Here is a 57,442-nt window from a genome sequence, read left to right as displayed (position 1 = left end):
TGGGTCTTGATGGTGGCCGGAAACAGCGGGTTCAGCGTGTCGTCTGGCACGGGGTTGTCGGCGTAGTTGATGCCGGCGCGCAAGGCCAGGCCCGGCGCCAGCATGTATTGGCCACCGATCATGAAGACAGTCTGGTTTTTCCAGTTCTGCGGCATCGAACCCACCATCCAGCCCCCGCCCATGTTCATGCCCAGGCGGAAGTCCTTCATGCTGTCCTTCCATCCCAGGTGCTTGACGTCGGCGGCCAGCATGAATGCTGGCGTCGCCTGCCAGGCCACGCCCACGCCATAGGTCTCGGGCCACTGGAAGTCCACCACCTTGAATTGGGTGGGAATCTGCATCCCCCCCGGCAGCATGGTGAAAGTGCCGCTGCCTTGCAGGTCGCCGATGTCGGTCTTGCTGTGGTAGGTGGCGCCGAAGGCCAGGGCGTTCGAAACCTTGTAGTGGGCGCCGAGTTTGAAGGCCCAGCCATTGCCCTTGGCTTCGCCGCTGAAATCGTTGTTGTCGCTGAAGCTGGCATGACCCGAGCCATCGGGCATCAGCATCTGCACGTCCATGCTGGCCCAGACAAAGTCGAGCTGGCCAGCGACGGTGAAGTTGTCATTGACGTTGTAGGCCAGCGGGAACATCAGCCGGCCGAAACCCACCTCGGAGCGCATGGGCAAGCCCGTGCCGTTGGACAGGAAGGAGGTGCTGCCGTATTCGGTCCCCATGCCGCCCTGGGCCAGCATGCCAGCGCCGTAGGTGAACTGGCCGGACTTTCGAATGAATGAAAGCGAAGGCATCCAGTACTTGTCGCCGTCCGATTTCGCATTCATCGTGCCGGCCATCGGGTGGTTCATGCTGGTATTCACATCTGGCATCAGCAATGTCAGACCCAGACCCAGGTTGTTGCCTTCCTGGCGCAGACCCAGCGTGGCCGGGTTGTTCATGATGGCCGAATTGCCACTGTCATGGGCGAACGAGGCGCCGCCCATGCCACCCGCCTTTGCGCCGTAGGCTTCCATGTTCATGCCGTTGGTGGCGGCGGCGGGCAAGGCCACCAGCCCCATCACAGCCGCCGCGATGGCGGTGCACATGGGGCGTTGGTCGAAGCGTTTTGCGGTTGGCATGCGTGTGGACTCCTGAAACCAAAAGGTTGATGAAGATCAAAAGAATACCGGCGCGGGTATGGTTTGACGAGCCGGGAAGGCTCGGGTTGACGGCGATTCAAATACCAGATACAGATACCCGTACCAGCATTCGACAGACATCTCTGTCATCGCTCCTGGGCTGTGGCCTGTGAGTTCAAGCGCCCTCGTGCGTGTTCCTGCATGCGCCTGATGGCGACGTTGTGCGGTATGTGGATGCGCCTCTGGTTGTCGACGTTGATGAAGCCGCCATCGGCCACGGCCTCGCGGCCCTGCGCCACAATCACGCATGACCTCCAATGCCGCCACCTCCTCCGAACGGGCGCCTGCCGCCGTGATCCCGTGCGCACAGTGTCCCTTGCGGTCACTACCCCTGTTCCAGGCGCACGAAGCCGCCGAACTGGAGCTCGTGCAATCGCTCAAGCGTCGGGACATGTACCTGCCGGTGGGCAGCACACTGATCCAGGAAGGTCAGGTCGACGCACCGCTCTACACGCTGCAAAAGGGCTGGGCGTTTCGTTTCAAGACACTGAGCGACGGGCGCAGGCAGATCCTGAGTTTCCTGCTCGCAGGCGACTTCATCGGCGTGCAGCAGAAGATGGGCGATGCCGCGGCCCACGGCGTCGAGACGCTGACCGATGCCTCGTTCTGCGTGTTCCAGCGCGACTCGCTGTGGGAAATCCACCGCCGCTCGCCCAGCATGGGCTTCAACGTGACCTGGCTCACCGCGCACGAAGAGTCGCTGGTGGACGATACGTTGCTCTCTGTGGGTCGACGCAGCGCCGAAGAGCGCATTGCCACGTTGCTGATCCTGCTCTTCAAGCGCGCCGCCGCGCTGCAGGCCGATGCCGGCACGAGCGGTGTACCGTTTCCCTTGACGCAGCAACACGTGGCCGATGCCCTCGGGCTGTCGCTGGTGCACACCAACAAGACGCTGCGCAAGCTGGAGCGCCGGGGCCTGCACCACATTGGCGACGGTCGGCTGTTCCTGCGCGACGTGAAGGCGCTCGCGCGCCTGGCCGACCTGTACGGCGACGGCCGTCCGCCCGTGCGCCCGCTGGTGTGATCGAGGCCTTCGATGCACGCTGGGCCCGCTGACACCCCGTAACACATTGGTCAACTTACATGTCTTTGTACACAGCAAACAGATGACCTGCGACCTACATTGAGTTCAACCCTGCTTCCCGCCGTCCAGGCCGGCAGGGGCATCGGCAGATCCATGGCCTTCTACGGCCGGGACGCCGATGGAACGATATGCCCAAGGAGGCCGCATGACAGCCACCACTTCACGGTTCAACACGAACCAACTGCTTGCCACACTCTCCAGCGCCGAATGGCAGCACCTGGAGCCCGACCTGGAATGGGTCTATCTGCCGTCCGGTAGCACGCTGCATTCGAGCGGCAATCCGCTGCGACATGTGCACTTCCCGAACACCGCCACGGTGTCCCTCGTGTCCTCGATGGCCGACGGCGCCTCTGCCGAAGTGGCCGTGGTGGGTAGCGAGGGCCTGGTCGGTATCTGCGCCTTCATGGGCAACGCCAACGCCCTGAGCGACGCCGTGGTGCAGCGACCCGGCCACGCCTGGCGCATGAGCACGACGGCCGTGCAGCACCACACCCGCCGATCGCCCGACTTCATGCAGAAGTTGCTGGGCTACACCCAGGCCTTGTTCACGCACATGGCGCAGTGTTCGGCCTGCAACCGCCACCACGCGCTGGACCAGCAGCTGTGCCGCTGGCTGCTGCTGCACCTGGACCGCCAGGAAGGCAGCGACATGCAGATCACGCAGGAGCGCATTGCCTGCCTGCTGGGCGTGCGCCGCGAGGGCGTCACCGGCGGCGCACTCAAATTGCAGAAGGCCGGCCTGATCGACTACCACCGGGGCCACATTTCCATCCTCGACCGCCACGGGCTGGAAGCGCGCAGCTGCGAGTGCTACGGCGTGGTGCGACAGGCCTACGACCGCTTGTCGTGTGCCCACAGCGCGCCGCGCCGTTCACCCGTGATCCATGCCCCTGGGCTGAGCAGCCAGCTGGTGTACCGCCAGTCCTTGCAAGCTGCCTGAACCTTGTGTGGCCGCTTGCGCAGAGCCGGACGGCGCTGCCAGCAGCCCGCTCACCCCCTGCAGGCGCCAGATGACAAAAGACCCCGCTCGCGCAGACCCGCCCCTCCTCCAGCAACCCCTGTTTTTTGAAAGCCCATCGCATGAACTACGAAGAACGCGACAGCTTTGGCATGTACAACGCCATCAGCGCACTGGACGACACCGTTCCGCAGCGCAACCGCGGTCCTGGCCCCTACCTGATGGGTGCCGACACCTTGCTGGGCAACCACGTGGTCAATGCCAAAGACGAAGACCTGGGTGACATCAAGGAAATCATGCTCGACATGCGCACCGGGCAGGTGAGCTATGCGGTGCTGTCGTTTGGCGGCTTCCTGGGTCTGGGCGAAAAACTGTTCGCTGTGCCATGGACTGCGCTGAAGCTGGACACGGTCAGCAAGCAATTCGTGCTCGACGCGAGCAAGGACCGACTGGAGAGTGCGCCCGGTTTCGACGAAAACGACTGGCCCGACATGGCCGACACGGCCTGGGAACGCGGCGTGCACGACTTCTACGGCACGCAGCCGTACGTGGCTCCGCGCGGCAATTGATTCCCTGATCCACACCGGGGCTGCTTCGCTCCCGTTGTGATTCGGCACCCGCCCGTGCCAGCCGCTGCGCTGCGCGGGCCTTTTTCCTGACACGGCCGCGTCGTAGCCGACCCAGACCACGTTTTCATCCGTGAGGTTGCGCCCCACCCAGCTTGCCGTTGGAGCGGCCTGCCGGCGTGGTGCGTTCTTCCTGCAGCACTCCCGCAGCTCGGCTCTCACGCGCGTGGCGAACCCCACTGCGGCCAGGAACCATGGGGCATGGCCTATGCGGAGCAGGCCTGTGCGACAGGGTGATGGTCGCAGGGTGATTGCAGCGTGGCGAGTGGCAAAGCAAGGCGGCGCAACACCTCCTCGCGCTTGCGCGGCGGGGAGGTGTCAGGCTCTGCTCCTGGCCGCTCAGTTGCTGTCAGCGCGGGCCAGGGGTTTCAGCGCGGGGACTTGCGTGCGTTGGCGAACCGACCGGTCCCCGTGCCTGTGCCAAGATGGTCTTTTTGCATCAAGGGACTGTAATGACTCAAAGCGCACACATTGTGGGCAAGGTGGAATACCGGGGCGGCGACGGCCCCGCCGTGGAAATACGCGAAGGCCCTGTGGCGGTTTCGATCTCGGCAGCCGACGCCACCTTGAGCTGGATCGAGGAGGAGGCCCACGGCTCTGCCGCCATGCCCATTGGCGACTTCCGTCGCTTCGTGAAGGAAGGGAAGATCCGACTCGATGGACCGGTGCAGGCCGAGGCCTGAGCTGGCACACGCGCACGGTCACGCGCCGGGGTAGCCTGAACGACTGGGGCAGATACCGCCGCACCATGGCGTTCAAACAGGAAGGGCCCGAACCGACAGCGGTTCGGGCCCTTCCTGTTTGAGAAGCGCAGCGGCAGCGGCTTACTTCTTCGCTGGCGGCACGTCGGTACAAGACCCGTGCGCCACCTCCGCCGCCATGCCGATGCTCTCGCCCAGCGTGGGGTGCGGGTGGATGGTCTTGCCGATGTCCACCGCATCGGCGCCCATCTCGATCGCCAGTGCGATCTCGCCGATCATGTCGCCCGCATGCGTGCCGACCATGCCGCCGCCCAGGATCTTGCCGTGGCCGTGGGCATCCGGGCTGTCGTCGAACAGCAGCTTGGTCACGCCTTCGTCGCGGCCATTGGCGATGGCGCGGCCCGAAGCCGTCCAGGGGAACAGCCCCTTCTTGACCTTGATGCCCTGCGCCTTGGCTTGGTCTTCGGTGAGGCCCACCCAGGCCACCTCGGGGTCGGTGTAAGCCACGCTGGGGATCACGCGGGCGTTGAAGGCGGCCGCGGCCAGCTCCTTGTTGCCCTGCAGTTCCCCGGCGATCACTTCGGCCGCCACGTGCGCCTCGTGCACCGCCTTGTGCGCCAGCATGGGCTGGCCCACGATGTCGCCGATGGCGAAGATGTGCGGCACGTTGGTGCGCATCTGGATGTCGACGTTGATGAAGCCACGATCCGTCACGGCCACGCCGGCCTTGTCGGCGGCGATCTTCTTGCCATTGGGCGTGCGGCCCACGGCCTGCAGCACCAGGTCGTAGACCTGCGGCGCGGGGGCCGTGCCGCCCTCTTCCGCGGCGGCGAACGTCACCTCGATGCCGTCGGGTGTGGCCTTGGCCCCCACCGTCTTGGTCTTGAGCATGATGTTGTCGAAGCGCTTGGCGTTCATCTTCTGCCAGATCTTGACCAGGTCGCGGTCGGCACCCTGCATCAGGCCGTCGAGCATTTCCACCACGTCCAGGCGGGCGCCCAGCGTGCTGTAGACCGTGCCCATTTCCAGGCCGATGATGCCGCCGCCCAGGATCAGCATGCGCTTGGGCACGTCCTTGAGCGCCAGCGCGCCGGTGCTGTCCACCACGCGCGGATCGTCCGGCATGAACGGCAGGCGCACCGCCTGCGAGCCGGCGGCGATGATGCATTTCTGGAAGGCCACGACCTTCTTGCTGCCGGTCTTTTCCTGGCCGGTGCCGGTGGTCTCTTCCACTTCAACGTGGTTGGGGCCGACGAAGGCGCCGTAGCCGCGCACGGTGGTGACCTTGCGCATCTTGGCCATCGCGGCCAGCCCACCGGTGAGCTTGCCGATGACCTTTTCCTTGTGGCCGCGCAGTTTCTCGATGTTGACCACCGGACGGCCGAACTCCACGCCCAGGTCCGCCATGTGACTGACCTCGTCCATCACGGCCGCCACGTGCAGCAGCGCCTTGGACGGGATGCAGCCCACGTTCAGGCACACGCCGCCGAGCTGGGCATAGCGCTCGACGATCACGACCTTGAGGCCAAGGTCGGCGGCGCGGAAGGCCGCCGAATAACCGCCGGGGCCGGCGCCGAGCACGAGCAGGTCGCACTCGATGTCGGCGCTGCCACCAAAGCTGGCAGCAGTGGGGGCCACCACGGGTGTGGCGGCCGGGGTAGCAGCGGGTGCTGGCGCAGCAGCGACAGGTGCCGCGGCTGGCGCGGCGGACGCACTGACAGCGCCCTCACCTTCCAGCACCAGCACCACCGAGCCTTGTTTGACCTTGTCGCCCAGCGCGACCTTGAGCTCTTTCACTACGCCAGCGTGCGACGAAGGAATCTCCATCGAGGCCTTGTCGGACTCCACGGTGATGAGCGATTGCTCGGCCTTGACGGTGTCGCCGGGTTTGACCAGCAACTCGATCACGGCCACTTCGTCGAAGTCGCCAATGTCGGGAACTTGAATATCGATCAGTGCCATCGCCATTCCTTAAAGAAGCACGCGACGGAAGTCGCCGAGGATCTGGCCGAGGTAGGCGTTGAACCGGGCCGCAGCGGCGCCATCGATCACGCGGTGGTCCCAGGTCAGCGACAGCGGCAGCATCAGGCGCGGCTGGAAGACCTTGCCGTCCCACACCGGTTCCATGTTGCTCTTGCAGACGCCGAGGATGGCGACTTCGGGCGCGTTGATGATGGGCGTGAAATACCGGCCACCGATGCCGCCCAGGCTGGAGATGGTGAAGGTGGCACCGCTCATCTCGGCCGGGCTCAGCTTGCCGTCGCGCGCCTTCTTGGCGAGCTCGCCCATTTCCTGGCTGATCTGCAGCACGCCTTTTTTGTCAGCGTCCTTGATCACCGGGACCATCAGGCCGTTGGGCGTGTCGGCCGCGAAGCCGATGTGCCAGTACTGCTTGTAGACCAGCGAATCGCCGTCGATCGAACTGTTGAACTCGGGGAATTTCTTCAGCGCGGCAACCGATGCCTTGATCAGGAAAGCGAGCATGGTGACCTTGACGCCGCTCTTCTCGTTTTCCTTGTTGGTGGAGACGCGGAAGGCTTCGAGGTCGGTGATGTCGGCGTCGTCGTGGTTGGTGACGGCCGGGATCATGATCGCGTTGCGCAGCAGGTTGGCGCCGCTGATCTTCTTGATGCGGCCCATCTCCTTGCGCTCGATGGGACCGAACTTGGCGAAGTCCACCTTGGGCCAGGGGATCAGGCCCAGTTCGGAGCCACCACCACCGGTGGATGCCGGGGCCTTGGCCTTCTGAGCAGCGGTCTGCACCGCGCCGGCCATGACCGATTTGGTGAAACCCTGCACGTCGTCCAGCGTGATCCGGCCTTTGGGGCCTTTGCCCTGAACTTCTTCCAGCGGCACGCCGAGCTCGCGGGCGAACTTTCGCACCGAGGGCGAGGCGTGCGGCAAACCCAGCGCCGGCGTGCCGGTGGGGTTGTGGGCGGGTGCGGCGGCAGCCGATGCGGTGGCTGCTGCGGGAGCGGCCACGGCGGCGGCTGGAGCCGCCACGGGTGCTGCGGCAGCGGGTGCCGGCGCCGCAGCGCCAGCGGAGCCTTCGAGGATCGCCAGCAAGTCGCCGATGTTGACTGTGTCACCGACCTTGACCTTGAGCTCCTTCAGCACGCCAGCGTGCGAAGAAGGGATTTCCATCGAAGCCTTGTCCGACTCGACCGTGATCAGGCTCTGCTCGACCTTGATGGTGTCGCCAGGCTTGACGAACACCTCAATGACGGCGACGTCCTTGAAGTCGCCGATATCGGGCACCAGGACCTGCACCGGGCCGGATGCCGCGGGTGCCGCCACAGGCGCAGCGGCAGCCGCTGGAGCTGCGGCAGGCGCCGCGACCGGTGCGGGCGCAGCGGCAGCCGGAGCGGCCGCAGGCGCTGGCGCTGCGGCCTCACCAGCGGCTTCCACCACCAGCACCACCGAGCCCTCTTTCACCTTGTCGCCCAGGGCGACGCGCAGTTCCTTCACCACGCCCGCCGTGCTGGACGGGATTTCCATCGAGGCCTTGTCGGACTCGACCGTGATCAGCGACTGTTCGGCCTTGACCGTGTCGCCCACCTTGACCAGCAGTTCAATGACCGCCACCTCATCAAAGTCGCCGATGTCCGGGACCTTCACTTCTACCAGTGCCATGTTGTTGTCTCCGGAAATTTATGCGTACAAGGGGTTGATCTTGTCGACCTTGATGCCGTATTTGGCAATGGCCTCGGCCACCTTGGCCATCGGCAGCTTGCCCTCATCGGCCAGCGAGCGCAGGGCCGCGACCACGATGTAGTGGCGGTTGATCTCGAAGTGCTCACGCAGCTTGCTGCGGAAGTCGCTGCGGCCAAAGCCGTCGGTACCCAGCACCTTGTACGAACGGCCCTTGGGTATGAAGGGGCGGATCTGCTCGGCGTAGTTCTTCATGTAGTCGGTGGACGCGACCACCGGGCCGGCGTGCTTCTCCAGCTGGTGCGCCACAAAAGGCACGCGCTGCGGCTCGGTGGGGTGCAGCATGTTCCAGCGCTCGGCGTCCTGGCCGTCGCGGGTCAGCTCGTTGAAGCTCGGGCAGCTCCACACGTCGGCCTGCACACCCCAGTCGGTCGCCAGCAGTGCCTGCGCCGCAATGCTCTCGCGCAGGATGGTGCCGGAACCCAGCAGCTGCACGCGCTTGTCGCCTTCGGCACCCGGCTTGCAGAGGTACATGCCCTTGATGATCTGCTCTTCCGTGCCGGGAATCAGGCCGGGCATGGCGTAGTTCTCGTTCAGCAGGGTCAGGTAGAAATAGACGTTGTCCTGCTTCTCCACCATGCGCTTGAGACCGTGGTGCAGGATCACGCCCACCTCGTGCGCAAAGGTCGGGTCGTAGCTGATGCAGTTCGGGATCGTGCCGGCCAGGATGTGGCTGTGGCCGTCTTCGTGCTGCAGGCCTTCGCCGTTCAGCGTGGTGCGCCCGGAGGTGCCGCCCAGCAGGAAGCCGCGTGCCTGCATGTCGCCGGCCGCCCAGGCCAGGTCACCGATGCGCTGGAAGCCGAACATCGAGTAGTACACGTAGAACGGCACCATGATGCGGTTGCTGGTGCTGTAGCTCGTGGCGGCCGCGATCCAGCTGCTCATGCCGCCGGCTTCGTTGATGCCTTCCTGCAGGATCTGGCCAGCCTTGTCTTCCTTGTAGTACATCACCTGGTCCTTGTCGACCGGGGTGTACTGCTGGCCTGCCGGGTTGTAGATGCCAACCTGGCGGAACAGACCTTCCATGCCGAAGGTGCGGGCCTCGTCCACCAGGATGGGCACCACGCGCGGGCCCAGCGCCTGGTCGCGCAGCAACTGGGTCAGGAAACGCACATAGGCCTGCGTGGTGGAAATCTCGCGCCCTTCGGCGGTCGGCTCCAGCACGGCCTTGAAAGTCTCCAGCGAGGGCACGGTGAAGCTCTCGTCGGCCTTCGTGCGGCGGTGCGGCAGATACCCGCCCAGCGCCTGGCGGCGCTCGTGCAGGTAACGCATTTCCGGCGTGTCGTCGGCCGGTTTGTAGAACGGTATCTTGGGCAACTCGCTGTCAGGGATGGGCAGGTTGAAGCGGTCGCGGAAGATCTTGATGTCTTCGTCGGTCAGCTTCTTGGTCTGGTGCACGGTGTTCTTGCCCTCGCCGGCCTTGCCCATGCCGAAGCCCTTGACGGTCTTGATCAGCAGCACCGTCGGCTGACCCTTGTGGTTCACGGCCTTGTGGTACGCGGCGTAGACCTTCTGCGGGTCGTGGCCACCACGGCGCAGGTTCCAGATGTCGTCGTCGCTCATGTGCGAGACGAGTTCCAGCGCCTTGGGATCGCGGCCGAAGAAGTGCTTGCGCACGTAGGCGCCGTCGTTGGCCTTGAAGGCCTGGTAGTCACCGTCCAGCGTGTCCATCATGATCTTGCGCAGGGCGCCGTCCTTGTCGCGCGCCAGCAGCGGGTCCCAGTTGGAGCCCCAGAGCAGCTTGATCACGTTCCAGCCGGAACCGCGGAATTCGCCTTCGAGTTCCTGCACGATCTTGCCGTTGCCGCGCACCGGACCGTCCAGGCGCTGCAGGTTGCAGTTCACCACGAAGATCAGGTTGTCGAGGTTTTCGCGCGCGGCCAGGCTGATCGCGCCCAGCGATTCGACTTCGTCCATTTCGCCGTCACCGCAGAACACCCAGACCTTGCGGTTCTCGGTGTTGGCGATGCCACGGGCGTGCAGGTATTTCAGGAAGCGCGCCTGGTAGATCGCCATCAGCGGGCCCAGGCCCATGGACACGGTGGGGAACTGCCAGAACTCGGGCATCAGCTTGGGGTGCGGGTAGCTGGAGAGGCCCTTGCCGTCCACTTCCTGGCGGAAGTTCAGCAGCTGTTCTTCGGTCAGGCGGCCTTCGAGGTAGGCGCGGGCATAGACGCCGGGCGACACGTGGCCCTGGATGTAGAGGCAGTCGCCGCCGTGGTTTTCGCTCTCGGCGTGCCAGAAGTGGTTGAAGCCGGCGCCGAACATGTGGGCCAGCGAGGCGAACGAACCGATGTGGCCGCCCAGGTCACCACCGTCGTCGGGGTTGTGGCGGTTGGCCTTGACCACCATCGCCATCGCGTTCCAGCGCATGTAGGCGCGCAGGCGCTCTTCGATCTCGATGTTGCCCGGGCAACGGGCTTCTTCGGTGCTCTCGATCGTGTTGACGTAACCGGTGTTAGCAGAGAAAGGCAGGTCGATGCTGTTCTGGCGGGCTTCTTCCAGCAATTGCTCCAGCAGGAAGTGGGCACGTTCGGGACCCTCCCGCTGAATCACGGCGGCCAGCGCCTCCATCCATTCGCGGGTTTCCTGGGAATCGATGTCCCCCACACCGCGGTCATTGAGAGCGTCTGACGCTGACATGTCTGTCTCCTGTTGGTTTGAAATCAAGCTTAAAGCGGGCCTTCCGCTCTGTCGCGAATTTTTGCACATCGGCTGGATAATTTCAATATGTGCTTTTCTTTTCTACATTATGAAATTCATAAAAACAAGATTTTGATATCCCTCACGGCATTTCTTCAGAGCGTTGAGAGCGGTGGCGTGTCAGCTCACGTAGACTCAAACACCCATGCCACCAGCCCCCCATACCCCTACCCGTAACCCGGACAAACGATCCCCATTGGGCTTGATGCGCCAGTGGTGGCTGCGCTTGCCGCCATCCCGCCAGGACCGCTTTGCCACCCTGGCACCTTTGCTGGCCGTGCTGCTGTTTCTTTCGGCCATCGTGGTGGCCATCACCTACCTGCGCTATGAAGAACTGGAGCGTGAGCAGGAAGCCGTCACCCGCGACGTGGAATACGCGCAGCAGCGCCTGCGCCTGCGCCTGCTGGAACGCCAGGAACAGTTGATGCGCCTGGCGCGCGAGGTCGACAACAAGGAAATCAGCAGCGAAGAGTTTGAGTTCCAGGCCGAAAACCTGATCAGCCAGTTCCCGGAGCTGTTGGCCGTCAGCTGGGTGGACGGTCGGCGCCATGTCCTGACCACCTACGCATCGCCCAGCGCGCCACCCGCTCTGGTCCGACAGCCCGGAAGCACGCTCGCCCCCAACGAATCGGATGGATCGTTTGACCTGGCGCGCGACCTGCGTCAACCCATCTACTCGCGGCCCCTGGGTGAAGATCCGCGCCAGGCCACGCTGATGCTGCAGGTGCCGCTGACCGAACAGGGCCGTTTCGCCGGCACGGTGATGGGCGAATACTCGGTCGACGGCCTGTTGCGCTTCGGCATTCCGCCCGAGATCATGGCGCGCTACGCCGTGGCCCTGATCGACGACCGCCAGCGCGTGCTCGCCGGCAGCCTGCAGTCACCCAACACCGTGCTGCGCCTGCTGCCTTGGTCGGCCCAGCCGCTGGAGCACGAGGTGCCGGTGTCCCCTGTCGGCAACGGGCTGATCCTGAAGGCGCAGGGCTACCGCACCTCGCAGGACATCGTGGGCAGCGGCTTCTTCTGGGTCATCGGTGCGCTCAGCGCGCTCACGGTCTGGATGCTGCTCGGCACCTGGCGCCACACGCGCCGGCGTGTGCAGGCGCAGCAGGCGCTGGTGGCCGAGACCAACTTCCGCCGCGCGATGGAAAACTCCATGCTGACCGGCATGCGGGCGCTGGATCTGCAAGGCCGCATCACCTACGTGAACCCGGCCTTCTGCTCCATGACGGGCTGGACCGAGGGTGAGCTGGTGGGCCGCACCGCGCCGTTCCCCTACTGGCCCGACGAAGACCACGACCAGCTCGCCGCGCGGCTCGAAGACGAGCTCAGCGGCCGCTCCACGCCGGGCGGTTTCGAGGTGCGGGTGCAACGGCGCGACGGCAGCATCTTCGACGCCCGCATGTACGTTTCGCCGCTGATCGACCCCAAGGGTCACCAGACCGGATGGATGACGTCCATGACCGACATCACCGAGCCCAAGCGCATCCGCGAAGAACTCTCGGCCTCTTACGAACGCTTCACGACCGTGCTGGAAAGCCTGGACTCCGCGGTCTCCGTCGCGCCGCTGGGGAGCGACGAAATGCTGTTCGCCAACAAGATGTACCGCCTGTGGTTCGGCACCCGCGGACAGGGCCACCGGCACCTGGTCGACCTGGCCGGCACCCAGCCATCACCGAGCCCGGACGACGGCGATGCGGTCGACGCTTTCGCCGGCATGCCCACCGAGACGCTGACCGATGCGGGCTCGGAAAACGCCGAGGTGTTTGCCGAAGAACTCGACCGCTGGCTGGAAGTGCGAACACGGTATCTCACCTGGGTGGACGGGCGCCTGGCGCAGATGGTCATCGCCAGCGACATCACCCCGCGCCGCAACGCAGAGGCCCAGGCCGCCATGCAAAACGAGCGCGCACAGACCGCCAGCCGCCTGATCACCATGGGTGAAATGGCGTCGAGCGTGGCGCACGAACTCAACCAGCCACTCACCGCCATCAGCAACTACTGCAACGGCATGATCTCGCGCCTGAACGAGCAGCGCATCAGCAACGAAGAGCTGCTCAGCGCGCTGGAGAAAACCTCGCGCCAGGCACAACGCGCTGGCCAGATCATCCAGCGCATCCGGGCCTTCGTGAAACGCAGTGAACCCAATCCCATGCCATCCGACGTGGCGCAGATGGTGAGCAACGCGATCGAGCTGGCCGACATCGAACTGCGCCGTCAGCAGGTGCGCCTCTCTCCCTACGTGGCAGCGCGCCTGCCCAGCCTGATGGTCGACCCGATCCTGATCGAGCAGGTGCTGATCAACCTGCTCAAGAACGCCGGCGAGGCGATTGCCCAGGCGGGGCGCCCACCGGGCGAGCGCTACGTGGAACTGCGTGTGGGCCCGCGCCGCCTGGAAGACGAGGAAGTGGTGGAATTTTCGGTGCGCGACTCTGGCAACGGCGTGCCCGACGAAATGATCGAGCGCATCTACGAAGCCTTCTACAGCACCAAGAGCGAAGGCATGGGCATCGGCCTGAAACTGTGCCGCAGCATCGTCGAGTCGCACCACGGCAGGATGCAGGTACAGAACATCTACAATGGTGAAGAGGTGGTGGGCTGCTGCTTCAGCTTCTGGATCCCGGTGCACTCCCGGCTCCTGGCGGAAAACACTGCACCCTCCGCACCTTCCGCGTCGTTGACGGATACAGAAAGAGCGAGATGAGTTTGATCCCCAAAAAAGGCAACGTTTACGTGGTTGATGACGACGAAGCCGTGCGCGACTCCCTGCAGTGGCTGCTCGAAGGCAAGGACTACCGGGTCCGCTGCTTCGAATCGGCCGAGGCCTTTCTCAGCCGCTACGATGCCCGCGAAGTGGCCTGCCTGATCGCCGACATCCGCATGGGTGGCATGACCGGCATGGAACTGCAGGAAAAGCTGATCGAGCGTCAGTCACCGTTGCCCATCGTCTTCATCACCGGCCACGGCGACGTGCCCATGGCCGTTGAATCGATGAAGAAAGGCGCGCTGGACTTCATCCAGAAACCCTTCAAGGAAGACCAGCTGGTTGTTCTGGTTGAGCGCATGCTGGAAACGGCCAAGGACGCCTTCGCCACGCACCAGCAGGCCGCCAGCCGCGACGCCCTGCTCTCCAAGCTGACCGGACGCGAAGCCCAGGTGCTGGAGCGCATCGTCGCCGGGCGCCTGAACAAGCAGATCGCCGACGATCTGGGCATCAGCATCAAGACGGTGGAAGCCCACCGCGCCAACATCATGGAAAAGCTTGGTGCCAACACCGTGGCCGACCTGCTGAAGATCGCACTGGGTCAGACACCGGCCAAAGCCTGACAGACCCCAACATAGCCATCGACGCCCGCCCTCACCGGTGGGCGTTTCCGTTTCAAAACCACTCCATTCCCAACGCCATGACCGCTCAACTGATCGACGGCAACGCCCTCTCCCGCCAACTGCGCGCCGATGTCGCCGCGCGCGTGACCGCCCTCAAGGCCAAAGGCATCACACCCGGGCTGGCCGTTATCCTGGTGGGCGATGACCCCGCCAGCCAGGTGTATGTGCGCAACAAGGTCAAGGCATGCGAAGACACGGGCATGCATTCGGTGCTGGAAAGGTATGGAGCAGACATGAGCGAAGCCCATTTGCTCGCGCGGATCGAAGCCCTGAACAACGACCCAGGGATCCATGGCATCTTGGTCCAGATGCCCTTGCCCAAACACCTTGACCCACACAAGGTGATCGAGGCAGTTTCCACGGCCAAGGATGTCGATGGCTATTCCGTGCAAAGTGCAGGCGAACTCATGACAGGCCTGCCCGGCTTTCGCTCCTGCACACCGTATGGCTGCATGAAGATGCTGGAATCGATCCGCTACGACCTCAAAGGCAAAAATGCGGTCGTGATCGGGCGCAGCAACACCGTGGGCAAGCCCATGGCCATGATGCTGCTGCAACAGAACGCCACCGTGACCATCTGCCACAGCGGCACGAAAGACCTCAAAGCCATGACGCTGCAGGCCGACGTGATCGTCGCCGCGGTGGGCAAACGCAACGTGCTGACCGCCGACATGGTCAAGCCCGGTGCCGTGGTGCTCGACGTGGGCATGAACCGCGACGACGAAGGCAGGCTCTGCGGCGACGTGGATTTCGAGCGCGTCAAGGAAGTGGCGGGCTACATCACCCCGGTGCCCGGTGGTGTCGGCCCCATGACCATCACGATGCTGATGGTCAATACCCTGGAATCGGCTGAACGGACGAAGTAAGCCTCTCCGGCGCGATAGGGCTTAAGCCCAGGGCACCGCGGAACCGGCTTGGCCGGGCCACCAGTGCGGCCCCTTGGGGGGTGACGCCGCAGGCGGCGCGGGGGGTTACTTAGCTGTTCGCCAGAGCACCGCGCCAGCACACAGCCACTGCCCCAGCACCATCAGCGTGCCCAGGCTGTGCCACAGGCGCAGGTCGCCGCCGGTGGCACGGGCCGTCACGATCTTCTGCGCCACGCCGAACTCTTGCAGCAAGGCCAGCAACATGGCCGCCAGCACGAAGCCCATGGTGGCCAGCACGCGCTGCATGACCAGCAGCTTCGCCGGATCCACGGACTCACCCGGCAGCGGCAAGTGGCCCATCGAGCGTTGGCGGCGCAGGATCAGCAACAACGCCAGACCGAGACCCAGTCCAGCCCAGCATTGCAGGGAAAACAGCTTCGCAGCCACGGGACCGGCCACAGCGGGACTGCCCAGGCTGGCGAAGAGTGTGGGCACGGCCACAAAGCTCAGGCCCGAGATGCCGCCCCACCAGAGCGCTGCGATGAACACCGCCAGCCGCTGCATGGGCATCAGGCGTAGCGCACGGCCACGATTTCAAAGCGGCGCGTGCCACCCGGGGTCTGGACTTCGGCGGTGTCGCCCTCTTCCTTGCCAATCATCGCGCGTGCGATCGGGCTGCCAATGTTGACCAGGCCGAGTTTGAGGTCGGCCTCGTCTTCGCCCACGATCTGGTAGGTCAGGGCCGCGCCATTGGACACATCTTCCAGGTCCACCGTCGCCCCAAACACCACGCGGCCACCAGCGTCCACGGTCGTCGGATCGATGATCTGGGCCGTCGACAGCTTGCTCTCGATTTCGGCGATCCGGCCTTCGATGAAGCCCTGGCGATCTTTTGCCGCGTCGTATTCGGCGTTTTCACTCAGGTCGCCCTGGGCCCGCGCCTCCGCGATCGCGTTGATCACCCAGGGGCGGTCCACGGTCTTCAGCCGCTGCAACTCTTCCTTGAGCTTTTCTGAGCCGCGTTTGGTGATCGGAAAGGTGGACATGTGAACGCTCCAGGGTCTCGGCAAAAACGGGCACGGCGGCCCGCAAGGTACAAAAGGAAACCGCCGAGCGTTGCCGGTCGGCGGTATGAGGTGTCATTATGCCCCGGTGGGCATCCGGGAATCAACCGGGATGACCCCGGTGTCAGGCGGTCAGTTGCGCGTGCATCTCCTGCACCGAAATCACGCCCAGGCTGTCCATGTACTTCATGCCCTCGACAGCCGCTTCGGCGCCGAAGATGGTGGTGAAAGTGGTCACACGGGCCAGCAGCGACGAGGTGCGGATCGCGCGCGAATCGGCGATCGCGTTGCGGCGCTCTTCCACCGTGTTGATGACCAGGCTGATGTCGCCGTTCTTGATCATGTCCACGATGTGCGGGCGGCCTTCGGTGACCTTGTTGACCGTGACCACCGGCACGCCCGCTGCTGCAATGGCGGCAGCGGTGCCACGCGTGGCCACCAGTTCAAAGCCCAGAGCCACCAGCGCACGCGCGATTTCCACCGCGCGCGGTTTGTCGCCGTTCTTCACGGTCAGGAACACCTTGCCAGACGGGCTGCCATCGGCCTTTTTGGGCCGCGGCAAATTGGTGCCGGCGCCGAGCTGGCTCTTCACGAAGGCTTCGCCAAAGGTCTTGCCCACACCCATGACCTCGCCGGTGGATTTCATCTCGGGGCCGAGAATCGTGTCCACGCCCGGGAACTTGACGAACGGGAACACGGCTTCCTTGACGCTGAAGTATGGCGGGCTCACCTCGGCGCCGATGCCCTGTGCGTCCAGCGACTGGCCGGCCATGCAGCGCGCGGCCACCTTGGCCAGCTGGATGCCGGTGGCCTTGGAGACAAAAGGCACCGTGCGCGAGGCGCGCGGGTTGACTTCCAGCACGTAGATCACGTCCTGGCCATCCACTTCCTGGATGGCGAACTGCACGTTCATGAGCCCGATCACGTTCAGGCCTTGTGCCATGGCCGCGGTCTGGCGCTTGAGTTCGTCGATCGTGGCCTGCTTCAGGTAATAAGGTGGCAGCGAACACGCTGAGTCGCCACTGTGCACACCCGCCTGCTCGATGTGTTCCATGACACCGCCGATGAAGACGCGGCCGGTGTGATCGCGGATCGCGTCCACGTCGCACTCGATGGCGTCGTTCAGGAATCGGTCCAGCAGCACCGGCGAATCGTTGCTCACCTTGACCGCTTCACGCATGTAGCGCTCCAGGTCGCGCTGCTCGTGCACGATCTCCATCGCGCGGCCACCCAGCACATAACTCGGACGCACCACCAGCGGATAGCCCAGGGCGGCGGCCTTTTCCAGCGCCTCGGGTTCGGCGCGCGCCGTGGCGTTCGGTGGCTGGCGCAGATTCAGCTCGTGCAGCAGCTTCTGAAAGCGCTCACGGTCTTCGGCCGCGTCGATCATGTCGGGGCTGGTGCCGATGATGGGCACACCCGCAGCCTCCAGGCCGAGCGCGAGCTTCAAGGGCGTCTGGCCGCCGTACTGCACGATCACGCCGGTGGGCTTTTCCTTGTCCACGATCTCCAGCACGTCTTCCAGCGTCAGCGGCTCGAAGTACAGGCGGTCGCTGGTGTCGTAGTCGGTGGACACGGTTTCCGGGTTGCAGTTGACCATGATGGTCTCGTACCCGTCTTCGCGCATGGCGAGCGCCGCGTGCACGCAGCAGTAGTCGAACTCGATGCCCTGGCCGATGCGGTTGGGGCCACCGCCCAGCACCATGATCTTCTTGTTGTTCGTTGGCTCGGCTTCGCACTCACCGTCTCCGTTGCCTTCGTAGGTGGAGTACAGGTAAGCGGTGTCGGTCGAAAACTCGGCGGCGCAGGTGTCCACGCGCTTGTAGACCGGGCGGATGTTCTGCGAAATGCGGCGCGCGCGCACGGCGGCGTCGGTGGTCTTGAGCAGCTTGGCCAGGCGGCGGTCCGAGAAGCCCTTTTTCTTCAGGCCGCGCAGCGTATCGGCGTCGATGGCGTCCAGGCTGGTTTGTTCCAGCTGGAGCTCGATCTTCACGATCTCCTCGATCTGTACCAGGAACCACTTGTCGATCTTGGTGAACTGGTGCACCTCGTCCAGCGTCCACCCGGCGGCAAACGCGTCGCCCACGTACCAGATGCGCTCGGGACCAGGTTCGCCCAACTCGCGTTCCAGCGTTTCGCGGTCCTGGGTCTTTTCGTTCATGCCGTCCACGCCCACTTCCAGGCCGCGCAGGGCTTTCTGGAACGACTCCTGGAAGGTGCGGCCCATGGCCATCACTTCACCGACCGACTTCATCTGCGTGGTCAGGCGGCTGTCGGCGGTGGGGAATTTTTCGAACGCGAAACGCGGGATCTTGGTCACCACGTAGTCGATGCTCGGCTCGAAGCTGGCCGGCGTGGCGCCGCCGGTGATTTCGTTGCGCAGCTCGTCCAGCGTGTAGCCCACGGCCAGCTTGGCCGCGACCTTGGCAATCGGGAAACCCGTGGCCTTGGAGGCCAGCGCCGACGAACGCGAAACGCGCGGGTTCATCTCGATCACCACCATACGACCATCGGCCGGGTTGATGGAGAACTGCACATTGGAGCCGCCGGTGTCCACACCGATCTCGCGCAGCACGGCCAGCGAGGCGTTGCGCAAGATCTGGTATTCCTTGTCGGTCAGGGTCTGGGCCGGGGCCACGGTGATCGAGTCACCGGTGTGCACGCCCATCGGGTCGAGGTTCTCGATCGAGCAGATGATGATGCAGTTGTCCGCCTTGTCGCGCACCACTTCCATCTCGTACTCTTTCCACCCGAGCAGCGATTCTTCAATCAGCAGCTCGTTGGTGGGCGAGGCTTCCAGACCGCGCTTGCAGATGGTTTCGAACTCTTCCGGGTTGTAGGCGATGCCGCCCCCGGTACCGCCGAGCGTGAAGCTGGGGCGGATCACGACCGGGAAGCCCACGGTCTTCTGCACGCCCCAGGCCTCGTCCATGCTGTGGGCGATGCCCGAACGCGCGGAGCCCAGACCGATCTTGGTCATGGCGTCCTTGAACTTCAGGCGGTCTTCTGCCTTGTCGATGGCTTCGGGTGTGGCGCCGATCAGCTCAACGTCGTACTTTTCCAGCACGCCGTGGTGCCAGAGGTCGAGTGCACAGTTCAGCGCGGTCTGGCCGCCCATGGTCGGCAGGATCGCGAAGCCCCCGGCGGTCAGCGGACGTTCCTTGGCAATGATTTTTTCGACGGTCTGCCAGGTGATGGGTTCGATGTAAGTGACGTCGGCCGTGGCCGGGTCGGTCATGATCGTGGCGGGGTTGCTGTTGATCAGCACGACCTTGTAGCCCTCTTCGCGCAGCGCCTTGCAGGCCTGCACGCCGGAGTAGTCGAACTCACAGGCCTGGCCGATGATGATCGGGCCGGCGCCGATGATGAGGACGGTCTGGATGTCTGTTCTTTTGGGCATGGTTCGCTTGTGTGTCGTTGCGCGGTCCGTTCAGGACTGGCGCTGGGTTTCCAGTTTGTTCAGCAGCGCCTGCACGCGTTCGGCAGGCACGTTTTTCTGCATCAGTTGCAGCAGGCCGTCGCCTTCGATCATCGGACGCAACACCTCGATTTCGGCCGGGTAGAACAGTGCGTCCCAGGCGGTCATTTCGGTGTTGAAGGTCTCGTCGTCCCAGGTCTTGCCCTTGGCCAGCAGCGTCACCAGCGGCATGGCCTTGTTCTCCACGAAGGCCTTGCGATAAGGCTTCTGCGCCCAGCGCTGGGCAAACCAGTCCTTGTGCGGCGCTTCCAGCGTGAGCATGCGCTTGGCAACCGCCTTCTCCACCGCAAACACCGGAAAACTGAAGAGCTTCATTGAATGACCTTGGTGGGAATCAGGCGGGCATGCGGTCTTGCATGAGCGCAACGAACCGGTCGAACAGGTAGCCAATGTCGTGCGGGCCCGGCGAGGCTTCCGGGTGTCCCTGGAAGCAGAACGCTGGCTTGTCGGTGCGGGCCAGGCCCTGCAGCGTACCGTCGAACAGGCTCACGTGCGTGGCGCGCAGGTTGTCCGGCAGGTTCTTCTCGTCCACCGCAAAACCGTGGTTCTGGCTGGTGATGCTCACGCGGCCGTTGTCCAGATCTTTCACCGGGTGGTTGGCGCCGTGGTGGCCGAACTTCATCTTGAAGGTCCTGGCACCACTGGCCAGTGCCATGATCTGGTGCCCGAGGCAGATGCCGAACGTGGGCACACCGCTGTCGATGATCTCGCGCGTGGCGGCGATGGCGTAGTCGCAGGGCTCCGGGTCGCCGGGTCCGTTGGACAGGAACACGCCACTGGGCTTGAGCTTGAACACGTCGGCCGCGGGCGTCTGCGCCGGCACCACGGTGATCTTGCAGCCGCGCTGGGCCAGCATGCGCAGGATGTTGTGCTTGACACCGAAGTCGTAGGCGACGACGTGGAACTTCGGCGCGATCTGCTCGCCGTAGCCGAAGCCGAGTTGCCACTCGGTTTGCGTCCAGGCGTAGGGCGCTTCGGCCGACACGACCTTGGCCAGATCCTGGCCCGCCATGTTGGGCGCGGCCTTGGCGGCAGCGATCGCCTGGGCGCGGTGCGCCTCGGTCAGGGCTTCACCAGCGGCCAGCGCCACGATGCAGCCGTTCTGCGCGCCGTGGGTGCGCAGGCGGCGCGTGAGCGCGCGCGTGTCCAGGTCGGCGATGGCGACGGTGCCTTCGCGCTGCAGGTATTCGGACAGGGTCTCGGTGCTGCGGAAGTTGGACGCGAGCAGGGGCAGGTCTTTGATGATCAGGCCAGCGGCGTGGATGCGCGAGGCCTCCACGTCTTCACGGTTCACACCGGTGTTGCCGATGTGTGGGTAGGTCAACGTGACGATTTGCTGGCAATAGCTCGGATCGGTCAGGATTTCCTGGTAGCCGGTGAGCGAGGTGTTGAACACCACTTCGCCCGAAGTCTGGCCGGTTGCACCGATGGAAATGCCTGTAAAGACCGTGCCGTCGGCGAGCGCGAGAAGGGCTTTCGGATGGACGGGAAGCACGGTTTTCTCCAGAGATTTTTTGGACGCAACCGCGCCCGCCATGGGAATCAACCGGGGAAGATTCGCGCCCGCTCCCGGAGCGCCGCGAACGGGTCGCAGCCGGGGGAAAGGACGGGGAACCTGGGCAGGAAGCCGGGGCGGACGCAGCGGGTTGCGTCGATTGCGGGTAAACCCCGGAATTATAGCCGCTCACCCTCTGCGATCCGACTCACCACGCCCCGAAAACGGGCATGTTTCAGGGCCCGTGCAGGCGGGTAACCCGGTTTCAGCGCCCGGCCGCGCTGGCGTGCAGGCAGATCGCCGCCGCCGCCGCCACGTTGAGCGACTCTTCGCCACCCGGCTGGGCGATACGCACCTTTTGCGTTGCGAGCGCTTCCAGGGCCGGGCTCACGCCCTGCCCTTCGTGCCCGAGCACCCAGGCACAGGGCCAGGGCAACCGGGCCTGGTGCAGGAAATCGCCCTGGTGCGAGCTGGTCACCAGCAGCGGTACCGACAGTCCGGCCAGATCGCCCACCGACAGCCCTTCCACCAGATGCAGGCCAAAGTGCGCGCCCATGCCGGCGCGCAGCACCTTGGGTGACCACAGCGCCGACGTGCCCTTGAGCGCCAACACCTGGGCAAAGCCCATGGCCGCTGCGCTGCGCAGGATGGAGCCGACATTGCCCGCATCCTGCAACCGGTCCAGCACCACCGCTGCGGCACCGCCCTGCAGCGCAGCCGCTCTGGGCAGATCCCAGACAAAACCCACACCCGCCGGCGATTCGAGACCACTGATGCCGGCCATCAGCGCATCAGGAACGGTGACGATGTGGTCCGCCGCATCGCGCAGGTCGTGCGGCGCCAGGGGCCAGAACGTCTCGGAAAAAACGGCGGTGGTCGGCCGGTTGCCCCGGGCCAGCAGTGCACGGCAGAGGTGATCGCCCTCCAGCCAGACCTGGCCCTGCTTGCGGTAGGCAGCGTTGTCCTGTGCGAGTACACGCAGGCGCTTGAGCAGCGGGTTGTCGCGCGAGGTGATGGTGGTGGGAGCGTTCATGGCTTGGCTTGAGCGCCGGCCAGCACACGCGCGACCGGTGCAAAGGAGCGGCGGTGTTCGGGCAAGGCGCCGTGGGTTTGCAGCGCCTGCAGGTGGAACACCGTTCCATAACCTTTGTGGCGATCGAATCCGTAAGCCGGGTGCTGCAGATGCAGCTCCTCCAGCAGGCGGTCGCGGGTGACTTTGGCGAGGATCGACGCCGCCGAAATGGCGGGCACCAGCGCGTCACCAGACACTATGGCTTCTGCCAACACGTCCAGCGCCGGCAGGCGGTTGCCGTCCACCAACACCTTGTTCGGCTTGAGGCGCAACCCCTGCACCGCGCGCTGCATCGCGAGCATCGTCGCTTGCAGGATGTTCAGGCGGTCGATCTCTTCCACCGAGGCCATCGCGATGCTGCAACACAGCGCCTTGGCGCGGATTTCGTCGTAGAGCTTTTCGCGCCGATTGGCTGTGAGCTGCTTGGAGTCGGCCAGGCCCTTGATGGGTTTGCGTTCGTCCAGGATCACGGCCGCGGCCACCACCGGGCCGGCCAGTGGGCCACGCCCGGCCTCGTCCACGCCGGCCACCAGACCGGGCACGTCCCAGACCAGGGAGGCCTGTTCAGCTTTGAAGAACTTTTTCGATCGCATCGGTGGCGAGTTGGGCGGTGTCGCGGTGCAAGGTTTGATGCAATTCAGCGAACCGCGCCTGCAAGGCGGTGACTTTGTCGGGAGCGTCCAGCCAGTCCAGCGTGGCGCGGGCCAGTGCCTCGGGCGTTGCCGCGTCCTGCAGCAGCTCGGGCACGACGAATTCGCCGCACAGGATGTTCGGCAGACCCACCCAGGGCTGCAGCTGTTTGCGGCGCATGATGTGCCAGGACAGGCGGTTCATGTTGTAGGCGATCACCATCGGCCGCTTGAACAGCGCGGCTTCCAGTGTGGCGGTACCGCTGGCGATCAGCGTGACATCGCAGGCGGCCAGCACGGCGTGCGACTGACCCTCAACGAGGATCAGCGCGTCGCCCAGACCACTGGCTGCCGCCCAGTGGGCGATGCGTTCGCGCAGCGCCGGCACCACCGGCACGACAAAACGAAGCCCTGGCCGGGTCTTGAGCATCGCGACCGCGGCCGTAAAAAACCGCTCGGCCAGGTACTGCACTTCCGAGACCCGGCTGCCCGGGAGAATCGCCACCACGCAGTCCTCGTCGTGCAAGCCCAGCTGGCGCCGGGCGGCGGCACGATCGGGCACCATGGGGATCACGTGCGCGATCGGATGGCCCACATAAGTGGCAGCGATGTCGTGTTCGGCCAGCAGGGCCGGCTCAAATGGAAAAATGCACAGCACATGATCGGCCCCGCGCCGCACCTTTTCGATCTTCTCAGGCCGCCAGGCCCAGAAAGAGGGGCAGACGAAATGCACGGTGCGCACGCCCGCGACCTTGAGGTCGGCTTCCAGTCCAAAATTGAAATCGGGCGCGTCCACGCCGATGAACAGCGCTGGCGGCTGTGCCAGCAGGCGCTCGCGCAAGCGTTTACGGATACGCAGAATACCCAGCAGCTTGGGCAGCACCTCCAGGTAGCCCCGCACGGCCAGTTGGTCGCTCGGCCACCAGGCGTCAAACCCTTGCTCGACCATGCGCGGGCCGCCAATGCCTGCGGCCACCAGATCGGGCCAGCGCTGGCGCATGCTCTGCAACAGCAGGCCGGCGAGCAGATCGCCGGACGTCTCGCCAGCCACCATCGCAAACCGGCGTTGCCCTGCTTCCATGGATGGGAACGGCAAACCGTCAGCGGGCGATGCCGCGGGTCGCTGAGGCGAGAAAGCGGTTCATCATGTCCACATCGGGGGCGGCCTCGGGCATGTCGCTCGCCAACGCCTCGATGCCACTGCGCGACTGCTCCAGGGTGAGGCCCTGGCGGTACAGCAGCTTGTGCATCTGTTTCACGGCGGCAACCCGCTCGGGAGAGAATCCGCGGCGACGCAGACCCACGACGTTGAAGCCACGCACCGCCAGCGGATTGCCATCCACCAGCATGAAAGGCGGCACATCCTGCGACACCGCGCTGGCAAAACCGATCATGGCGTGCGCGCCCACCGACACGAACTGGTGGATGCCGGTGAGGCCGCCCACCGTGACCCAGTCGGCCAGGTGCACATGCCCGGCCAGCGTGGTGTTGTTCGCCAGGGTCGTGTGGTTGTCGACGTGGCAGTCGTGGGCGATGTGGGTGTAGGCCATGATCCAGTTGTCATTGCCCACGCTGGTCACGCCACCCGCACCGGGCACACCCAGGTTGAAGGTGCAGAACTCGCGGATGGTGTTGCGGTCGCCAATGGTCAGCTCGGTGGGTTCACCCGCGTACTTTTTGTCCTGCGGGACCGCACCGAGCGAGTTGAACTGGAAAATGCGGTTGTCCCTGCCGATGGTGGTGCGCCCTTCGATAACGCAATGCGCGCCCACCGTGGTGCCCGCACCGATCTTCACATGTGGGCCGATGACGGTGTAAGGACCGATGCTGACCGTGCCATCGATCTCGGCCGCCGGGTCCACCAGCGCCGTGGCATGAATCTGTGTCACGAGCTGATCTCCGCTGCGATCAGGCGACGGTGCGCATGGTGCACATCAGTTCGGCTTCGCAGACCATCTTGCCGTCCACGGTGCACACACCCTTGAACTTGAAGATGCCGGCCTTCATGCGCTCCAGCGTCACGTCCATGATCAGCTGGTCGCCCGGTTCAACCGGGCGCTTGAAGCGCGCAGCGTCAATGCCGGCGAAGTAATAGACCGACTTTTCATCGGGGACCGAGCCCACCACCTCGAAGGCCAGCAAGGCGGCTGCCTGTGCCATGGCTTCGAGCATGAGCACACCGGGCATCACGGGCCGGTGCGGAAAGTGCCCTTCAAAAAAGGGCTCGTTCATGGTCACGTTCTTCAGCGCCTTGATGCGCTTGCCCGGTTCGAGTTCGAGCACACGGTCCACCAGCAGGAACGGATAACGGTGTGGCAACTTCTTGAGAATCTGGTGGATGTCCATCATGGCTTGGGCGTCACTTGGGTAGCTTGTTCGATGGCCTGCTCCACGGCCTTGAGCCGTTCGCGCAGGCGGTTGAGTTGTTTGAGGGAGGCGGCGTTCTTTTCCCAGCTCGCATTGTCGTCGATGGGAAACATGCCGGTGTAGTGGCCAGGCCTGGAAATGGAGCGCGTCACCACGGAAGCCGCCGAGATGTTCACGCCATCGGCCAGGGTCAGATGCCCCAGCACCACCGCACCACCACCCACGGTGCAGTGGGCGCCAATGGTGGCGCTGCCCGCCACCCCCACACAACCGGCCATGGCCGAGTGTGCCCCGATGTGCACGTTGTGGCCGATCTGGATCAGGTTGTCGAGCTTGACGCCATCTTCGATGACGGTGTCATCCAGTGCACCACGGTCGATGCAGGTGTTGGCGCCGATCTCGACATCGTTGCCGATGCGCACCGCGCCCAGTTGCTCGATCTTGACCCACTGACCTTTGTGAGGGGCAAACCCAAATCCATCGGCACCGATCACCACACCCGAATGCAATACACAGCGTTCACCCACGCTGCAACGTTCGCCCAGGGTGACACGCGGGTGCAGCAATGACTGCGCACCGACCATGGCGCCCGCGCCGATCACCGTGTGCGAACCCAGACGCGTTCCAGCGCCGATCCGGGCACCGGGTCCGACGGTCACGAAAGCGGCAATGTCCACCCCCTCGCCGATCAAGGCGTCGGGGTGGATGCTGGCCAGTGGATCGATCCGGGGTTCGCGTCGGGGCTCGTGCTGCGCGCGCCACCATTGGGTCAGGCGGGCAAAGTAGAGGTAGGGATCGTCCGTCACGATACAGGCACCACGAAGAGCGGCTACGGACTGCAATGCCGGTGGAACGATCAGCGCCGATGCGCGGGTGTTCTCGATCTGGCTGGCGTATCGGGCCTGCGCCACGAACGCGAGGTCGTGCGTGCCCGCCGTGGACAAAGGTGCGAGGCGCTGGATGAGCGCCTGGGCATCGCCCTGCAACTGACCACCCAGGGCCTCAACAATAGACCCCAGGGATCTCGACACCGTCAAACCCCCAGCGCCTTATTTGGCGCTGTTCAAAGCATCAATCACCTTGGCCGTGATGTCGAGCTTCGGGTTGATATAGGCCGCGTCCTGAATGATCAGGTCGTATTTTTCAGCCTCGGCGACCTTCTTGAGCGCGCGATTGGCCCGATCAACCACTTGTTGAAGGGCTTCACTCTTCCGGAGGGCCAGATCTTCCTGGAACTCTCGCTGCTTGCGCTGGAATTCACGATCCTGCTCCACCAGCTGACGCTGGCGGGTGATCCGCTGCGCCTCGGGCAGCGTCGGTGCTTCGCGTTCGAACTTTTCAGAAGAACTTTTCAGCTGAACACCGAGGGCCTGGATCTCTTTTTCACGCGGTGAGAAATCCTGTTCCAGTTTTGCCGTCAGGGATTTGGCCAACGCCGAGTCTCGGACAATCGAGTCCAGGTTGACAGCGCCGATCCGAACTTCCTGAGCCGACACAGACGACCCTGCGGCCGCCATCAGAAAAACCGATAGCAACCCGTGCAAAAAAAGCCGAGGAAACTTGTTCATCAAAAGGACGTTCCGATCTGAAACTGGAATTTCTGGATTCTATCCCCGTCGAACTTGCGCACAGGGTTGGCATAGGCAAAACGCAGAGGGCCGATGGGCGAGATCCAGCTCAGGCCCACACCAACGGAGGCCCGCATTTCGCCGAAGTCCACTTTCTGCGATTCACCAAACACATTGCCCACGTCGACAAAGCCGAACCAGCGCAAGGTGCGGTCGTTGCCCGCGCCCGGGAAGGGTGCGATGAACTCCAGATTGGCCACGAAATTGCGCGCGCCACCGATGTTGACAGTCTCACCCGTGGTGGATCCGATGACCGCCGACGTGGGGCCCAGGGTGCCCTGCTCGAAGCCACGAACCGAACCAAGGCCGCCGCCGTAGAAGTTGCGCAACACCGGAAACGGCTCGCCACCCATGCCCTTGCCGACACCCAGCTCGGTGTTGAAGGCCAGCGTGTATTGGCGGGTCAAGGGAATATATTGCTGGAACTGGTAGCTCAGCTTGACATAGCGTTTATCGCTGCCCACACCAAATTCGGTGTTGAAACGCTGCAAACGGCCGTCGGACGGCACGAGCGCACTGTCGCGCTCGTCGCGGGCCCAACCAATGGTGGCCGGCAGGTAGGTTCCGCCCTGGCCACGGTAGGCTTCGGGCAATTGATCGCCTTCATCGACCTTCACGCGCTCGGCACCCAAACCGAAGTAGACCGTGTCGCGTTCGGTGAATGGCACCCCGAAGCGAACACCGACGCCCGGAGTGGAAATCTCGTAGTCACCACCTTGGGCATCGTAGGGACGCGTGGTCTTGTAATACAGGTCGAAGGTGCGGGAAATGCCGTCCGCCGTGAAATACGGATTGGTGGTGCTCAGCACGAACTGACGGTTGAACTCACTGGTGTTGAGGTCCAGCCCCAGGTAGTTGCCGCTGCCGAACACGTTCTCCTGCTTGATGCTGGCCAGGAATGACAGCTTGTCAGCCTGGGAATAACCAGCACCGATGGACAGGTTGCCGGTGGGCTTCTCTGCGACGCTCACCGTCAGGTCCACCTGGTCATTGGTGCCGGGCACAGGTTCGGTATCGATTCCGACCTCAGTGAAAAAGCCCAGGCGGTCCACCCGGTCGCGCGACAGGCGGATGCGGTCGCTGTCGTACCAGGCCGATTCGAGCTGACGGAACTCCCGGCGAATGACTTCGTCGCGCGTGCGGTTGTTGCCTTCCACATTGATGCGGCGCACATAGACGCGGCGCGACGGCTGGGCGCGCAACACGAACGCCACCCGGTTGTTGACGCGGTCGATCTCGGGCGCGGCTTCGACTTGTGCGAAAGCGTAGCCAAACCCACCAAAGTAGTCGGTGAACGCCTTGACCGTGCGGCTCACGTCTTCGGCGTTGTAGGCCTCGCCCACCTTCAGGCTGACGAGCGACTTGAACTCTTCCTCCTTGCCCAGGTACTCACCCTGCAAGGCCACCGACGACACCACAAAGCGATTGCCTTCGGTGATGTTGATGGTGACCGACATGTCTTGCTTGTCGGGCGAGATGGCCACCTGGGTCGAGTCGACCCGGAACTCCAGGTAGCCACGTGTCAGGTAATGCGAACGCAGGTTCTCGAGGTCGGCATTGAGCTTGGCGCGCGAATAGCGGTCGGACTTGGTGTACCAGCTCAGCCAGCCACCGGTATCCAGATCAAACAGGTTGCGCAGGGTGGCCTCGCTGAAGGCCTGGTTGCCGACGATGCGGATGTCCTTGATCTTGGCCACATCGCCCTCGATCACGCTGAAGTTCAGGTTGACGCGGTTGCGCTCGCCCGGTGTGACCGTGGTGGCGACCTGAGCGGCGTACATGCTGCGGTTGATGTACTGGCGCTTGAGTTCCTGCTCGGCACGATCGGCCAACGCCTTGTCATAAGGCCGTCCTTCGGCCAGACCGACGTCGCGCAGGGACTTCTTGAGCACCTCGGCGTCAAACTCCTTGATGCCAGAGAAGCTCACGTCGGCCACCGTGGGCCGTTCTTCGACGATCACCACCAGCACATCACCGTTGACCTGCAGGCGAACGTCGCTGAAAAGGCCCAGACCAAACAGCGAGCGGATCGCCGTAGAGCCCTTTTCGTCGTTGTACTGCTCGCCGATCCGGAACGGCAACGAGGCGAACACGGTGCCGGGCTCCACACGCTGCAGGCCCTCGACGCGGATGTCGCGCAGGGTGAACGGGTCCACCGCCCATGCGGGCAAGGCCGTCAGCAAAAGGGACGCTGCCGCAGTGAACGACAAGCCACGCAGTCTGTTTGTGATTATTTTCATGAGGATAAACGTTCAGCCTGCCAAGCGGGCCACATCATTGAACAAGGCGACGGACATCAACGCCAGAAGAATCGCAACACCACCGCGCTGCAGGCGCTCCATCCAGACGTCAGACACACTGCGCCCGGTCACACCCTCCCAAAGATAATACATCAGGTGCCCTCCATCGAGGACCGGCAGCGGCAGCAGGTTGAGCACCCCCAGGCTGACGCTGATCAGCGCCAGAAACAGCAGATAGGAAGTCAGGCCCAGGCTGGCCGATTTGCCCGCGTAGTCGGCAATCGTCAAAGGGCCGCTGAGGTTCTTGATCGAGGCCTCGCCGATCACCATGCGCCCCATCATCTTGAGCGTGAGCCAGGAAACCTCCCAGGTGCGCACGGCGCCCAGCCACAAACCGTCCACCGGCCCATGGCGCACCAGGGTCATGGCGGGCGCAGCACCCACGTAGGCACCAATGCGCCCGACCCAGGCGCCTTCGATCTGCTCGGGTTTCGGCCGCACCGGCAAGGTCAGGCGTTCGGCACCCCGCTGCAGCAGCCACTGTTGCTCGCGCGGCTCCCCCTGCGGGCCCACCGCTTCGCGAATCAGGGTGCGCAGGCTTTGACCATCGGCCACCGCTCGGCCGTCCACCTGCAGCACGAGATCGCCTGCACGCAAGCCGGCGGCTTCGCCTGCGCCGCCCGGCAGCATCTCGCCCAGCTGGGGTGCGCTCCAGGGCGCCAGGATGCCGATGCGCCGGAACAGGCTCGCGTCGGCATCGCGCACGTCCAGCGTGCTCAGTGGCAAGGTGATGGCGTGTGCAGGCTCACCCTCTCCGCGCGCCACCCACAGCGTCATGTCTTCGCCCGACAGGGCCGCTTGTGTCAATTGCCAGCGCAGGTCTTCAAACGACGACACGGCAACCGGCTCGGAATCGCTACCCGCGTCCATCTGTGAAACCCACTCGCCGCCTTGCAGCCCCACCTGTTGCGCCAGCGAACCGGCCACCGGCGCCGCCAGCACCGGCTTGGGCTCTTCCACGCCCGACCAGTTCACCACCGCATACAACAACACGGCGAGCAACAGGTTGGCCACGGGCCCCGCTGCCACGATGGCGGCGCGCGACTTCAGCGGCTGGGTGTTGAACGCAAGGTGGCGCTCGGCTGCGTCCACCGGCGCTTCGCGCTCGTCCAGCATGCGCACATAACCGCCCAGGGGCAGAGCGCACAGCACGAATTCGGTCGGGCTGCCCTTGCGTTGCCAGCGCAGCAGGGGTTTGCCGAAACCGACCGAGAAACGCAGCACTTTCACGCCACACGCCACAGCCACCCGGTAGTGCCCGTATTCGTGCACGGTGATCAGCAGGCCGAGGGCCACCACAAAAGCGATCAGGGTCAACATGGGCAGGGTCCTGCAATGACGGGGACAAGCTTGTTCAGGGACGACACCGGCCGCCGGTGTCCGCGACCGCTAGGAAGTCCGGTCAGGCTGCGCAACGTGCAACCACCGTGCCAGCCACTGCGCGCGCCTCGGCATCGATGGCCATCAGATCACCCAGGCCCACCGGCTTGGAGGGACGCATGGCGTCCAAAGTTGCATGGTTGACCGCGTGAATCTGGTCAAAGCGCAGTCGCCGGTCGAGAAATGCGGCCACGGCCACTTCGTTGGCCGCATTGAGCACGGCGGTGGTGCCGACCGGACCGGCCAGCGCCTCCCAGGCCAGTCGAAGACCGGGGAAGCGCTGGTCGTCCGGTTTCTCGAAACTGAGTGCGCCCAAGGTCGAAAAATCAAGTGCGGCCGCACCCGATGCGATACGCTCGGGCCAGGAAAGCCCATACGCAATGGGCACGCGCATGTCGGGCGTGCCCAGTTGGGCCACCACCGAACGGTCGTGGTACTGCACCATGGAGTGGATCACGCTCTGCGGGTGGATCACCACCTCGATCTGCGCTGGCGCCAGACCGAACAGGTAGCGTGCCTCAATCACCTCCAGCGCCTTGTTCATCATGGTCGCGGAATCCACCGAAATCTTGCGTCCCATGACCCAGTTGGGGTGGGCGCAGGCCTCCTCGGGCGTGACGAGATGAAGGGTTTTCGGATCACGCTGACGGAACGGCCCACCGGAAGCCGTGAGCACAATCTTCTCCACCCGGCGCTCCCAGGTGGCGGACTCTTCGGGCAACGACTGAAACACCGCCGAGTGCTCGCTGTCGATGGGCAACAACGTGGCCCCGCCCTCTTGCACTGCCTGCATGAACAGCTCGCCCCCCACCACCAGGGCTTCCTTGTTGGCCAGCAGCAGCTTCTTGCCAGCCTGTGCCGCGGCGAGGCTGGGGGCCAATCCGGCCGCCCCCACGATGGCCGCCATCACCGCGTGCACGTCCGGGTCGGAACTGACTTCACACAACGCGCGGTCGCCCGCCAGCACCTGGACCGGCAAGCCCAGCGCTTTCACGCGATCAGCCAGTTGCGCGGCATGGGGGGCGCTGGCCATCACGGCGTAGCGCGGGGAAAAAACCTGGCATTGCTGGAGCAACATCTCCACCTGCGTGGCCGCAGTAAGGGCAAACACCTGGTAGCGGTCGGGATGGCGGGCGATCACATCCAGCGTGCTGGTGCCAATCGATCCGGTCGAACCGAGAATGGTGATGTTCTGTTGAAAAGCGGTCATGGTGTTCAGAGGGTGACCAGCATCATGGCCAGTGGCAGCACGGGCAGCAGCGCATCCACCCGGTCCAGCACACCACCGTGTCCTGGCAGGAGCTGGCTGGAGTCTTTCATGCCTGCGCTGCGTTTGACCAGCGATTCCAGCAGATCCCCCACCACGCTCATGGCGGTCAGGCCAATCACGGCCAGCCACGAAACCAGCTCGCCCAGCGTCTGCAGACGGGTGAACAGACTGGGTTGGTCGGTGAGCTGCTGTCCGTCGAACCAGCGCCACCCCAGTCCGAGCAACAGGACCCCCCCGAGCCCGCTGACCACCCCTTCCCAGCTCTTGCCGGGACTCAGCGTGGGTGCCAGCTTGCGCCGCCCGAATGCGCGCCCGCCGGCATAAGCCGCGATGTCGGCCATCCAGACAAGGGTCAACACGGAGAGCAGAAAGCCCACCCCCAGTTGACGCGCCTGCACCAGCGCCAGCCAGGCACAGGCCAGCAACAGCAGCCCCAGCCCCAGCCGGATCGCCGCAGGCCAGACGCTCCAGCCAGCCACACCGCGCCGCAGCATCACCACAGCCAGACCGACCCAGACCAAGGAAGACACCAGCCAGACCGGTCGCCAGGTCTGTTCCAGTCCACCCAGCAGCCAGAACGCCAGCAACGCCAGCCCCAAGCCCAGCCCCACGGCCTTGGCCACGGCGGGCGCACAGGCATTGAGCCGCGCCCACTCCCAGCCGCCCGCCACCATGAGCAGGAGAGACAGCAGCACAAAGGGCTCGATGGACGGGTAAAACAGGGCGGGCAACAGAACCGCCATCAAGAGCAGCGCAGTGATGATGCGCTGTTTAAGCATGGTGTGGTCCGGCTTGGACACCCGTTGCCGGGCTCTTGACCACCTGATCCGATGTCTGACCAAAACGGCGCTCGCGACCCGCGTAGTCGGCGAAGGCGCGGTCCAGCTCCACAGCATCAAAGTCGGGCCAGAGACAGGGCGTAAAAAACAGTTCGGTGTAGGCGGCTTGCCAGAGCAAGAAGTTGCTGATCCGCATCTCGCCTCCGGTTCGGATCAGCAGGTCCGGATCGCCCGAATGGGCCAGCGCGGTGGTTTCACACAAACTGGCTTCGGTGATGTCACGACCCTCGGCCACCAGCCGGCGCGCCGCCTGCGCGATGTCCCAGCGCCCACCGTAGTTGAAACAGACGTTGAGCACCATGCGCTGGTTGTGGGCGGTAGCATCCTGAGCCCGTTGCAGACCCTGAACGACCCTGGGCGAAAGCCCGCTGCGATCACCCGGAAAATACAGGCGCACGCCGTTCTTGGTCAGCTTGGGCACCTCGCGCGACAGGGCCATGACCAGCAGGTCCATCAAACCGGACACCTCATCCACTGGACGGCTCCAGTTCTCGGAAGAAAAAGCAAAAACCGTGAGCACCTGAACACCCCGCTCCAGGCAGGCCCGCACCGTGTTGCGCAGCGCGTCCACCCCTTGTTTGTGGCCGGCCACCCGCGGCAGATGGCGGCGCTGAGCCCAGCGGCCGTTGCCATCCATCACGATGGCCACATGGTGTGGCACGATGACAGGAGATGTCGGATCGGAAGGCAAGGAATCGGTCATCAAGACGCGGGTTCAGAAAACAGGCAAGGGTGATGCAAACGCGTCACACCGCCATGATGTCCTGCTCTTTGGACGCGACCAACCGATCGACCTCGTTGATCATGCGGTCGGTCAGCTTCTGGATGTCTTCTGTCGAACGGCGCTCATCGTCTTCCGACGCCAGCTTGTCCTTGACCAGCTTCTTGACCGTTTCGTTGGCGTCGCGACGCAGGTTGCGGATGGCCACCTTGGCCGACTCGCCCTCGCCCCGAACGACCTTGGTCAGCTCCTTGCGGCGCTCTTCGGTCATCGGCGGCATGGGCACGCGGATCAGGTCGCCCTGGCTGGAGGGATTCAGGCCCAGATCGGACTCGCGGATGGCTTTTTCGATCTTCGCGCCCATGCCCTTTTCCCACGGTGCCACACCAATCGTGCGGGCGTCGAGCAGCGTGAGGTTGGCCACTTGTGACAACGGCAACATGGATCCGTAGTAATCCACATGCACCGTGTCGAGCAGTTGGGGGTTGGGTCGTCCCGTTCGCACCTTGGCCAGGTTGCTCTTGAACGATTCCACCGACTGCTGCATCTTGTGTTCGGCGGTTTGGCGGACTTCAGCAATGCTCATGAATGCTCCTCAATTCGACAGGTTTCGGTGAGTCGGTGGGTGTCAGACGTGGACCAGCGTGCCCTCGTCGCCACCGAGCACCACATTGCGCAGGGCGCCCGGCTTGAAAATCGAAAACACCTTGACGGGCAGCTTCTGGTCGCGGCACAGCGCAAAGGCCGTGGCGTCCATCACCTGGAGGTTCCTGGCCATGGCCTCGTCAAAGGTCAGCGCTGTGTAGCGGGTGGCATTCGGATCCTTGTTCGGATCGGCGCTGTAGACACCATCCACCTTGGTGGCCTTGAGCACGATCTCGGCTCCAATTTCTGCGCCGCGCAGTGCGGCGGCTGTGTCGGTGGTGAAAAAGGGATTGCCAGTGCCCGCCGCAAAGACGACCACTTTGCCCTCTTCGAGGTACTGCAGCGCCTTGGGGCGGACATAGGGCTCGACCACCTGCTCGATCGCGATGGCAGACATGACCCGCGCCACCAGGCCGGCTTTTTCCATGGTGTCGGCCAGTGCGAGCGAGTTCATGACCGTGGCCAGCATGCCCATGTAGTCGGCCGTGGCACGGTCCATGCCCACCGAACCACCCGCCACGCCGCGGAAAATGTTGCCCCCACCGATGACGATGGCCACCTCCACGCCGAGACGCGTGACTTCGGCAATCTCTTCCACCATGCGAACGATGGTGGCGCGGTTGATACCGAATGCATCGTCACCCATCAGGGCTTCACCCGACAATTTAAGAAGGATGCGTTTATAGGCTGGCATGGACAACTTTCAGGAAATCAGATATCGGTAGGCTCAACCGGCAAGTGTACCGAGGAGCCGGCACAGAACGACCCGGCCAGCGACACAATCACCGCAATAACAGGACAACACACAAGACAACGGGCCTTGCGGCCCGTTGTCTTGTCTCTGCGAAGGGGCTGGCAGTGTCCAGCGCCGGATCAGGCGCCCTTGGCAGCAGCCACTTGCGCGGCGACTTCGGCGGCGAAGTCGTCCACTTTCTTCTCGATGCCCTCACCCACCACGTACATGGTGAAGCCTTTGACGGTCGTGCCGCTGGCCTTGAGCATCTGCTCGACGGTCTGCTTGTCGTTCTTCACGAAGGCCTGGTTGAACAGGCTGACTTCCTTCAGGTACTTCTGCACAGCGCCGTCGATGCGCTTGGCGGTGATCTCGGCACTCTGCGCAGGCTTGCCGGCGGCCAGGAGCTCCTTGTTGGCCTCGTCGGCCTTGGCTGCGGCCACCGAGCGCTCGCGCTCAATGAACTCGGCCGGCACGTCGGCGCTGGTCAGCGCAACAGGCTTCATGGCAGCGATGTGCATCGCCGTGTCCTTGGCCGGCACTTCTTCGCCTTCGAACTCCACCACCACGCCGATGCGGGTGCCGTGCAGGTAGCTCACCAGCTTGGCGCCGCTGCTGTAGTGCTTGAAGCGGCGAAAGCTCATGTTCTCGCCGATCTTGCCAATCAGGCCCTTGCGCACATCTTCGAGCGTGGGGCCAAAGCTGTCCTGGCTGTAAGGCAGAGCGCCCAGCGCTTCGACGCTGGCCGGGTTGTGCTCGGCCACCAGCTTGGCAGCGGCATTGGCCAAGGCCAGGAAGCTGTCGTTCTTGGTCACGAAGTCGGTTTCGCAGTTCACTTCAATCAGACCACCGTTGGTGCCGTTGATGAAGCCAGCGACAACGCCTTCGGCGGTCACTCGGCTGGCGGCTTTGCCCGCCTTGGTACCCAGCTTGACGCGCAGCAGCTCTTCGGCCTTGGCCATGTCGCCATCGGCCTCGGTCAGCGCTTTCTTGCACTCCATCATGGGTGCGTCGGTCTTGGCGCGCAGTTCGGCGACCATGCTTGCGGTAATTGCCATTTCAGTTCTCCGTTGGCCGCCTTCCCCGAGTGGGCCGGGCGGACTTTTCAATTGATCGATTTTGCTTGTGAAAAAGGGGCTACAGGAGCCCCTCTTTCGCGCTGCGGCGAGGCTCAGGCGGCCGCGTCTTCCTTGACTTCGACGAATTCGTCGGAGCCCTCGGCCTTGACGGTCTTGACGACGTCGTTGACGGCGCTGGAGCGACCTTCGATGATTGCATCAGCGATACCGCGGGCGTACAACGCCACAGCACGGGCCGAGTCGTCGTTACCGGGGATCACGTAGTCGATGCCGACCGGGTTGTGGTTGGTGTCAACCACGCCCACCAGCGGGATGCCCAGCTTCTGTGCTTCAAGAATGGCGATCTTGTGGAAGCCCACGTCGATCACGAAGATGGCGTCGGGCAGCGCGGTCATGTCCTGGATGCCGCCGATGTCCTTTTCCAGCTTTTCCATTTCGCGAGCAAACATCAACTGCTCTTTCTTGGTCATGCTTTCCAGGCCGGCTTCTTGCTGGGCCTGCATGTCCTTCAAACGCTTGATGGAGGTCTTGACCGTCTTGAAGTTGGTCAGCATGCCACCGAGCCAGCGCTGGTCAACAAAAGGCACGCCGGCACGGCGGGCTTCCTGTGCCACGATGTCGCGCGACTGGCGCTTGGTGCCCACCATCAGAACGGTGCCGCGGTTGGCGGACAGGTTGCGCACGAACTTGGCGGCCTCTTCGAACAGCGGCAACGTCTTTTCGAGGTTGACGATGTGGATTTTGTTGCGGTGACCGAAGATGTACGGAGCCATCTTGGGGTTCCAGAAGCGGGTTTGGTGACCGAAGTGGACACCGGCTTCCAGCATTTCGCGCATGGAGATAGACATGAGATTTCTTTCCAGAGGTTGGGACTAAAATCCAGCCCTGATCGTCATGAGCGAATGAGGCCAACAGGCTTCACTCCCATGCTCCGACAACACCCGGTTGGGCTGGTTTGCGATTACCTTGCACTCGGGCTCCGGGAAAAATACCCAGATCACCCTCCAGCAAAGCCAGTCAATTATAGCAGGCCAATCCTTGCCATCGACATTGACAACATCAAGCCCAAAGTGGAAACGCTGGACTCCATCATTCGATGACGCCTTCGAAACGATGACTGTGGCCTGATCACCATGCGGCATGTCGGCACCCATGGAACGGAACCGCTGTACGGCCTGGCGGCGACGCGCTCGATCGAGCGCATCGCCGCCAGCGCCCTGCCACCCCACACACTGATGGCCCGCGCGGGCCTGCGCGTGGCCGAACTCACCCGGGCTCTGGCCCCGCACGCCCGGCGCATCTGGATCGCCTGTGGTCCCGGCAACAATGGAGGTGACGGGCTGGTGGCCGCGACCCACCTGCAACACTTCAGCCGGTCGACCGGCGGCCTGCCCGATATCGTGGTCACGCTGTGCGGCGACCCGGCCCGACTGCCACCGGACGCAGCGCACGCCCTGCAGCAGGCGCTGGCCACAGGCTTGCAGATTCAAGACGCGCCGCCTTCAAGCTTCGATTTCGCCATTGATGCCCTGCTGGGCATTGGCTGCCGCCGCCCGCCCGAAGGGCTGCTGGCCGATCATCTTCGCTTTCTGCGTTCCAGCGGTACACCCGTTCTGAGCGTCGACCTCCCCAGTGGTCTGGACACCGACACCGGTGTGCTGATGCGCGCACCAGGCGGGAACCCTCAAGCATCCCAAGAGCGCCACACCTTGTCGCTCCTGACCCTCAAGCCGGGCCTCTTCACCGCGGACGGCCGTGATGAAGCCGGTCAGGTCTGGTTCGATGACCTGGGCGTACCACCCTGCGACGGCGTACTGGCCCAGGCGCAACTCATCTGTGAAACGCCGCACTCCACTGCGCCATGGCGACGAGCGCACGCGACCCACAAGGGCAGCTATGGCGAGGTGGCAGTCCTAGGCGGACAAGACATCGCGCATGCCGGCGCGGGCATGACCGGTGCAGCGGTGCTGGCCGCCCGCGCAGCCTTGCACGGAGGTGCCGGCCGTGTCTATGTGGCGCTGCTGGGCGAGACCCTCGGTGAGCCGGCGGTGCGCTGGGACCCGGAATGCCCTGAACTGATGTTCCGTTCGGTGGCGGCGCTGATGAGCAGCGCATTGATGCAAACCGCCGTTGTCGTTTGCGGTTGTGGCGGAGGTGATGCGGTGGCCGAGCTGTTGCCCGCGGTGCTTGCTCAGGCACCTACGCTGGTACTGGATGCCGACGCGCTCAATGCCATCGCCAGAGACAGCCACCTTCAAGTCCGGCTGCAGGAACGCAGCGCGTCGGGCTGGGTCACGGTGCTGACGCCCCACCCACTGGAAGCTGCCCGCCTGCTCGGCAACGACACCGCCACGGTCATGTCTGACCGACTGGCGGCAGCCCAGCACCTGAGCGACCGGTTTGCCGCCATCTGTGTGCTCAAGGGATCGGGCACCGTGATCAGCGCGCCGGGGCGTATGCCGATGATCAACGCCAGTGGCAACGCGGCGTTGGCAACGGCCGGCACCGGCGACGTGCTGGCCGGCATGATCGGTAGCACCCTGGCATCGCCTCCGGGGAGCTTCGAGCAAACCGTTCAACGGGTGGCTGGTGCCGTGCACCAGCATGGCCGTCTCGCCGACCGGTGGATGCAGACCAAGGGCGCTTGCCACCTCACCGCCAGCATGCTGGCCGAACAAGCCCTCTGAGCCAGCCCGGCTTCCGGCGCTTCAGCCCAGCAGGATCAAGCCCACCTGCAGCACAATCACCAACACCAGCACCGACAGGTCGACGCCACCGATCGGCGGGATGATGCGGCGCACCGGTCGCAGAATCGGCCCACACAGGCGATCGAGTGTGGAGAGCACCGGTGAACCGGGTTGCACCCAGGACAACACGGCATAGACCAGCAACAGGATCATCAAGCCCTGCAACACCACCCGCAGCAGCAGCTTCACGGCCAGGGTTGGAATGGCCAGCACCAACGCAGCCGACGACGCCGGCATCCCGGCAAACAGCGAGGCCAGCATCAACCAAAGTCCCCCATAGGCCAGCGCCAGCAACAGGGCCGCCATCAGGCTACCCCAATCGACGCGGCTTTGCGCCAGGGACTTGGGGAGGATGCGCCGCACCGGTCGCACCAGCCAGTCGGTGACCGCGATGGCCAGGCGCCCGGGCTGCGCTGACATGTGGATGCGCAAATGGTTCATCCAGGCGCGCAGCAATGCGGCGGCGATCAGGAAAAAAAACAGGGTTTCCAGCAGGAAAAACAGAACGCTCATGAGAATGGACCTTTGATCAGAACAAGCCAGCGAAGGCCCTCGGCGACGGCGCCAGGTTCAGAGCAGGCCGCACCATTGCGCCAGCCCGCCCCAACCAAATCAGACACCCGTTCTCAGCGGCGTCCTTTGCGAACCTTGCCCGCCGAGGGCCGCGCATTGCCCCGCGCGGACTTTTTGCTCGCCGCGCGCTTGACCGACGCCTTGACCTCCTGCACCAGGGCGTCGGCTGCACTGGCCGGGCGGGGTTTTGAAGCCCCTTCGGACGGGCGGTTGCGCCGGGCTTTCCCGCCGCGTCCGGTGGAGGCATCCCCATCACCCGCAGCGCCCGGGCCGCCTGTCTTGTCGCGCATCGCACGCAGCAGCAGATCGTCTTCACCGGTGACCAAGCGGAAGTCGATGCGGCGGCCATCCAGGTCCACACGGCTCACCTGCACCTGCACCCGGGTGCCCAGCGCGTAGCGGATGCCCGTGCGCTCGCCGCGCAGCTCCTGACGCGCCTCGTCGAACCGGAAGTATTCGCCACCCAGCTCGGTGATGTGAACAAGGCCCTCGACGTACATCGCATCGAGCGTGACAAACAAGCCAAAACTCGTGACCGAACTCACCACACCGCTGAACTCCTCACCCAGGTGCTCACGCATGTACTTGCACTTGAGCCAGGCTTCCACGTCACGACTGGCCTCGTCGGCGCGCCGCTCGTTGGCGCTGCAATGCAGTCCCGCCGCCTGCCAGGCGAGGGTGTCGGCCGAGATCTTTTTCACCGGCTCGCCGGCCACTGGCGGCTTGGCGCGGCTGGCCAGGCGCTTGCTGAGTTTGGCGTGCGCTTCACCCGGCGTCGGCAGGGCCGGCAACTGGTAGCGCTGCTGGGCCAGGATGGCCTTGATCACGCGGTGCACCAGCAGATCGGGGTAGCGGCGGATCGGACTGGTGAAGTGGGTGTAGGCCTCGAACGCGAGACCAAAGTGGCCCTGGTTCATGGGCGTGTAGATGGCCTGCTGCATGGAGCGCAGCAGCATGGTGTGGATCTGTTGCGCCTCGGGCCTATCCTTGGTCGCTGCGGCGATCTGCTGGAACTCGGCCGGTTGCGGGTTGTCGCTGATGGTCTGCGACACGCCCATGGCCTTGAGGTAGTTGCGCAGGATGTCCTGCTTCTCGGGCGTCGGACCTTCGTGAACGCGGAACAGACCCACGTGTTTGCCCTGGCTGATGAAATCGGCCGAGCAGACGTTGGCCGCCAGCATGGCTTCCTCGATCAGCTTGTGCGCATCGTTGCGGGTGCGCGGAACGATTTTCTCGATGCGTCCCGATTCGTCACACACGATCTGGGTTTCGGTGGTTTCGAAGTCCACCGCTCCGCGGGCATTGCGCGCGGCCAGCAAGGCGCGGTACACATCGTGCAGGTTCAACAGATAGGGAATCAGCGGCTTGCGTTGCGCCGCCTCCGGCCCGCGCGTGTTCTGCAGAATGGCCGCCACCTCGGTGTAGGTGAACCGCGCATGGCTGAACATCACCGCCGGGTAGAACTGGTAGGCATGCACCTCGCCCTTGGCGTTGACCAGCATGTCGCAGACCATGCACAGGCGCTCCACGCCCGGATTCAACGAACACAGGCCGTTGGAGAGCTTCTCCGGCAACATGGGAATCACGCGGCGCGGGAAGTACACCGAGGTCGCACGCTCGTAGGCATCGACGTCGATGGCCGAGCCGGTCTGCACGTAGTGGCTCACATCGGCAATGGCGACCAGCAGGCGCCAGCCCTTGCCCCGGCCCACTTTGGCCGGCTCGCAATACACCGCGTCGTCGAAGTCACGGGCGTCTTCGCCGTCAATGGTGACGAGAGGCACGTCACGCAGATCGACGCGGTTCTTGTGATCGCTGGAGCGCACATGGTCCGGCAGCGCCCGCGCCTGGGCCGTGGCCGCATCGGAAAATTCGTGCGGCACACCGTATTTGCGCACCGCGATCTCGATCTCCATGCCTGGGTCGTCAATCTCCCCCAGCACTTCCTTCACGCGGCCGACCGGCTGGCCGTACAGGGCGGGCGGCTCTGTCAGTTCGACCACCACCACCTGCCCCGGCTTGGCCGAGCCCGTGGCGCCTTTGGGAATCAGCACGTCTTGCCCGTAGCGCTTGTCTTCGGGGGCAACGAGCCAGACACCACTCTCCTGCAGAAGCCGGCCGATGATGGGCGACTTCGAGCGTTCGATGATCTCCGTCACCCGGCCTTCGGGTCGGCCCTTGCGGTCCTGGCGCACGATGCGCGCTTTCACGCGATCCTTGTGCAACACCGCCCGCATCTCGTTGGAAGGCAGATAGATGTCGGCCTGTCCATCGTCGCGGACCACAAAGCCGTGTCCATCACGATGACCGGACACGACACCTTCAAATTCGGCCAGCAGGCTATTTTTTTCGTTCACTTTTTGAGTTCAATTTTTGATGCTATACTAGCGTTTTTCCTGAAATGCCCAGGTGGCGGAATTGGTAGACGCACTAGTTTCAGGTACTAGCGCTGAGAGGCGTGGAGGTTCGAGTCCTCTCCTGGGCACCAATCATAAGGGCTTGCAAACATGATGTTTGCAAGCCCTTTTTTTGTTTTTCCAGACAGAAAAACACGGAAGCCGGCACGCTCGCGGCGCGCCGGCTGTTCTCTTTCAGATTCAGGGTCTTAAAGGTGACCACCTGACGGTGGTCATCGCGGCATGCCAACGCGGCAACGGTCAAAACGGCACCGCCAGCAAGTCGTGCCCCTCTGCGGCCACGATGCGCGCCTTGGTGAACTCGCCCACCTTCAGCGTCTTGCTGATCTTCTCGGGCGGCAGCAGCCGCACCACGCCATCGATCTCGGGCGCATCGGCATAACTGCGGCCCACGCCACCCTTCTTGCCCATGCCGGGCGCCGAATCCACCAGCACCTGCATGGTCGCGCCCACCCGCTCGCGCAGCTTGTCGGTCGACACCGCCTCAGCCACCGCCATGAAGCGCGCACGGCGCTCCTCACGAACGGCTTCTGGCACCGGGTCGGCCAGCGCATTCGCCGCCGCACCGTTCACCGGCGAGTAGGCAAAACAACCTGCGCGATCAATGCGGGCTTCCTGCACGAAATCCAGCAGATGCTGAAACTCAGCTTCGGTCTCACCGGGAAAGCCAGCGATGAAGGTGCTGCGCACCACGATCTCCGGACACAGCTCGCGCCAGCGGGCAATGCGCTCCAGGTTGCGCTCGCCGCTGGCCGGGCGCTTCATGCGCTTGAGTACATCGGGATGGCTGTGCTGCAGCGGAACGTCCAGATACGGCAGACACAGGCCTTCGGCCATGAGCGGAACGATGTCATCCACATGCGGGTACGGGTACACGTAGTGCAGACGAACCCAGGCACCAAAGCCCTTGGCCAATTCGCCCAACGAGCGCACCAGGTCGAACATGCGCGTCTTGACCGGCTTGCCGTCCCAGAACCCGGTGCGGTACTGCACATCCACGCCGTAGGCCGAGGTGTCCTGGCTCACCACCAGCAACTCTTTCACGCCGGCTTCAAACAGCTTGCGCGCTTCGGTCAGCACATCGCCGATCGGTCGGCTCACCAGATCACCGCGCATGGACGGGATGATGCAGAAGGTACAGCGGTGGTTGCAGCCTTCGCTGATCTTCAGGTAGGCGTAGTGGCGCGGCGTGAGCTTGATGCCCTGCGCAGGCACCAGATCGACAAACGGGTCGTGCGGCTTGGGCAGGTGCAGGTGCACCGCCTCCATCACCTCGTGCGTGGCGTGGGGGCCGGTCACGGCCAGCACGCTCGGATGCATCTGCCGCACCATGTTGCCGCCGCCATCGGCCTCTCTGGCGCCCAGACACCCCGTGACGATCACCTTGCCGTTTTCGGCCAAGGCTTCGCCAATCGTGTCCAGGCTTTCCCTCACCGCATCGTCAATGAAACCGCAGGTGTTCACGATCACGAGATCGGCACCGGCAAAGGTCTTGGAAGTCTGGTAACCCTCAGCGCTGAGCTGCGTGAGGATGAGTTCGGAGTCGGTCAGCGCCTTGGGGCAACCCAGGCTCACAAAACCGACCTTGGGCGCCGCAGCGCCCGGGGTGGCAACAGTTTCAGTCATGGTCCGATTGTCTCAGACCTGTCCATCCGCGGCATGCGCAAGGTAAACGGTTTGGCACAGCAAGACGCCAAGCCAGATTGTCCCCTGGGGCGCAGTGCCCCGCACAACGGCGGGGCATAGGCGTATGTATCAGCGCTTCAGACCCAAAGCCGCCAACATCTGCTCGCTGTTCTTCTGCATCTGTTCCTGCATTTGCGTGAACGCGCTGCGTGACTGCTCCATGTAGGTACCCATCATGCCCTGCATCATGGGCGACTGCACATTCGTGAACTGCTTCCAGACTTCGGGGTTCAGGCCCTTCGTCTGCTCGGACATCTTGTTCTGCAGATCCATGAAGATCTGCACGTTCTTCTCCAGGTACGAGCCCATGAAGTCCTGCATGGCGTGGCCGTAGAACCGGATGATGTTGGCCAGCACCTGCTCGGTGAAGATGGGCACGCCCGCGGTTTCTTCTTCCAGGATGATCTGCAACAGGATGCTGCGGGTCAGGTCGTCATTGGTCTTGGCGTCTCGCACCACAAAGTGCTCGTTGTCCATCACCAGCGCCTTGACCTCGGCCAGCGTGATGTAGGACGAGGTATCGGTGTCATACAGACGCCGATTGGGGTATTTCTTGATGATGCGCAAGACGCCTGGGTTGGCGCTGCTGGCTTCGGCCTTGCTTTTTTGCACTGAGGGACTTTCAGAATGGGAGCGGCTCGGGAACCAGAGCAGGTCAGAGCATACGGCACATTCTAGGAACCCACCCTGACAACTGTCAGCATGGGTTTACCCTGTGGGATTCCCGAATGCCCAGCGGGGCTCTGAAGCCCATTTCGGACACAAAAAAAAGGCCGGACGGTGCCGCCAGGCCTTTGATGCATCGGAAAAATTTGGTAGGCGCGATTGGACTCGAACCAACGACCCCCACCATGTCAAGGTGGTGCTCTAACCAGCTGAGCTACGCGCCTACAAACTGTCCGAAGCCTCGCAGTATAGCAGCTTTCCAGGCTATTTTTTGCCTTCCTGCATCATTTGCGGCGCACCACGCGAACACCGGCCACATCACCCACCACCGCCATCGCTCTTGCCACCTGGCGGGAGTCGAGCACCTCGATGGTGAACGTCATCCACGCAATGCCTTTGACCGACTGGGTCTGCACACCGATCACGTTCATTTTTTCGCGGGCAAACACTTCGGAAATGTCGCGCAGCAGGCCCTGCCGGTCCTGCGCCTCAACCGCCACGTCCACCGGATACACCTCGGCCGAACCATCGCGCCCGCCACCTGTCTGCCCGCCCCACTGCACCTCGATGACACGGTCCGGACTCTTGCGCTGCAGGTGCGCAAAGTCACTGCAATCGCTGCGGTGGATGCTCACGCCCTTGCCGCGCGTCACGAACCCGCAGATGTCGTCTGGCGGGGCGGGTTTGCAGCATTTCGCCAGCTGCGTCATGAGCGAGTCGACCCCCACCACCAGAACGCCGCCCGGAGAAGGTCCTGTGCGTTTGCGCGGCTTCTTCAGCCACGCCAGCTCTTCGGCCGGTTCGGAAGGTTCAGCGGGTCGCAGATGGGTTTCGATGGCCCGCAGCGAGAGTTCGTCTTTCCCGACCTGCTCAAACAGCGCCTGCGCTGACGCCAGGCCCATGGCCGTGGCCAGATCGTCAAACTTGAGCGCCGTGCGGCCCTCGCGCTGCAGCAGCTTTTCAACCGCGTCGCGGCCTCTGGCGATGGTTTCCTCCATGGCCAGGGCATTGAACCAGGCGCGCACCTTGCTCTTGGCCCGGTGGCTGACCAGGTAGCCCAGATCGGCGTTGAGCCAGTCCCGCGACGGCCCGCCTTCCTTGGCCGCGGTGATCTCCACCGTCTGCCCGTTTTGCAGCGGCGTGTTCAGCGTGACCATGGCGCCGTCGACGCGGGCGCCCCGACAACGGTGACCCAGGTTCGTGTGCACGGTGTAGGCGAAATCCACAGCGGTGGCACCCTGAGGCAACTCCACGATCGCAGCATCGGGCGTCAGCACATAGATGCGGTCGTCGAACAGGCCCTTGGCACTGCCACTGAGGTCCCGTTCCCAGGCCAGCAGCTGGCGCAGCACGGCGATCTTGGCGTCGTATTCCGAACTCGCTGAGACACCCGCATACCCTTTCGCGCCCGCTTCCTTGTAGGCCCAGTGCGCAGCGACGCCGTGCTCGGCGTGATCGTGCATGGCCTGGGAACGGATCTGGATTTCAAACGCCCTGCCCTGTTCGTCGCGCACCACGGTGTGCAGCGACTGGTAGCCGTTGGGTTTGGGTTTGGCGATGTAGTCGTCAAACTCTTCGGCCACCGGCTTGAAGTGCGCGTGCACCAGCGCCAGCACCCCGTAGCAGTCGTCGGTCTGTGGAACCACCACCCGAAGCGCACGAATGTCGAACACCTGGTCAAAATCGAGCGCCTTGCCCCGCATCTTCTTGACGATGCTGTAGATGTGCTTGGGTCGACCCTCCACCGAAGCCTGTATGCCCTGACGCTGAAGGTCCTGCTCAAGCTGCTGGCGGACCTGTTCGACATGCGCTTCACGCTCGGCACGCTTCTCGTCCAGCAGGCGGGCGACCTGTTTGTAGGTGTGGGGCTCCAGGAAACGGAAAGCCAGGTCTTCCATCTCCCACTTGATCTGCCAGATGCCCAGCCGATTGGCCAGCGGCGCAAACACATGCAGCGACTCGCTGGCCAGCGCCTCGCCCGGGTCACCCTTGCACGCAGCGAAATAGCGCAAGGTCTGCAGCCGGGAGGCCAGCCGCAGCATCACCACGCGCAGATCGCGCGAAAAGGCCAGCAGCATCTTGCGCACGTTTTCGGTCTGGCTTGCTGCCAGCTCTGAAACGGGCGCCTTGCCCGGTGACACGACGGGCAAGGCCTGATCCTGTGCGGCCAGGCGCTCTTCGACCTTCTTGGCCTGCACTTCGGCCGACTTGATGCGCGCCTGATGCTGCAGCTGCACCAGCTTGGTGGTCTCCATGGCCAAGGCGGCAAAGTTGTCACCAAAGGCCTTGGCAATCACCTCTTGCGGACGGTTCAGGTACGGACAGGTGTACACCAGATAGACGGCCGCCTGCATGGCTTCGGAGCCGCCAATGTCGCTCAGGATGGCCGCCACGGCATCGGCATGGGCCAGGGTGTTTTCGCCGGTGTCCAGTTGCTCGGAGGCCAGCAGCGGTTCGGCGAAAGCGCGCGCCCGCGCCAGTGCCTGCGCCTGGTGGGGCAAGCTGTCGGAAGTGGCGGCCACGATGGCCGAAGAAGTTCCCAGGCCCGTTGGGGCCACCTCAGACGGGGACGGGGCCCCCACGGGCGGAAAAGTGGCAAGCGAACGTTTCATCTCAACTCAAAGGGCCGGTTCACACCGCCCACAGAAATTCCTGCACCACGGCAATCTGATCGGGGGCCAACAGCGTCGGCGCGTGTCCGACGCCTGCAAATTCCACACAGCGCGCCTGCGGTCCTCTCTGACCCATTTCGGATGCGGTGGCACGGGTCAGCAGATCGGAGTCGGCGCCTCGCAGCAACAGGGTGGGTGCACCGATGGCGTCGTAGAGCGCCCAGAGCGTACGCTCACCGTCTTGCACAAACTGCCGAGCGGCCGCCTCTTCCATACCGGTGGTCATCGCTTTGTAAGGCTGCGCGATAGCCGGGTCGTAATGCAGCCACCAACGCCCATCGCGCTCGCGCAACATGGGCCGGGAAAAAGCCAGCCATTGGGCCGGTGTGTGAGGCCCGAAGCCGGTGGAGATGGAGGCCAGGTAAGCCACGGCGTCCTGCTCGCTGGCGAACGATGGGTTCTGGCCCAGATAGTCGCCGATGCGCTGCAAGGCCGCCCATTCGATCACCGGGCCGACGTCATTGAGCACCAGCCGGCGCGGAGCCAGCGCGGGCTGGGCCGCGATCGCCATGCCGATGAGACCGCCCATGCTGGTGCCCACCCAGTCGATCGCTGCGTCGGGAACTTCGGCCCGCACGTGAAGCACCAGCGCCGCCAGATCGGCCACATAGTTGCCCAACTGGTACGCCATGGGATCGGCCAGCCAGTCGCTGTAACCCCTCCCGGCCACATCGACCGCCAGCACGCGCGAGCGCCGTGTCAACGCCTGCGCCAGCACATCAAAATCACGCCCCTGACGCGAAAGCCCGTGCACACAGATGACAACATGGCGCCCCTGCGCCTCCGGGTCGGCAGACCAGTCCCAGAAGGCCATGCGGCGCACCCCACCCTCGCGGGCCGCGGGCCCGCTGACTGGCAAAAATCGAAGCTGTGGTGACTGCATGAACCGGGGCCTTCCCTGTGTCTCCGTGATAATGAATCAGGTGTTTTTCAACCTATCGTAATGGAACAGGAGCTTACCCATGCTTGCCAACAAAACTGCCCTTGTCACCGGCTCCACCAGCGGCATCGGACTGGGCATTGCCAAAGCGCTCGCGCGCCAGGGTGCCAACATCGTGCTCAACGGTTTTGGCGATGTCGAAGGCCCGAAAGCCGAGATTCTTGCCCTGGGGGTCCAGGTCGCGTACCACGGTGCCGACATGAGCAAGCCCGCCGAGATTGAAGACATGATGAAGTTCGCAGCCGAACGGTTCGGGCGCGTGGACATTCTGGTCAACAACGCCGGCATCCAGCACGTGGCACGGGTTGAAGACTTCCCCGTGGAGAAGTGGGACGCGATCATCGCGATCAACCTCACCAGCGCCTTCCACGCTTCCCGCCTGGCGATTCCGGCCATGCGCGCGGCCAACTGGGGCCGCATCATCAACGTGGCCTCGGTGCACGGCCTGGTGGGCTCAGCCGAAAAGTCGGCCTACGTGGCGGCCAAGCACGGTGTGGTCGGTCTGACCAAGGTGACGGCCCTGGAAAACGCAACCTCCGGCGTGACCTGCAACGCGATCTGCCCGGGCTGGGTGCTCACGCCACTGGTGCAGAAACAGGTGGACGCCAAGGCGGTTGCGCTGGGCGTTACGAATGAGGAAGCGAAGAACGTTTTGCTGGGCGAAAAAGAGCCCTCGATGCAGTTCACCACCCCGGAAGAACTGGGTGAACTGGCCGTCTTCTTCTGTTCGCCCGCTGGCAACAACGTGCGCGGTGTGGCCTGGAACATGGACGGCGGCTGGGTGGCGCAATAACACGCCAACAACGCGAAACAAAAGGCCCCCGGTGCGGGCCTTTTGCCTGGGAGCCGCGTTACTCAACGCAGCTGGATCGAACCGGACACGGTCACGCTCACCATGCTCTTGCCCGCCTCGACCGGCACCGGGGCATCGGCCATCGAGGTCTTGGCTTCCATGGCCATCATGCGCGGGCGCACCGGTCCACCGCCCTGGTCGGCCGAACTGACCGACACCTCGCGCAGGGTGTAGCCACTGAAACCAAAACCCTTGGCCACTTCAGCGGCCTTGCCTTTGAAGCGTTCGATCGCCTGCCCCTGCACATCCGATTCGAGTCGCTGCTGGGCCATGCGCGACAGCGAAAACCCCACATCACCCATCGTGAGCGTCTGGATCTTGCCGGCCGTGCTGCTGATGCGGCCAAAGTCGCGCCCCTCCAGCCACAGTTCGGCGCTGCCCCGCCAACCGTTGATCTTGCCGTTGGTGCCATAACGCGGATACAGGCTGAACTGCCCGGTCCGCAGTTCCAGCAACTCCGGCTGCGCCGCCGGCCGGGCCACGGCCAGTGCCGCATCCAGCGCCTGTTTGAGCTGATTCTGGACCGCGGTGGCGTCGTTGCCTTCGCGTGTGGTGTTCAGGCTCATGGAAAGCCAGTCCTGCTCGACCTCCAGAAAGCTGCTCGCGGACAGGTTCACCACATGGGCCGGATCATGGGCCACAGCGGGCATCTGAGCCCATCCAGCCGACAGCAGCCCACCACAGGCCAATCCGACCAGCAGCGAGCGAACACGAACAAATGAAATTTCAGCGCCGTATTTCTTCAGGGAGGTTTTCAGCATGGAACTCTACTTTCTCGGCTGTTGATCAAACGACTGGTTGCGCAACTGCTCACGCAACCGCTGCCGTTCTTCGGCCGAGAGTCGGTAGGGTTTGACTTCCTCCGCTTCACTGTCGCTGTCCGAATAACGCAAGGCATCACGCAGCCGCAACGGGCCACGCGGCTCGCCCGCGGGAGACTCCAAAGGCAGCACCATGGCCGCTGCCTGAACCTGGTCCTGATGGGCGGGGTTCTCCGCGGCACCGAGCATGGGCGAGAGACACAGCAAAAGACTTCCCAGAGATAAAACCAGCTTCATGTTGGATCGGGGCATGGATAAAAGCACCATTGTGGGAGGCAAGCATGGTAACGGTCCTGACCCCTTGGGCAACAGTTGTAACAGCCTGTCAAGAACACAAAAAACGTGGTCTGACAAGCACTTGCCACTGCCACAATGGCCTCTGTTACATTTTCCGAGAGTTGCTGCCATGCCACAAACCAACACCCGCCCGAACAAGATCCTGGTCGTTGACGACGACGTCCGCATCCGCGATCTGCTGCGCCGTTACCTGATGCAGGAAGGCTTTGAAGTGATGCTGGCCGAAGACGGCAAGGCCCTCAACCGCGTGCTGCAACGCGAAGCGGTGGACCTGATCGTGCTCGACCTCATGATGCCCGGCGAAGACGGCCTGTCCATCTGCCGCCGCCTGCGCGCCAACGCCGACCGCACGCCCATCATCATGCTGACCGCCAAGAGCGAAGACGTGGACCGCATCGTCGGGCTCGAAGTCGGCGCCGACGACTACCTGGGCAAACCGTTCAACCCGCGCGAACTGCTGGCCCGCATCCACGCCGTGCTGCGCCGCCGCCCACCCACCGAAGTGCCCGGTGCACCGTCGCAGGATGCCGAGATGGTGACCTTCGGTCCGTTCGAATTCGACCTGAGCCTGCGCACCCTGCGCAAGGAAGGCGTCGACCTGCCCCTGACCACCGGCGAGTTCGCCATGCTCAAGGCCTTGGTGCGCCACCCGCGCCAGCCGCTGTCGCGCGAGAAGCTGGCCCAACTCGCCCGGGGCCGTGAGTTCGAACCGTTCGACCGCAGCCTGGACGTGCAGGTGTCGCGCCTGCGCAAGCTGATTGAAGAAGACGCCGCTTCGCCGCGCTACCTCCAGACGGTCTGGGGCGTGGGCTATGTGTTCGTGCCGGACGGCAACGCCTGATGTCCGAAGAGTCACGCGTTCCGTTTGAAACCCAGCCCGCGGCCCTCGAAACGGTCCCGGCGCCACTGGACAGCCGTCCGCCCAGAGAAGTCAGCCTTTTCTGGCGCACGTTTTTCCTGCTGGCCATGCTGCTGCTGGGTTGCATCATCGCGTGGCTGCAGACCTTTCGGGCCCTGGAGTTTGAACCCCGTGCGCTGCAAAGTGCCCAGCAGCTGGCCTCGCTGGTCAATCTCACCCGGGCTGGGCTGATCCACGCCGACTCCATCGCGCGCGTATCCCTGGTCAAGACGCTGGCTGACGAAGAGAAGGTGCGCATCGCACCGCGTGAGCCGGGCGACACCTACCGGCTCTACAACACCGATTCCCTCAGCCGCCGCATCAGCGAACAGGTCAAGGCCCGCCTGGGTCCGGACACCGTGGTGGCGCGTGAGGTGAACAACACAGCCGGACTGTGGATCGGGTTCAGCATCGACAACGACCCCTACTGGCTGCAGACCGACCCCTCACGCGTCGAACTGGTGGCCGGCATCACCTGGCTGATCTGGCTCGGCACGGCCGCCCTGCTCTCCCTGGCCGGCGCCGCCCTGATCGCGCGGCTGATCAACCGCCCGCTGAAAAAACTCTCGTTTGCCGCCAGTCGCGTGCGCGAAGGCGATTTCAACGCCAGCCAACTCAACGAGGCGGTCGCCACCAGTGAGATCCGCCAGGTCAACATCGGCTTCAACCGCATGGCCCAGCGGCTGTCCAAGATCGAGCAGGACCGCGCGCTCATGCTCGCCGGCATTTCCCACGACCTGCGCACGCCCCTGGCACGCTTGCGGCTGGAAACCGAAATGAGCGTGGGCGATCCCCAGGCCCGCGAACACATGGCGGCCGACATCGAACAGGTCAACGCCATCATCGACAAGTTCCTCGACTACGCGCGCCCCGACCACCTGGAGCCCGAGCGCGTGAGCCTCAACCAGGTCATCGATGCCGCCGTGTTTTCGCTCGGCAGCGCGCCCGACGTGGCGGTGCACACGAGCATTCCAGCCGAAACGGTGGTCATGGGCGATGCGGTGGAACTGCACCGCGTGTTCTCCAACTTGCTGGAAAACGCCCAGCGCTACGGCCGGGAACCGGAAAGCGGCCAGGTGCGGATCGAGATCGCCGCCCGCAAGAAAGACGACTGGGTGCTGATCAAACTGCGCGATCACGGCACCGGCGTGGTCCCTGAAATGCTGGCCCAGCTGACGCAGCCGTTCTTCCGCGGCGACGCCTCCCGGACCTCGGCCACCGGCACTGGCCTGGGACTGGCCATCGTCGAGCGCGCGATTGCCCGGATGGGCGGGCGCTTTGCATTGGCCAACAGCAGCACCGGCGGACTGGCCGCCCACATCAAACTGCCCCTGGCCAAACCCTGACGTGAAGCCCGCTCAGGGCATCCTGGTCAGCAGGACCACAGCCCGGGCTTCGATCGACAGGCCCTGTCCCACGGGCCCCAGCTTTTCAGCGGTCTTGGCTTTCACGTTGACCTGATGCACCGCCACGCCCAGCGCGCGCGCGATGGCGTCGCCCATGGCGGCGATGTGGGGTGCCAGTTTGGGTGCCTGTGCGATCACGGTGCTGTCGATGTTGCCGACCTCGAAACCGGCCGCGCGCACGCGTCGCATCGTTTCGGCCAGCAGCATGCGGGAATCAGCGCCCTTGAAGCGCTCGTCGGTGTCCGGGAAGTGACGACCGATATCGCCCAGACCGGCCGCTCCCAGCAGCGCATCGGTGATGGCATGCAGCAGCACGTCAGCGTCCGAATGTCCCAGCAGGCCCATGGTGTGGGGAATGGTGACACCGCCGATGATCAGCGGACGGCCGGGCACCAGGGCGTGCACGTCCCAGCCCTCGCCGATGCGGAAGGGTATGTGTGCGGTCGTCATGCGCGAGCACCGCCGGACCGCCCCAAGGAGCGCGACGCCCCCCGGGGGGGCAGTGAGTAGACAGCGTGACGAACGTGGGGGTTCAATTTCTGCTCCTGAGAATGGCCTCGGCCAAAGCAAAGTCTTCCGGGTAGGTGACCTTGAAGTTCTGGGCGCTGCCGGGCACCAGCAGCGGCTTCTGCCCCGCCAGCTCCATCGCACTGGCCTCGTCGGTCACGCCGGCAAAACCGGAGTCGGCCTGCGCGGCCAGCGCCGCTCGCAAGGCGCCGATGCGGAACATCTGCGGCGTCTGTGCCAGCCACTTGTCCGACCGGTCCACCGTCGCGGCCACACGGCCACCGGCTTCGGACTTGAGCGTATCGGGCAACTTGAGCGCCAGCAGGCCGCCCACTGCATCAGCCTGGCAGGCGTCGATCAGCGCTTCAATCTGCGCCGGTGTGATCAGGCAGCGCGCCGCGTCGTGCACCAGCACCCAGTCGCTGGCGTCGGCCCCGCTGTCCAGCAAGGCCTGCAGGCCGTTGAACACGCTGGCCGCCCGCGTGCTGCCACCGCACCGGGCCAGTTGGAGGCGTGGGTCGTCCACACTCAAAAAGCGGTCGCCGGGCGCCACCACCACCAGACAGCGCTCAATGCGGTCCACTGCCTGAAACGCCGCCAGCGTGTGCAGCACCATCGGCAGACCGGCCACGGGCTGGTATTGCTTGGGCTCGGCGGTGCCTGCGCGCGAACCCGAGCCCGCGCAGGGCAACAGGGCATGGCAACGGGGTGCCTGGTTGGGGGGAATGGGGAGAGGAGCGTCGTTCATGGGGTGACCGCATTCTAGAATCAGGTCTTTCACACCCCCCACCTCATCAGGTGGGGGGTGTTTGTCATGGGAGCGGCAAGGCCCGAGGTCTTGCAGCCCCCACCGCGCGAGCCACCAAAGCCCATGGACCTGCCCAAACTCACCCCCGGCAAACGCTTCACGTTGCCCCGCCCCAGCGGCGCGGCCGACGCCCTGCTGCTGGCCCAACTCGCCGAGCGCGAAAAAGCGGCCGGCCGCCTCACGGCCATCGTCACCGCCGACGCCACCGACGCGCAGCGCCTGATCGACGAGATGGCGTTCTTCGCGCCCGGCCTGCGTTGCGCGCTGTTCCCGGACTGGGAGACCCTGCCCTACGACACGTTTTCGCCGCACCAGGACCTGATCTCCGAGCGCCTGGCCACGCTCTGGCGCATCCAGCAGCACGACAAGGACACCGGTGCCGACGTGGTGCTGGTGCCCGCCACCACCGCGCTGTACCGGCTGGCGCCACCGTCCTTCCTGGCCGGCTACACCTTCCAGTTCAAGGTCAAGCAGAAGCTGGACGAAGCGAAGCTCAAAGGCCAGCTCACGCTGGCGGGCTACCAGCACGTGACCCAGGTGGTGAGCCCGGGCGAATACGCCGTGCGCGGCGGCCTGATCGACCTCTTCCCCATGGGCTCGCAGGTGCCCTACCGCGTGGACCTGTTCGACGACGAGATCGACAGCATCCGCACCTTCGATCCCGACAGCCAGCGCAGCCTCTACCCGGTGCCCGAGGTGCGGCTGTTGCCCGGGCGCGAATTCCCGATGGACGACGCGGCGCGCGCCAAATTCCGCAGCCGCTGGCGCGAACTGCTCGATGGCGACCCGACCAAGAGCCGCGTCTACAAGGACATGGGCAACGGCGTGGCCACCGCCGGCATCGAGTACTACCTGCCGCTGTTCTTCGAACAGACCGCCACGGTGTTCGACTACCTGGGCGAAGCGGCCACGGTCGTGCTGCACGGCGACCTGGAACCCGCCTTCCAGCGCTTCTGGCAGGACACGCAGGACCGATACCGGCTGGTCAAGGGCGACCCGGAACGCCCCGCGCTGCCGCCCGAGAGCCTGTTCCTATCGGCCGAACAGTTCTACACCGGGGCCAACGCGCACGCGCAGCTGGCCATCCGCCCGGCGGTGGACGATGTGGCGGACAGCGCCTTTGCGCAAAAGCTGGGCGACCTCTCGGTGGTGCGTGGCGCCGAAGACCCGCTCTCGCGCCTGCAGAGCCACATCCGCAACACCCCGCACCGCGTGCTGCTGCTGGCCGAGAGCGATGGCCGGCGCGAGAGCCTGCTGGACTTCCTGCGCGCCAGCGGCCTGAACCCGCCGGCCTTCGATTCGCTGGCCGAGTTCCAGGCCAGCGACGAAAAGACCGGCATCGCCACCTCGGTGCTGACTGTCGGCTTCAGTTCGCTGGAAGACGGCATCGACTTCGTCACCGAGACCGAACTCTTCGCCGCCGGTCCCACCACGCGCCGGCGCAAGAAGCAGGAACAGGTCAGCGACGTCGATGCGCTGATCAAGGACCTGAGCGAGCTCAACGTGGGCGACCCGGTGGTGCACAACGCCCACGGCATCGGCCGCTACCGCGGCCTGGTCCACATGGACATGGGTGAAAAGAACCCGGACGGCACGCCCGCGCTGATGGAGTTCCTGCACCTCGAATACGCCGACAAGGCCGTGCTCTACGTGCCGGTGAGCCAGCTGCAGCTGATCGGCCGCTACACCGGCGTGAGCGCCGACGAAGCGCCGCTGCACCGCCTGGGCAGCGGCCAGTGGGAGAAAGCCAAGCGCAAGGCCGCCGAGCAGGTGCGCGACGCCGCCGCCGAGCTGCTGAACATCTACGCGCGCCGCGCCGCGCGCCAGGGCCATGCGTTCCGCTTCTCGGCACAGGACTACGAGATCTTCGCCAACGACTTCGGCTTTGACGAAACCGCCGACCAGCGCGGCGCGATCCACGCCGTGATCCAGGACATGATCAGCCCACGCCCGATGGACCGGCTGGTCTGCGGCGATGTGGGCTTCGGCAAGACCGAGGTGGCGCTGCGCGCCGCCTTCGTGGCCGTCACGGGCGGGCGCCAGGTGGCGTTCCTTGCGCCGACCACGCTGCTGGCCGAACAGCACTACCAGACCCTGGTGGACCGCTTCGGCAAGTGGCCGGTGAAGATCGCCGAGATGAGCCGTTTCCGCTCGCAGAAGGAAATCACCGCGGCACAGAAAGGCATCGCCGACGGCTCGGTGGACATCGTCGTCGGCACACACAAGCTGCTGAGTGAAAAGACGCAGTTCAAGGACCTCGGCCTGCTCATCATCGACGAAGAGCACCGCTTCGGCGTGCGCCACAAGGAGCAGATGAAGGCCCTGCGCGCCGAGGTCGATGTGCTCACGCTCACCGCCACGCCGATCCCGCGCACGCTGGGCATGGCGCTCGAAGGCTTGCGCGACCTGTCGGTCATCGCCACCGCGCCACAGCGCCGCCTGGCGATCAAGACCTTTGTGCGCAGCGAGAGCAACGGCGTGATCCGCGAGGCCGTGTTGCGCGAATTGAAGCGCGGCGGGCAGGTCTACTTCCTGCACAACGAGGTCGAGACGATCGAGAATCGCAAGCAGAAGCTCGAAGAGATCCTGCCCGAGGCGCGCATCGCCATCGCCCACGGCCAGATGCCCGAGCGAGACCTGGAGCGCGTGATGCGCGACTTCGTGGCGCAGCGCTACAACCTGCTGCTCTGCTCGACCATCATTGAGACCGGCATCGACGTGCCCACGGCCAACACCATCGTCATGAGCCGCGCCGACAAGTTCGGCCTGGCCCAGCTGCACCAGCTGCGCGGCCGTGTCGGCCGCAGCCACCACCAGGCCTACGCCTACCTCATGGTCCCGGACATCGAAGGGCTGACCAAGCAGGCCGCGCAGCGCCTCGATGCGATCCAGCAGATGGAAGAGCTCGGCAGCGGCTTCTACCTCGCCATGCACGACCTGGAAATCCGCGGGGCCGGCGAGGTGCTGGGCGAGAACCAGAGCGGCAACATGCTGGAAGTGGGCTTCCAGCTCTACAACGAGATGCTCAACGAAGCCGTGCGCTCGCTGAAAGCCGGTCGCGAACCCGACCTGCTCTCGCCGCTGTCGGTCACCACCGACATCAACCTGCACGCCCCGGCCCTGCTGCCCAGCGACTACTGCGGCGACGTGCACCTGCGGCTGTCGTTCTACAAGAAGCTGGCCACCGCCAAGACCACCGACCAGGTGGACGGTCTGCTCGAAGAGATCGTGGACCGCTTCGGCAAGTTGCCCGCCCAGGCGCAGACGCTCATCGACGTGCACCGCCTGCGCTGCATCAGCACGCCCTACGGCGTGGTGAAGGTGGACGCGGCGCCGGGCGTGACCAACATCACCTTCAAGGCCAACCCGCCCATCGAGCCCATGCGCATCATCGAGCTGATCCAGAAGAACCGGCACATCAAGCTGGCAGGCAACGAGAAGCTGCGCATCGAGCGCACCCTGCCCGAGGTGAAAGACCGGGTGCAGCTGGTGCGCGACGTGCTCAAGGCGCTGGGCCAGCCGATCAGTGTCGCGCCCACCGCCGGCGCGGTTTGACCCAGATCAAGAGAACGTCCTTCCGAGGTGCGCCGGGGTGCCCAGAGGGGACCCGTTCACATGGCGTTCATGCGCCAGAAATCAAACTTCAAACGCACGCCGCACCATCGCGGCTTGATCATTTGAAGGAGAAAACGACCATGAACCTTGCCAAACAACGCCCCTGGATCACACCACTGGTGATGGGCAGCTTCGCCCTGTCCGCCGTGACGGGCGTCCTGCTATTTTTCCACCTCGACACCGGTCTGAACAAGACGGCGCACGAGTGGCTGGGCTGGCTGATGCTGGGCGCCGTGGTGCTGCACGCGCTGCTCAACCTGCCTGCCGTGAAACGGCATCTGCAGAACCCCACCGGGCGCTGGGTGGTGATCGGTTCGTTGGTGGTGCTGGGGCTGAGCTTCATCCCGGTCGGCGGCAGCGGTGGCAGCGAGCCCGGCTTCGCACCCCCGGTGCGCGCCCTGGCCAAGACCCCGATCACCGTGCTGGCCCAGGTGGCGGGCACCAGCACCGACGACGTGAAGGCCAGGCTGCAGGCTGCAGGCTTCACCGTCACCAGCGACCAGCAATCGGTGGCGGACCTGGTGGGCGGCGACCTGAAGGTGCAGATTCGCGCGATGAGCCAGGTGCTGTCACCACCCAAGTCCTGAGCGGGACGGTCATCCCGGCTCCCGCGATAATTCCGGGATGA

The 57,442-nt window shown here is 64.4% G+C and carries 50 protein-coding genes and 2 tRNA genes (2 of these 52 only partly in view); 15 read left to right on the top strand and 37 right to left on the bottom strand.

What is annotated here, in order from left to right; translation table 11 throughout:
- Together ACN5W5_RS03840 and ACN5W5_RS03835 are read right to left on the bottom strand one after the other, a co-directional pair.
- Positions 1-1,112, bottom strand: the 5' portion of a protein-coding gene (locus tag ACN5W5_RS03840) for an OmpP1/FadL family transporter (protein WP_420047241.1). 172 nt of this gene lie to the left of the window's left edge; 1,112 of the gene's 1,284 nt are visible here — the first part of the coding sequence; its start codon is at positions 1,110-1,112; its stop codon lies off the left edge, out of view.
- 146 nt (positions 1,113-1,258) lie between these two features.
- Complete coding sequence (locus ACN5W5_RS03835; RefSeq protein ID WP_420047240.1) at positions 1,259-1,417, bottom strand: hypothetical protein; 159 nt, start codon at positions 1,415-1,417, stop codon at positions 1,259-1,261.
- Positions 1,418-1,488: 71 nt separating this feature from the next.
- Here ACN5W5_RS03835 and ACN5W5_RS03830 point away from each other — a divergent pair, with 71 nt between their 5' ends.
- The 4 genes from ACN5W5_RS03830 (at position 1,489) to ACN5W5_RS03815 (ending at position 4,523) form a co-directional block, all read left to right on the top strand.
- Positions 1,489-2,196: a Crp/Fnr family transcriptional regulator gene (locus tag ACN5W5_RS03830; protein WP_420047239.1), complete on the top strand. Its 708-nt coding sequence runs from the start codon at positions 1,489-1,491 to the stop codon at positions 2,194-2,196.
- A gap of 205 nt (positions 2,197-2,401) precedes the next feature.
- Positions 2,402-3,196 (top strand): Crp/Fnr family transcriptional regulator, encoded by a 795-nt coding sequence (locus tag ACN5W5_RS03825; RefSeq protein WP_420047238.1) that lies wholly within the window; start codon positions 2,402-2,404, stop codon positions 3,194-3,196.
- Positions 3,197-3,336: 140 nt separating this feature from the next.
- Positions 3,337-3,783: a PRC-barrel domain-containing protein gene (locus tag ACN5W5_RS03820; RefSeq protein ID WP_420047237.1), complete on the top strand. Its 447-nt coding sequence runs from the start codon at positions 3,337-3,339 to the stop codon at positions 3,781-3,783.
- A gap of 509 nt (positions 3,784-4,292) precedes the next feature.
- Positions 4,293-4,523: a hypothetical protein gene (locus ACN5W5_RS03815; RefSeq protein ID WP_420047236.1), complete on the top strand. Its 231-nt coding sequence runs from the start codon at positions 4,293-4,295 to the stop codon at positions 4,521-4,523.
- 141 nt (positions 4,524-4,664) lie between these two features.
- On the opposite strand, the gene lpdA is transcribed toward ACN5W5_RS03815, so the two are convergent.
- The 3 genes from lpdA to aceE are packed head-to-tail and all read right to left on the bottom strand — an operon-like array spanning position 4,665 to position 10,895.
- Positions 4,665-6,503 (bottom strand): dihydrolipoyl dehydrogenase, encoded by a 1,839-nt coding sequence (gene lpdA, locus ACN5W5_RS03810; RefSeq protein ID WP_420047235.1) that lies wholly within the window; start codon positions 6,501-6,503, stop codon positions 4,665-4,667.
- Positions 6,504-6,512: 9 nt separating this feature from the next.
- On the bottom strand, positions 6,513-8,174 hold the full coding sequence (aceF, locus tag ACN5W5_RS03805) for a dihydrolipoyllysine-residue acetyltransferase (protein ID WP_420047234.1): 1,662 nt from the start codon (positions 8,172-8,174) through the stop codon (positions 6,513-6,515).
- 18 nt (positions 8,175-8,192) lie between these two features.
- The gene (aceE, locus tag ACN5W5_RS03800) at positions 8,193-10,895 is read right to left on the bottom strand and encodes a pyruvate dehydrogenase (acetyl-transferring), homodimeric type (RefSeq protein ID WP_420047233.1); all 2,703 of its coding nucleotides are present in this window, start codon (positions 10,893-10,895) and stop codon (positions 8,193-8,195) included.
- 205 nt (positions 10,896-11,100) lie between these two features.
- Between aceE and ACN5W5_RS03795 the strand changes: the two genes are divergently transcribed.
- The 3 genes from ACN5W5_RS03795 (at position 11,101) to folD (ending at position 15,208) form a co-directional block, all read left to right on the top strand.
- Positions 11,101-13,659, top strand: a complete 2,559-nt coding sequence (locus tag ACN5W5_RS03795; protein WP_420047232.1) for a PAS domain-containing sensor histidine kinase — start codon at positions 11,101-11,103, stop codon at positions 13,657-13,659.
- Complete coding sequence (locus ACN5W5_RS03790) at positions 13,656-14,282, top strand: response regulator transcription factor (RefSeq protein ID WP_420047231.1); 627 nt, start codon at positions 13,656-13,658, stop codon at positions 14,280-14,282. The genes ACN5W5_RS03795 and ACN5W5_RS03790 overlap by 4 nt, the downstream gene beginning before the upstream one ends.
- A gap of 77 nt (positions 14,283-14,359) precedes the next feature.
- Positions 14,360-15,208 carry a bifunctional methylenetetrahydrofolate dehydrogenase/methenyltetrahydrofolate cyclohydrolase FolD gene (gene folD, locus ACN5W5_RS03785; protein WP_420047230.1) on the top strand — a complete coding sequence of 283 codons (849 nt, stop codon included), beginning with the start codon at positions 14,360-14,362 and terminating at the stop codon, positions 15,206-15,208.
- A gap of 105 nt (positions 15,209-15,313) precedes the next feature.
- Here the strand turns inward: folD and ACN5W5_RS03780 are convergent, their stop codons facing one another.
- From ACN5W5_RS03780 to rpsB, 21 genes are all read right to left on the bottom strand, one after another.
- Positions 15,314-15,778: a DUF4149 domain-containing protein gene (locus ACN5W5_RS03780; RefSeq protein WP_420047229.1), complete on the bottom strand. Its 465-nt coding sequence runs from the start codon at positions 15,776-15,778 to the stop codon at positions 15,314-15,316.
- Complete coding sequence (greA, locus tag ACN5W5_RS03775) at positions 15,778-16,254, bottom strand: transcription elongation factor GreA (protein WP_226466402.1); 477 nt, start codon at positions 16,252-16,254, stop codon at positions 15,778-15,780. The genes ACN5W5_RS03780 and greA overlap by 1 nt, the downstream gene beginning before the upstream one ends.
- A 142-nt stretch (positions 16,255-16,396) precedes the next feature.
- The gene (carB, locus tag ACN5W5_RS03770) at positions 16,397-19,672 is read right to left on the bottom strand and encodes a carbamoyl-phosphate synthase large subunit (protein ID WP_420047228.1); all 3,276 of its coding nucleotides are present in this window, start codon (positions 19,670-19,672) and stop codon (positions 16,397-16,399) included.
- A gap of 30 nt (positions 19,673-19,702) precedes the next feature.
- Positions 19,703-20,065, bottom strand: a complete 363-nt coding sequence (locus ACN5W5_RS03765; protein ID WP_177134980.1) for a hypothetical protein — start codon at positions 20,063-20,065, stop codon at positions 19,703-19,705.
- Positions 20,066-20,084: 19 nt separating this feature from the next.
- Positions 20,085-21,245, bottom strand: a complete 1,161-nt coding sequence (carA, locus tag ACN5W5_RS03760) for a glutamine-hydrolyzing carbamoyl-phosphate synthase small subunit (protein ID WP_420047227.1) — start codon at positions 21,243-21,245, stop codon at positions 20,085-20,087.
- 265 nt (positions 21,246-21,510) lie between these two features.
- The gene (locus tag ACN5W5_RS03755) at positions 21,511-22,278 is read right to left on the bottom strand and encodes a TrmH family RNA methyltransferase (protein WP_420047226.1); all 768 of its coding nucleotides are present in this window, start codon (positions 22,276-22,278) and stop codon (positions 21,511-21,513) included.
- A complete protein-coding gene (gene rnhB, locus ACN5W5_RS03750; protein ID WP_420047225.1) occupies positions 22,275-22,910 on the bottom strand; it encodes a ribonuclease HII in 636 nt (211 codons plus the stop codon). Before rnhB ends, ACN5W5_RS03755 begins: the two co-directional genes overlap by 4 nt.
- Complete coding sequence (gene lpxB, locus ACN5W5_RS03745; protein ID WP_420047224.1) at positions 22,882-24,027, bottom strand: lipid-A-disaccharide synthase; 1,146 nt, start codon at positions 24,025-24,027, stop codon at positions 22,882-22,884. The genes rnhB and lpxB overlap by 29 nt, the downstream gene beginning before the upstream one ends.
- A gap of 19 nt (positions 24,028-24,046) precedes the next feature.
- Positions 24,047-24,835, bottom strand: coding sequence for an acyl-ACP--UDP-N-acetylglucosamine O-acyltransferase (gene lpxA / locus ACN5W5_RS03740; RefSeq protein WP_420047223.1), 789 nt, complete (start codon positions 24,833-24,835; stop codon positions 24,047-24,049).
- Between the two features lie 19 nt (positions 24,836-24,854).
- Positions 24,855-25,295, bottom strand: coding sequence for a 3-hydroxyacyl-ACP dehydratase FabZ (gene fabZ / locus ACN5W5_RS03735; protein ID WP_177134989.1), 441 nt, complete (start codon positions 25,293-25,295; stop codon positions 24,855-24,857).
- Entirely contained in the window at positions 25,292-26,344 is a 1,053-nt protein-coding gene (gene lpxD / locus ACN5W5_RS03730) for a UDP-3-O-(3-hydroxymyristoyl)glucosamine N-acyltransferase (protein ID WP_420047222.1), read from the bottom strand. Before lpxD ends, fabZ begins: the two co-directional genes overlap by 4 nt.
- An 18-nt stretch (positions 26,345-26,362) precedes the next feature.
- Positions 26,363-26,881, bottom strand: coding sequence for an OmpH family outer membrane protein (locus tag ACN5W5_RS03725; RefSeq protein ID WP_177134993.1), 519 nt, complete (start codon positions 26,879-26,881; stop codon positions 26,363-26,365).
- Positions 26,881-29,181, bottom strand: a complete 2,301-nt coding sequence (gene bamA, locus ACN5W5_RS03720) for an outer membrane protein assembly factor BamA (protein ID WP_420047221.1) — start codon at positions 29,179-29,181, stop codon at positions 26,881-26,883. Before bamA ends, ACN5W5_RS03725 begins: the two co-directional genes overlap by 1 nt.
- 12 nt (positions 29,182-29,193) lie before the next feature.
- On the bottom strand, positions 29,194-30,561 hold the full coding sequence (rseP, locus tag ACN5W5_RS03715) for an RIP metalloprotease RseP (protein ID WP_420047220.1): 1,368 nt from the start codon (positions 30,559-30,561) through the stop codon (positions 29,194-29,196).
- Positions 30,562-30,643: 82 nt separating this feature from the next.
- Positions 30,644-31,831 carry a 1-deoxy-D-xylulose-5-phosphate reductoisomerase gene (gene ispC, locus ACN5W5_RS03710; RefSeq protein WP_420047219.1) on the bottom strand — a complete coding sequence of 396 codons (1,188 nt, stop codon included), beginning with the start codon at positions 31,829-31,831 and terminating at the stop codon, positions 30,644-30,646.
- 5 nt (positions 31,832-31,836) lie between these two features.
- Positions 31,837-32,670, bottom strand: coding sequence for a phosphatidate cytidylyltransferase (locus ACN5W5_RS03705; protein WP_420047218.1), 834 nt, complete (start codon positions 32,668-32,670; stop codon positions 31,837-31,839).
- Complete coding sequence (gene uppS, locus ACN5W5_RS03700) at positions 32,663-33,433, bottom strand: polyprenyl diphosphate synthase (protein ID WP_420047217.1); 771 nt, start codon at positions 33,431-33,433, stop codon at positions 32,663-32,665. The genes ACN5W5_RS03705 and uppS overlap by 8 nt, the downstream gene beginning before the upstream one ends.
- A 43-nt stretch (positions 33,434-33,476) precedes the next feature.
- The gene (frr, locus tag ACN5W5_RS03695) at positions 33,477-34,037 is read right to left on the bottom strand and encodes a ribosome recycling factor (RefSeq protein WP_420047216.1); all 561 of its coding nucleotides are present in this window, start codon (positions 34,035-34,037) and stop codon (positions 33,477-33,479) included.
- A 42-nt stretch (positions 34,038-34,079) separates the two neighbouring features.
- Positions 34,080-34,790, bottom strand: coding sequence for a UMP kinase (gene pyrH / locus ACN5W5_RS03690; protein ID WP_420047215.1), 711 nt, complete (start codon positions 34,788-34,790; stop codon positions 34,080-34,082).
- A gap of 179 nt (positions 34,791-34,969) precedes the next feature.
- Positions 34,970-35,887, bottom strand: a complete 918-nt coding sequence (tsf, locus tag ACN5W5_RS03685) for a translation elongation factor Ts (RefSeq protein ID WP_420047214.1) — start codon at positions 35,885-35,887, stop codon at positions 34,970-34,972.
- Between the two features lie 113 nt (positions 35,888-36,000).
- Positions 36,001-36,756 (bottom strand): 30S ribosomal protein S2, encoded by a 756-nt coding sequence (gene rpsB / locus ACN5W5_RS03680; protein ID WP_420047213.1) that lies wholly within the window; start codon positions 36,754-36,756, stop codon positions 36,001-36,003.
- A gap of 285 nt (positions 36,757-37,041) precedes the next feature.
- Here rpsB and ACN5W5_RS03675 point away from each other — a divergent pair, with 285 nt between their 5' ends.
- Positions 37,042-38,595: an NAD(P)H-hydrate dehydratase gene (locus tag ACN5W5_RS03675; protein ID WP_420047212.1), complete on the top strand. Its 1,554-nt coding sequence runs from the start codon at positions 37,042-37,044 to the stop codon at positions 38,593-38,595.
- A 21-nt stretch (positions 38,596-38,616) separates the two neighbouring features.
- On the opposite strand, the gene ACN5W5_RS03670 is transcribed toward ACN5W5_RS03675, so the two are convergent.
- Together ACN5W5_RS03670 and rnr are read right to left on the bottom strand one after the other, a co-directional pair.
- Positions 38,617-39,168 (bottom strand): YggT family protein, encoded by a 552-nt coding sequence (locus ACN5W5_RS03670; RefSeq protein WP_226466373.1) that lies wholly within the window; start codon positions 39,166-39,168, stop codon positions 38,617-38,619.
- A gap of 113 nt (positions 39,169-39,281) precedes the next feature.
- Positions 39,282-41,585, bottom strand: a complete 2,304-nt coding sequence (gene rnr / locus ACN5W5_RS03665; RefSeq protein ID WP_420047211.1) for a ribonuclease R — start codon at positions 41,583-41,585, stop codon at positions 39,282-39,284.
- A gap of 46 nt (positions 41,586-41,631) precedes the next feature.
- Here rnr and ACN5W5_RS03660 point away from each other — a divergent pair.
- A tRNA-Leu gene (locus tag ACN5W5_RS03660) sits at positions 41,632-41,716 on the top strand.
- Positions 41,717-41,885: 169 nt separating this feature from the next.
- Here ACN5W5_RS03660 and rimO read toward each other — a convergent pair.
- The 5 genes from rimO to ACN5W5_RS03635 form a co-directional block, all read right to left on the bottom strand.
- Positions 41,886-43,271, bottom strand: a complete 1,386-nt coding sequence (gene rimO / locus ACN5W5_RS03655; RefSeq protein WP_420047210.1) for a 30S ribosomal protein S12 methylthiotransferase RimO — start codon at positions 43,269-43,271, stop codon at positions 41,886-41,888.
- Positions 43,272-43,400: 129 nt separating this feature from the next.
- Entirely contained in the window at positions 43,401-43,943 is a 543-nt protein-coding gene (phaR, locus tag ACN5W5_RS03650) for a polyhydroxyalkanoate synthesis repressor PhaR (RefSeq protein WP_290964414.1), read from the bottom strand.
- A gap of 201 nt (positions 43,944-44,144) precedes the next feature.
- Positions 44,145-44,221 (bottom strand) — tRNA-Val (locus ACN5W5_RS03645).
- A 60-nt stretch (positions 44,222-44,281) separates the two neighbouring features.
- Positions 44,282-46,609, bottom strand: a complete 2,328-nt coding sequence (locus ACN5W5_RS03640) for a RelA/SpoT family protein (RefSeq protein ID WP_420047209.1) — start codon at positions 46,607-46,609, stop codon at positions 44,282-44,284.
- A gap of 19 nt (positions 46,610-46,628) precedes the next feature.
- Positions 46,629-47,552: an alpha/beta fold hydrolase gene (locus ACN5W5_RS03635; RefSeq protein ID WP_420047208.1), complete on the bottom strand. Its 924-nt coding sequence runs from the start codon at positions 47,550-47,552 to the stop codon at positions 46,629-46,631.
- Positions 47,553-47,631: 79 nt separating this feature from the next.
- On the opposite strand from ACN5W5_RS03635, the gene ACN5W5_RS03630 reads away from it, so the two are divergent.
- Entirely contained in the window at positions 47,632-48,402 is a 771-nt protein-coding gene (locus tag ACN5W5_RS03630; RefSeq protein WP_420047207.1) for a 3-hydroxybutyrate dehydrogenase, read from the top strand.
- A gap of 62 nt (positions 48,403-48,464) precedes the next feature.
- Here ACN5W5_RS03630 and ACN5W5_RS03625 read toward each other — a convergent pair whose 3' ends face one another.
- The gene (locus ACN5W5_RS03625) at positions 48,465-49,223 is read right to left on the bottom strand and encodes an SIMPL domain-containing protein (RefSeq protein WP_420047206.1); all 759 of its coding nucleotides are present in this window, start codon (positions 49,221-49,223) and stop codon (positions 48,465-48,467) included.
- A 6-nt stretch (positions 49,224-49,229) separates the two neighbouring features.
- A complete protein-coding gene (locus tag ACN5W5_RS03620; protein WP_420047205.1) occupies positions 49,230-49,535 on the bottom strand; it encodes a hypothetical protein in 306 nt (101 codons plus the stop codon).
- Positions 49,536-49,689: 154 nt separating this feature from the next.
- Between ACN5W5_RS03620 and ompR the strand changes: the two genes are divergently transcribed.
- Positions 49,690-50,421 carry a two-component system response regulator OmpR gene (gene ompR / locus ACN5W5_RS03615; RefSeq protein WP_177135035.1) on the top strand — a complete coding sequence of 244 codons (732 nt, stop codon included), beginning with the start codon at positions 49,690-49,692 and terminating at the stop codon, positions 50,419-50,421.
- Positions 50,421-51,824 (top strand): ATP-binding protein, encoded by a 1,404-nt coding sequence (locus ACN5W5_RS03610; RefSeq protein ID WP_420047204.1) that lies wholly within the window; start codon positions 50,421-50,423, stop codon positions 51,822-51,824. Before ompR ends, ACN5W5_RS03610 begins: the two co-directional genes overlap by 1 nt.
- Positions 51,825-51,836: 12 nt before the next feature.
- On the opposite strand, the gene ispF is transcribed toward ACN5W5_RS03610, so the two are convergent.
- Both ispF and ispD read right to left on the bottom strand, forming a co-directional pair.
- Positions 51,837-52,334 carry a 2-C-methyl-D-erythritol 2,4-cyclodiphosphate synthase gene (gene ispF / locus ACN5W5_RS03605; protein ID WP_420047203.1) on the bottom strand — a complete coding sequence of 166 codons (498 nt, stop codon included), beginning with the start codon at positions 52,332-52,334 and terminating at the stop codon, positions 51,837-51,839.
- 82 nt (positions 52,335-52,416) lie between these two features.
- The gene (gene ispD, locus ACN5W5_RS03600) at positions 52,417-53,139 is read right to left on the bottom strand and encodes a 2-C-methyl-D-erythritol 4-phosphate cytidylyltransferase (protein WP_420047202.1); all 723 of its coding nucleotides are present in this window, start codon (positions 53,137-53,139) and stop codon (positions 52,417-52,419) included.
- Between the two features lie 123 nt (positions 53,140-53,262).
- Here ispD and mfd point away from each other — a divergent pair, with 123 nt between their 5' ends.
- From mfd to serB, 3 genes are all read left to right on the top strand, one after another.
- Positions 53,263-56,754: a transcription-repair coupling factor gene (gene mfd / locus ACN5W5_RS03595; RefSeq protein ID WP_420047201.1), complete on the top strand. Its 3,492-nt coding sequence runs from the start codon at positions 53,263-53,265 to the stop codon at positions 56,752-56,754.
- Between the two features lie 140 nt (positions 56,755-56,894).
- A complete protein-coding gene (locus ACN5W5_RS03590) occupies positions 56,895-57,401 on the top strand; it encodes a DUF4405 domain-containing protein (protein WP_420047200.1) in 507 nt (168 codons plus the stop codon).
- A 37-nt stretch (positions 57,402-57,438) separates the two neighbouring features.
- Positions 57,439-57,442 carry the beginning of a phosphoserine phosphatase SerB gene (serB, locus tag ACN5W5_RS03585; RefSeq protein WP_420047199.1) on the top strand. It continues 722 nt past the right edge of the window, so 4 of the gene's 726 nt are visible here — the first part of the coding sequence; it begins with the start codon at positions 57,439-57,441; its stop codon lies beyond the right edge, outside the window.

This window comes from Hydrogenophaga sp. ZJX-1, assembly GCF_048590325.1.
Lineage (GTDB): Bacteria > Pseudomonadota > Gammaproteobacteria > Burkholderiales > Burkholderiaceae_C > Hydrogenophaga.
The sequence above is the reverse complement of the archived record's forward strand: the minus strand, read 5'-3'. Positions and strand labels throughout refer to the sequence as shown.

Coding starts and splice junctions, on each gene's coding strand:
- ACN5W5_RS03825 (WP_420047238.1), top strand. CDS start 2,402: ATGACAGCCACCACTTCACGGTTCAACACGAACCAACTGCTTGCCACA.
- ACN5W5_RS03820 (WP_420047237.1), top strand. CDS start 3,337: ATGAACTACGAAGAACGCGACAGCTTTGGCATGTACAACGCCATCAGC.
- ACN5W5_RS03815 (WP_420047236.1), top strand. CDS start 4,293: ATGACTCAAAGCGCACACATTGTGGGCAAGGTGGAATACCGGGGCGGC.
- lpdA (WP_420047235.1), bottom strand. CDS start 6,503: ATGGCACTGATCGATATTCAAGTTCCCGACATTGGCGACTTCGACGAA.
- aceF (WP_420047234.1), bottom strand. CDS start 8,174: ATGGCACTGGTAGAAGTGAAGGTCCCGGACATCGGCGACTTTGATGAG.
- aceE (WP_420047233.1), bottom strand. CDS start 10,895: ATGTCAGCGTCAGACGCTCTCAATGACCGCGGTGTGGGGGACATCGAT.
- ACN5W5_RS03795 (WP_420047232.1), top strand. CDS start 11,101: ATGCCACCAGCCCCCCATACCCCTACCCGTAACCCGGACAAACGATCC.
- ACN5W5_RS03790 (WP_420047231.1), top strand. CDS start 13,656: ATGAGTTTGATCCCCAAAAAAGGCAACGTTTACGTGGTTGATGACGAC.
- folD (WP_420047230.1), top strand. CDS start 14,360: ATGACCGCTCAACTGATCGACGGCAACGCCCTCTCCCGCCAACTGCGC.
- ACN5W5_RS03780 (WP_420047229.1), bottom strand. CDS start 15,778: ATGCCCATGCAGCGGCTGGCGGTGTTCATCGCAGCGCTCTGGTGGGGC.
- greA (WP_226466402.1), bottom strand. CDS start 16,254: ATGTCCACCTTTCCGATCACCAAACGCGGCTCAGAAAAGCTCAAGGAA.
- carB (WP_420047228.1), bottom strand. CDS start 19,672: ATGCCCAAAAGAACAGACATCCAGACCGTCCTCATCATCGGCGCCGGC.
- ACN5W5_RS03765 (WP_177134980.1), bottom strand. CDS start 20,065: ATGAAGCTCTTCAGTTTTCCGGTGTTTGCGGTGGAGAAGGCGGTTGCC.
- ACN5W5_RS03755 (WP_420047226.1), bottom strand. CDS start 22,278: ATGAACGCTCCCACCACCATCACCTCGCGCGACAACCCGCTGCTCAAG.
- rnhB (WP_420047225.1), bottom strand. CDS start 22,910: ATGCGATCGAAAAAGTTCTTCAAAGCTGAACAGGCCTCCCTGGTCTGG.
- lpxB (WP_420047224.1), bottom strand. CDS start 24,027: ATGGAAGCAGGGCAACGCCGGTTTGCGATGGTGGCTGGCGAGACGTCC.
- fabZ (WP_177134989.1), bottom strand. CDS start 25,295: ATGATGGACATCCACCAGATTCTCAAGAAGTTGCCACACCGTTATCCG.
- ACN5W5_RS03725 (WP_177134993.1), bottom strand. CDS start 26,881: ATGAACAAGTTTCCTCGGCTTTTTTTGCACGGGTTGCTATCGGTTTTT.
- bamA (WP_420047221.1), bottom strand. CDS start 29,181: ATGAAAATAATCACAAACAGACTGCGTGGCTTGTCGTTCACTGCGGCA.
- rseP (WP_420047220.1), bottom strand. CDS start 30,561: ATGTTGACCCTGATCGCTTTTGTGGTGGCCCTCGGCCTGCTGATCACC.
- ispC (WP_420047219.1), bottom strand. CDS start 31,831: ATGACCGCTTTTCAACAGAACATCACCATTCTCGGTTCGACCGGATCG.
- ACN5W5_RS03705 (WP_420047218.1), bottom strand. CDS start 32,670: ATGCTTAAACAGCGCATCATCACTGCGCTGCTCTTGATGGCGGTTCTG.
- uppS (WP_420047217.1), bottom strand. CDS start 33,433: ATGACCGATTCCTTGCCTTCCGATCCGACATCTCCTGTCATCGTGCCA.
- frr (WP_420047216.1), bottom strand. CDS start 34,037: ATGAGCATTGCTGAAGTCCGCCAAACCGCCGAACACAAGATGCAGCAG.
- pyrH (WP_420047215.1), bottom strand. CDS start 34,790: ATGCCAGCCTATAAACGCATCCTTCTTAAATTGTCGGGTGAAGCCCTG.
- tsf (WP_420047214.1), bottom strand. CDS start 35,887: ATGGCAATTACCGCAAGCATGGTCGCCGAACTGCGCGCCAAGACCGAC.
- rpsB (WP_420047213.1), bottom strand. CDS start 36,756: ATGTCTATCTCCATGCGCGAAATGCTGGAAGCCGGTGTCCACTTCGGT.
- ACN5W5_RS03675 (WP_420047212.1), top strand. CDS start 37,042: ATGCGGCATGTCGGCACCCATGGAACGGAACCGCTGTACGGCCTGGCG.
- ACN5W5_RS03670 (WP_226466373.1), bottom strand. CDS start 39,168: ATGAGCGTTCTGTTTTTCCTGCTGGAAACCCTGTTTTTTTTCCTGATC.
- rimO (WP_420047210.1), bottom strand. CDS start 43,271: ATGACTGAAACTGTTGCCACCCCGGGCGCTGCGGCGCCCAAGGTCGGT.
- ACN5W5_RS03640 (WP_420047209.1), bottom strand. CDS start 46,609: ATGAAACGTTCGCTTGCCACTTTTCCGCCCGTGGGGGCCCCGTCCCCG.
- ACN5W5_RS03635 (WP_420047208.1), bottom strand. CDS start 47,552: ATGCAGTCACCACAGCTTCGATTTTTGCCAGTCAGCGGGCCCGCGGCC.
- ACN5W5_RS03630 (WP_420047207.1), top strand. CDS start 47,632: ATGCTTGCCAACAAAACTGCCCTTGTCACCGGCTCCACCAGCGGCATC.
- ACN5W5_RS03625 (WP_420047206.1), bottom strand. CDS start 49,223: ATGCTGAAAACCTCCCTGAAGAAATACGGCGCTGAAATTTCATTTGTT.
- ACN5W5_RS03620 (WP_420047205.1), bottom strand. CDS start 49,535: ATGCCCCGATCCAACATGAAGCTGGTTTTATCTCTGGGAAGTCTTTTG.
- ompR (WP_177135035.1), top strand. CDS start 49,690: ATGCCACAAACCAACACCCGCCCGAACAAGATCCTGGTCGTTGACGAC.
- ACN5W5_RS03610 (WP_420047204.1), top strand. CDS start 50,421: ATGTCCGAAGAGTCACGCGTTCCGTTTGAAACCCAGCCCGCGGCCCTC.
- ispF (WP_420047203.1), bottom strand. CDS start 52,334: ATGACGACCGCACACATACCCTTCCGCATCGGCGAGGGCTGGGACGTG.
- ispD (WP_420047202.1), bottom strand. CDS start 53,139: ATGAACGACGCTCCTCTCCCCATTCCCCCCAACCAGGCACCCCGTTGC.
- mfd (WP_420047201.1), top strand. CDS start 53,263: ATGGACCTGCCCAAACTCACCCCCGGCAAACGCTTCACGTTGCCCCGC.
- ACN5W5_RS03590 (WP_420047200.1), top strand. CDS start 56,895: ATGAACCTTGCCAAACAACGCCCCTGGATCACACCACTGGTGATGGGC.